The organism is Amycolatopsis sp. NPDC051128 (assembly GCF_040682715.1).
Taxonomy (GTDB): Bacteria; Actinomycetota; Actinomycetes; order Mycobacteriales; family Pseudonocardiaceae; genus Amycolatopsis.
In genome coordinates, this window is sequence record NZ_JBFBBN010000013.1 from 57,672 (window position 1) to 113,846 (window position 56,175).

At 70.8% G+C, this 56,175-nt stretch carries 51 protein-coding genes and 3 pseudogenes (2 of these 54 running past the window's edge); 21 read left to right on the forward strand and 33 right to left on the reverse strand.

Annotated features, from left to right (window positions below):
• The 5 genes from AB0M82_RS16190 to AB0M82_RS16210 form a co-directional block, all read left to right on the forward strand.
• Positions 1–53 carry the final stretch of a DUF2076 family protein gene (locus tag AB0M82_RS16190; protein ID WP_364722130.1) on the forward strand. Its footprint begins 529 nt before the window's first position, so the window shows 53 of its 582 coding nt (coding positions 530–582); the start codon falls outside the window, past its left edge; its stop codon occupies positions 51–53.
• A gap of 366 nt (positions 54–419) precedes the next feature.
• Complete coding sequence (locus AB0M82_RS16195; protein ID WP_364722132.1) at positions 420–4,469, forward strand: family 43 glycosylhydrolase; 4,050 nt, start codon at positions 420–422, stop codon at positions 4,467–4,469.
• A 103-nt stretch (positions 4,470–4,572) separates the two neighbouring features.
• Complete coding sequence (locus AB0M82_RS16200) at positions 4,573–5,292, forward strand: serine/threonine protein kinase (protein ID WP_364722134.1); 720 nt, start codon at positions 4,573–4,575, stop codon at positions 5,290–5,292.
• A gap of 317 nt (positions 5,293–5,609) precedes the next feature.
• Positions 5,610–7,022 carry a glycosyltransferase gene (locus AB0M82_RS16205; protein ID WP_364722136.1) on the forward strand — a complete coding sequence of 471 codons (1,413 nt, stop codon included), beginning with the start codon at positions 5,610–5,612 and terminating at the stop codon, positions 7,020–7,022.
• Entirely contained in the window at positions 7,019–7,948 is a 930-nt protein-coding gene (locus tag AB0M82_RS16210) for a galactose-1-phosphate uridylyltransferase (protein ID WP_364722138.1), read from the forward strand. Before AB0M82_RS16205 ends, AB0M82_RS16210 begins: the two co-directional genes overlap by 4 nt.
• Before the next feature lie 12 nt (positions 7,949–7,960).
• On the opposite strand, the gene AB0M82_RS16215 is transcribed toward AB0M82_RS16210, so the two are convergent.
• Genes AB0M82_RS16215 through AB0M82_RS16235 form a run of 5 tightly spaced genes read right to left on the reverse strand, consistent with a single transcriptional unit; the run spans position 7,961 to position 12,366 of the window.
• Entirely contained in the window at positions 7,961–8,413 is a 453-nt protein-coding gene (locus tag AB0M82_RS16215; RefSeq protein WP_364722140.1) for a hydrogenase maturation protease, read from the reverse strand.
• Positions 8,410–9,702: a Ni/Fe hydrogenase subunit alpha gene (locus AB0M82_RS16220; protein WP_364722142.1), complete on the reverse strand. Its 1,293-nt coding sequence runs from the start codon at positions 9,700–9,702 to the stop codon at positions 8,410–8,412. The genes AB0M82_RS16215 and AB0M82_RS16220 overlap by 4 nt, the downstream gene beginning before the upstream one ends.
• Positions 9,699–10,451: an oxidoreductase gene (locus AB0M82_RS16225; RefSeq protein ID WP_364722144.1), complete on the reverse strand. Its 753-nt coding sequence runs from the start codon at positions 10,449–10,451 to the stop codon at positions 9,699–9,701. The genes AB0M82_RS16220 and AB0M82_RS16225 overlap by 4 nt, the downstream gene beginning before the upstream one ends.
• Positions 10,451–11,260: an FAD/NAD(P)-binding protein gene (locus AB0M82_RS16230; RefSeq protein WP_364722146.1), complete on the reverse strand. Its 810-nt coding sequence runs from the start codon at positions 11,258–11,260 to the stop codon at positions 10,451–10,453. Before AB0M82_RS16230 ends, AB0M82_RS16225 begins: the two co-directional genes overlap by 1 nt.
• Entirely contained in the window at positions 11,257–12,366 is a 1,110-nt protein-coding gene (locus AB0M82_RS16235) for a 4Fe-4S dicluster domain-containing protein (protein WP_364722147.1), read from the reverse strand. Before AB0M82_RS16235 ends, AB0M82_RS16230 begins: the two co-directional genes overlap by 4 nt.
• A gap of 173 nt (positions 12,367–12,539) precedes the next feature.
• Between AB0M82_RS16235 and hypF the strand changes: the two genes are divergently transcribed.
• Both hypF and hypE read left to right on the forward strand, forming a co-directional pair.
• The gene (hypF, locus tag AB0M82_RS16240) at positions 12,540–15,611 is read left to right on the forward strand and encodes a carbamoyltransferase HypF (RefSeq protein WP_364722149.1); all 3,072 of its coding nucleotides are present in this window, start codon (positions 12,540–12,542) and stop codon (positions 15,609–15,611) included.
• A complete protein-coding gene (gene hypE, locus AB0M82_RS16245; RefSeq protein ID WP_364722151.1) occupies positions 15,608–16,663 on the forward strand; it encodes a hydrogenase expression/formation protein HypE in 1,056 nt (351 codons plus the stop codon). The genes hypF and hypE overlap by 4 nt, the downstream gene beginning before the upstream one ends.
• A 32-nt stretch (positions 16,664–16,695) precedes the next feature.
• On the opposite strand, the gene AB0M82_RS16250 is transcribed toward hypE, so the two are convergent.
• The gene (locus AB0M82_RS16250; protein ID WP_364722153.1) at positions 16,696–17,847 is read right to left on the reverse strand and encodes a nitroreductase/quinone reductase family protein; all 1,152 of its coding nucleotides are present in this window, start codon (positions 17,845–17,847) and stop codon (positions 16,696–16,698) included.
• A gap of 48 nt (positions 17,848–17,895) precedes the next feature.
• Entirely contained in the window at positions 17,896–18,336 is a 441-nt protein-coding gene (locus AB0M82_RS16255) for a hypothetical protein (protein ID WP_364722155.1), read from the reverse strand.
• Between the two features lie 268 nt (positions 18,337–18,604).
• On the opposite strand from AB0M82_RS16255, the gene AB0M82_RS16260 reads away from it, so the two are divergent.
• On the forward strand, positions 18,605–21,109 hold the full coding sequence (locus tag AB0M82_RS16260) for a heavy metal translocating P-type ATPase (RefSeq protein ID WP_364722157.1): 2,505 nt from the start codon (positions 18,605–18,607) through the stop codon (positions 21,107–21,109).
• Positions 21,106–22,557: a multicopper oxidase family protein gene (locus AB0M82_RS16265; RefSeq protein ID WP_364722159.1), complete on the forward strand. Its 1,452-nt coding sequence runs from the start codon at positions 21,106–21,108 to the stop codon at positions 22,555–22,557. The genes AB0M82_RS16260 and AB0M82_RS16265 overlap by 4 nt, the downstream gene beginning before the upstream one ends.
• Here the strand turns inward: AB0M82_RS16265 and AB0M82_RS16270 are convergent.
• The 5 genes from AB0M82_RS16270 to AB0M82_RS16290 form a co-directional block, all read right to left on the reverse strand.
• Positions 22,545–23,882 (reverse strand): wax ester/triacylglycerol synthase domain-containing protein, encoded by a 1,338-nt coding sequence (locus tag AB0M82_RS16270; protein ID WP_364722161.1) that lies wholly within the window; start codon positions 23,880–23,882, stop codon positions 22,545–22,547. The genes AB0M82_RS16265 and AB0M82_RS16270 overlap by 13 nt on opposite strands.
• Positions 23,879–24,898, reverse strand: a complete 1,020-nt coding sequence (locus tag AB0M82_RS16275; protein WP_364722162.1) for a nitroreductase family protein — start codon at positions 24,896–24,898, stop codon at positions 23,879–23,881. Before AB0M82_RS16275 ends, AB0M82_RS16270 begins: the two co-directional genes overlap by 4 nt.
• Positions 24,899–24,903: 5 nt before the next feature.
• On the reverse strand, positions 24,904–25,365 hold the full coding sequence (locus tag AB0M82_RS16280; RefSeq protein WP_364722164.1) for a DUF6292 family protein: 462 nt from the start codon (positions 25,363–25,365) through the stop codon (positions 24,904–24,906).
• Between the two features lie 210 nt (positions 25,366–25,575).
• Positions 25,576–26,310, reverse strand: coding sequence for an ABC transporter permease (locus AB0M82_RS16285; protein ID WP_364722166.1), 735 nt, complete (start codon positions 26,308–26,310; stop codon positions 25,576–25,578).
• Positions 26,307–27,032: an ABC transporter ATP-binding protein gene (locus tag AB0M82_RS16290; RefSeq protein WP_364722168.1), complete on the reverse strand. Its 726-nt coding sequence runs from the start codon at positions 27,030–27,032 to the stop codon at positions 26,307–26,309. Before AB0M82_RS16290 ends, AB0M82_RS16285 begins: the two co-directional genes overlap by 4 nt.
• 165 nt (positions 27,033–27,197) lie before the next feature.
• On the opposite strand from AB0M82_RS16290, the gene AB0M82_RS16295 reads away from it, so the two are divergent.
• The 4 genes from AB0M82_RS16295 (at position 27,198) to AB0M82_RS16310 (ending at position 31,603) form a co-directional block, all read left to right on the forward strand.
• Entirely contained in the window at positions 27,198–28,748 is a 1,551-nt protein-coding gene (locus AB0M82_RS16295) for an AAA family ATPase (protein WP_364722170.1), read from the forward strand.
• Positions 28,748–29,758 carry an NAD(P)H nitroreductase gene (locus AB0M82_RS16300; RefSeq protein ID WP_364722361.1) on the forward strand — a complete coding sequence of 337 codons (1,011 nt, stop codon included), beginning with the start codon at positions 28,748–28,750 and terminating at the stop codon, positions 29,756–29,758. Before AB0M82_RS16295 ends, AB0M82_RS16300 begins: the two co-directional genes overlap by 1 nt.
• A 13-nt stretch (positions 29,759–29,771) precedes the next feature.
• A complete protein-coding gene (locus AB0M82_RS16305) occupies positions 29,772–30,008 on the forward strand; it encodes an SHOCT domain-containing protein (RefSeq protein ID WP_364722172.1) in 237 nt (78 codons plus the stop codon).
• Between the two features lie 230 nt (positions 30,009–30,238).
• Complete coding sequence (locus AB0M82_RS16310; protein WP_364722174.1) at positions 30,239–31,603, forward strand: wax ester/triacylglycerol synthase family O-acyltransferase; 1,365 nt, start codon at positions 30,239–30,241, stop codon at positions 31,601–31,603.
• Positions 31,604–31,632: 29 nt separating this feature from the next.
• On the opposite strand, the pseudogene AB0M82_RS16315 reads toward AB0M82_RS16310, so the two are convergent.
• From AB0M82_RS16315 to AB0M82_RS16340, 6 genes and pseudogenes are all read right to left on the reverse strand, one after another.
• A pseudogene (locus AB0M82_RS16315) lies at positions 31,633–31,743 on the reverse strand (CocE/NonD family hydrolase); the annotation flags it as partial.
• Positions 31,744–32,045: 302 nt separating this feature from the next.
• A complete protein-coding gene (locus AB0M82_RS16320; protein ID WP_364722176.1) occupies positions 32,046–33,617 on the reverse strand; it encodes a WS/DGAT domain-containing protein in 1,572 nt (523 codons plus the stop codon).
• Positions 33,618–34,068: 451 nt separating this feature from the next.
• A pseudogene (locus AB0M82_RS16325) lies at positions 34,069–34,197 on the reverse strand (ABC transporter permease); the annotation flags it as partial.
• A gap of 153 nt (positions 34,198–34,350) precedes the next feature.
• Positions 34,351–34,668, reverse strand: coding sequence for a DUF1048 domain-containing protein (locus AB0M82_RS16330; RefSeq protein WP_364722178.1), 318 nt, complete (start codon positions 34,666–34,668; stop codon positions 34,351–34,353).
• Position 34,669: 1 nt separating this feature from the next.
• Positions 34,670–35,026 (reverse strand): DUF1048 domain-containing protein, encoded by a 357-nt coding sequence (locus AB0M82_RS16335; RefSeq protein ID WP_364722180.1) that lies wholly within the window; start codon positions 35,024–35,026, stop codon positions 34,670–34,672.
• Positions 35,023–35,349: a PadR family transcriptional regulator gene (locus AB0M82_RS16340; RefSeq protein WP_364722182.1), complete on the reverse strand. Its 327-nt coding sequence runs from the start codon at positions 35,347–35,349 to the stop codon at positions 35,023–35,025. The genes AB0M82_RS16335 and AB0M82_RS16340 overlap by 4 nt, the downstream gene beginning before the upstream one ends.
• A 91-nt stretch (positions 35,350–35,440) precedes the next feature.
• Between AB0M82_RS16340 and AB0M82_RS16345 the strand changes: the two genes are divergently transcribed.
• From AB0M82_RS16345 to AB0M82_RS16355, 3 genes and pseudogenes are all read left to right on the forward strand, one after another.
• Complete coding sequence (locus AB0M82_RS16345; RefSeq protein WP_364722184.1) at positions 35,441–36,205, forward strand: ATP-binding cassette domain-containing protein; 765 nt, start codon at positions 35,441–35,443, stop codon at positions 36,203–36,205.
• Positions 36,202–36,963 (forward strand): annotated as a pseudogene (locus AB0M82_RS16350) (ABC transporter permease). The gene AB0M82_RS16345 and the pseudogene AB0M82_RS16350 overlap by 4 nt, the downstream one beginning before the upstream one ends.
• Before the next feature lie 82 nt (positions 36,964–37,045).
• A complete protein-coding gene (locus AB0M82_RS16355; RefSeq protein WP_364722186.1) occupies positions 37,046–38,272 on the forward strand; it encodes a serine hydrolase domain-containing protein in 1,227 nt (408 codons plus the stop codon).
• Between the two features lie 57 nt (positions 38,273–38,329).
• Here AB0M82_RS16355 and AB0M82_RS16360 read toward each other — a convergent pair whose 3' ends face one another.
• On the reverse strand, positions 38,330–38,527 hold the full coding sequence (locus AB0M82_RS16360) for a hypothetical protein (protein WP_364722188.1): 198 nt from the start codon (positions 38,525–38,527) through the stop codon (positions 38,330–38,332).
• A 151-nt stretch (positions 38,528–38,678) separates the two neighbouring features.
• On the opposite strand from AB0M82_RS16360, the gene AB0M82_RS16365 reads away from it, so the two are divergent.
• The gene (locus AB0M82_RS16365) at positions 38,679–39,245 is read left to right on the forward strand and encodes a hypothetical protein (protein ID WP_364722190.1); all 567 of its coding nucleotides are present in this window, start codon (positions 38,679–38,681) and stop codon (positions 39,243–39,245) included.
• Between the two features lie 108 nt (positions 39,246–39,353).
• Positions 39,354–39,479, forward strand: coding sequence for a hypothetical protein (locus AB0M82_RS16370; RefSeq protein WP_364722192.1), 126 nt, complete (start codon positions 39,354–39,356; stop codon positions 39,477–39,479).
• 4 nt (positions 39,480–39,483) lie between these two features.
• Here AB0M82_RS16370 and AB0M82_RS16375 read toward each other — a convergent pair whose 3' ends face one another.
• The 7 genes from AB0M82_RS16375 to kdpF are packed head-to-tail and all read right to left on the reverse strand — an operon-like array spanning position 39,484 to position 47,374.
• On the reverse strand, positions 39,484–39,693 hold the full coding sequence (locus tag AB0M82_RS16375) for a hypothetical protein (RefSeq protein WP_364722194.1): 210 nt from the start codon (positions 39,691–39,693) through the stop codon (positions 39,484–39,486).
• Complete coding sequence (locus AB0M82_RS16380; protein ID WP_364722196.1) at positions 39,690–40,385, reverse strand: response regulator; 696 nt, start codon at positions 40,383–40,385, stop codon at positions 39,690–39,692. The genes AB0M82_RS16375 and AB0M82_RS16380 overlap by 4 nt, the downstream gene beginning before the upstream one ends.
• Positions 40,382–42,910 (reverse strand): DUF4118 domain-containing protein, encoded by a 2,529-nt coding sequence (locus AB0M82_RS16385; RefSeq protein WP_364722198.1) that lies wholly within the window; start codon positions 42,908–42,910, stop codon positions 40,382–40,384. The genes AB0M82_RS16380 and AB0M82_RS16385 overlap by 4 nt, the downstream gene beginning before the upstream one ends.
• 3 nt (positions 42,911–42,913) lie before the next feature.
• Complete coding sequence (gene kdpC / locus AB0M82_RS16390; protein WP_364722200.1) at positions 42,914–43,525, reverse strand: K(+)-transporting ATPase subunit C; 612 nt, start codon at positions 43,523–43,525, stop codon at positions 42,914–42,916.
• Between the two features lie 2 nt (positions 43,526–43,527).
• The gene (gene kdpB, locus AB0M82_RS16395) at positions 43,528–45,618 is read right to left on the reverse strand and encodes a potassium-transporting ATPase subunit KdpB (RefSeq protein ID WP_364722202.1); all 2,091 of its coding nucleotides are present in this window, start codon (positions 45,616–45,618) and stop codon (positions 43,528–43,530) included.
• Positions 45,615–47,273 (reverse strand): potassium-transporting ATPase subunit KdpA, encoded by a 1,659-nt coding sequence (kdpA, locus tag AB0M82_RS16400; protein ID WP_364722204.1) that lies wholly within the window; start codon positions 47,271–47,273, stop codon positions 45,615–45,617. The genes kdpB and kdpA overlap by 4 nt, the downstream gene beginning before the upstream one ends.
• Positions 47,273–47,374 carry a K(+)-transporting ATPase subunit F gene (gene kdpF, locus AB0M82_RS16405; RefSeq protein WP_284740395.1) on the reverse strand — a complete coding sequence of 34 codons (102 nt, stop codon included), beginning with the start codon at positions 47,372–47,374 and terminating at the stop codon, positions 47,273–47,275. The genes kdpA and kdpF overlap by 1 nt, the downstream gene beginning before the upstream one ends.
• Before the next feature lie 416 nt (positions 47,375–47,790).
• Here kdpF and AB0M82_RS16410 point away from each other — a divergent pair, with 416 nt between their 5' ends.
• On the forward strand, positions 47,791–48,027 hold the full coding sequence (locus AB0M82_RS16410) for a hypothetical protein (RefSeq protein ID WP_364722206.1): 237 nt from the start codon (positions 47,791–47,793) through the stop codon (positions 48,025–48,027).
• Between the two features lie 6 nt (positions 48,028–48,033).
• Here AB0M82_RS16410 and AB0M82_RS16415 read toward each other — a convergent pair whose 3' ends face one another.
• Positions 48,034–48,339, reverse strand: coding sequence for a winged helix-turn-helix transcriptional regulator (locus AB0M82_RS16415; RefSeq protein ID WP_364722208.1), 306 nt, complete (start codon positions 48,337–48,339; stop codon positions 48,034–48,036).
• A gap of 178 nt (positions 48,340–48,517) precedes the next feature.
• On the opposite strand from AB0M82_RS16415, the gene AB0M82_RS16420 reads away from it, so the two are divergent.
• Positions 48,518–50,518: an APC family permease gene (locus AB0M82_RS16420; RefSeq protein ID WP_364722210.1), complete on the forward strand. Its 2,001-nt coding sequence runs from the start codon at positions 48,518–48,520 to the stop codon at positions 50,516–50,518.
• On the opposite strand, the gene AB0M82_RS16425 is transcribed toward AB0M82_RS16420, so the two are convergent.
• The 4 genes from AB0M82_RS16425 to AB0M82_RS16440 are packed head-to-tail and all read right to left on the reverse strand — an operon-like array spanning position 50,515 to position 53,097.
• The gene (locus AB0M82_RS16425) at positions 50,515–50,913 is read right to left on the reverse strand and encodes a hypothetical protein (protein ID WP_364722212.1); all 399 of its coding nucleotides are present in this window, start codon (positions 50,911–50,913) and stop codon (positions 50,515–50,517) included. The genes AB0M82_RS16420 and AB0M82_RS16425 overlap by 4 nt on opposite strands.
• Before the next feature lie 39 nt (positions 50,914–50,952).
• Positions 50,953–51,768 (reverse strand): slipin family protein, encoded by an 816-nt coding sequence (locus tag AB0M82_RS16430; RefSeq protein WP_364722214.1) that lies wholly within the window; start codon positions 51,766–51,768, stop codon positions 50,953–50,955.
• Complete coding sequence (locus AB0M82_RS16435; protein ID WP_364722216.1) at positions 51,765–52,592, reverse strand: ATP-binding cassette domain-containing protein; 828 nt, start codon at positions 52,590–52,592, stop codon at positions 51,765–51,767. The genes AB0M82_RS16430 and AB0M82_RS16435 overlap by 4 nt, the downstream gene beginning before the upstream one ends.
• A gap of 7 nt (positions 52,593–52,599) precedes the next feature.
• The gene (locus AB0M82_RS16440; protein WP_364722218.1) at positions 52,600–53,097 is read right to left on the reverse strand and encodes a universal stress protein; all 498 of its coding nucleotides are present in this window, start codon (positions 53,095–53,097) and stop codon (positions 52,600–52,602) included.
• A gap of 164 nt (positions 53,098–53,261) precedes the next feature.
• On the opposite strand from AB0M82_RS16440, the gene gap reads away from it, so the two are divergent.
• Positions 53,262–54,272 (forward strand): type I glyceraldehyde-3-phosphate dehydrogenase, encoded by a 1,011-nt coding sequence (gene gap / locus AB0M82_RS16445; protein ID WP_364722220.1) that lies wholly within the window; start codon positions 53,262–53,264, stop codon positions 54,270–54,272.
• A gap of 53 nt (positions 54,273–54,325) precedes the next feature.
• On the opposite strand, the gene AB0M82_RS16450 is transcribed toward gap, so the two are convergent.
• Entirely contained in the window at positions 54,326–55,570 is a 1,245-nt protein-coding gene (locus AB0M82_RS16450) for an FAD/NAD(P)-binding oxidoreductase (protein WP_364722222.1), read from the reverse strand.
• A 25-nt stretch (positions 55,571–55,595) separates the two neighbouring features.
• Positions 55,596–56,175, reverse strand: the 3' portion of a protein-coding gene (locus AB0M82_RS16455; RefSeq protein WP_364722223.1) for a CBS domain-containing protein. It continues 80 nt past the right edge of the window; the window shows 580 of its 660 coding nt (coding positions 81–660); its start codon lies off the right edge, out of view; the stop codon is at positions 55,596–55,598.

Consider the following 56,175-nt stretch of genomic DNA (forward strand, 5'->3'; position numbering starts at 1 on the left):
ACCCGGTCGGCTTCGACGAGCCGGGCGGCTGGGACGGCGGCGAGCAGTGGTGACCCCCGGCCCGCCGCCGTCCCGCTCACGACCGGGTGACCATCTTGGCGGCGAGGCGGAGGCCTTGCCGCAGGTTCACCTCGGGAAGGTAGGCGCGGCCGACAGCGTTCGCGATCCGGGGCAGTGCGGCGGCGTCCGGGTGCGCGGGCTGACAATCTGCCGCAGTGTAAGTGACCGGCGCCACACGGTGTCAAGGGTCCGATCGTCGGAAGGTCGGAAACCACCAGGCAGAACACGGAATTGACCGCGCCCGGATCGAGAGTTATGTTAGCGCTCACTTCGCGCCCGGCGGCCGGTTGCGGCTTCGGAAACTCCCCGCGCGTCGCCCTCTTCCTGCGCCGTCGGCGCCCATCTCCTGGAGAGCCGGTATGCCCGTTCGACTCTCGGCGACAACGCCGTCGCCGAAGTTCGCCCGGCGGCACCGCCCGCTGACCGCCATCGCCGCCACCCTCGCCGTCGCCGCGGCGACCCTGACCGCCTGGGCCACCTCCGGCCACGCGGCGACCCTGGACGAAGGGCTGGTCGTCCGCTACGACCTCACCGGCGGCTCCGGCACGACCGTCCCCGACGCGTCGGGGCACGGCCGCGACGCCACCGTCAGCGGCGACACCACCTGGCAGGGCGACGACGGCCTGCGGCTCGGCGGCACGAACGGGCACGTCCGCCTGCCCGGCGACCTCATGCGGAACCTCACGGACATCACGGTTTCGGTCCAGGTGAACGTCGCGGCCGACCAGGGCACGCCGTACTTCCTGTGGGGTCTCGGCAACACCGACGGCGGCGGCACCGGCAACGGCTACCTGTTCACCACCGGCGACCAGTTCCGCGCCTCGATCGCCTCCGGCAACTGGGCCACCGAACAGACGGTGAGCGCGGGCCGCAACCTCGCCCGCGGAAGCTGGCGCACGGTCACCTACGCCCTCGGCGGCGGGACCGCGGTCCTGTACGAGGACGGGATCGAAGTCGCCCGCAAGACCGGCATCACGATCACGCCCGGCTCGATCGGTGGCGGCACCACCACCGCCGACTACCTGGGCCGCTCGGTCTACGCCGGCGACAAGTACCTCAAGGGCAACGTCCGCGACTTCCGCGTCTACGACCGCGCCGTGACCGCCGACGAAGCCCGTGCCCTCGGCGAGCGCACCGCCTCGGGACGCGCCGCGGCCGACGCGGCCGCCCTCGACCTCGGTGACACCTCCGCCGTCACCGACAACCTCACCCTGCCCAAGACGGGCGCCGGTGGTTCGGCGATCGCCTGGTCGTCGAGCAACCCGGCCGTGGTGTCGGCGACGGGCGTGGTGACGCGTCCCGCGCCGGGCGCGGGCAACGCGACGGTGACCCTGACGGCAGCCGTCTCCTACGCCGGCCAGACCGCGAGCCGCTCCTTCACCGTCACCGTGCTGCAGGACATCACCGACCGCCAGAAGGTCGACAACGCGCTCAAGGACATCGTGATCCCGGACCAGGACGCGATCCGCGGCAACATCACCCTGCCGGTCAAAGGTGCCCGCGACGTCACGCTGACGTGGCGCAGCCAGGACCCCCGCGTCGTCACCGCCACCGGCGAGGTGACGCGGCCCGCGGCCGGAGCGAGGCCTGCCAAGGCGCATCTCACGGTTCGCGCGACGAAGGGCTACGCGACCGCGGAACGCGCCTTCACCCTCACCGTCCTGCCGCTGCCGAAGAAGGAAGCGCTCGAGGGGTACATGTTCGCCTACTTCACCGGTGAGGCGACCCAGGACACCGAGCAGATCCACTTCGCGGCCAGCCGCGGGAACGATCCGCTGCACTGGGACGAGCTCAACGGCGGCCGTCCCGTCCTGCGGTCGAACTACGGCGAGACCGGCGTCCGCGACCCGTTCATCGTCCGCAGCCCGGAGGGCGACCGGTTCTACATCGTCGCCACCGACCTGCAGATCAACGACGGCCGCGGCTGGGACCAGGCGCAGCGCCATGGCAGCCAGTATCTGGAGATCTGGGAGTCGACCGACCTGGTGACCTGGTCGAACCAGCGCCACGTCCGGGTCTCCGACGACACGGCAGGCATGACGTGGGCCCCGGAGGCGACTTACGACCCGGCGATCGGCGCGTACGTCGTCTACTGGGCGACGAGCCCCTACGCTCCCTCGGACGTCGACCACACCGGTTCGACGTACCCGCGGATGATGTACGCGACCACCCGCGACTTCCGGACGTTCAGCAAGCCCCAGGTGTGGAACGACCCCGGTGCCGGTGTCATCGACTCCACCGTCATCAAGGACGGCGACTACTACTACCGCCTGACCACCGACGGCAAGGTGATCGGGTCCTGCGAGCGGGACATCGTGCTCGAGCGGTCGAAGAACCTGCGCGCGGTGGACCTGCCGACCACCAAGCCTCGCAACTGGGAACTCGTGGACGACTGCATCCGCACCAAGCTCGGCACCGACTGGGTGGAAGGCCCGACGGCGTTCAAGTCCAACGACGGCACCAAGTTCTACGCCTTCATGGACGAAACACCGCGCCGCGGTTACGTGCCGTTCGTCACCGATTCGCTGGCGAAGCCCAACTGGACGATCCCGGCGGAGTACCAGCTCCCGAAGAGCCCGCGCCACGGCACGGTGCTGCCGCTGACGAAGGCCGAGCTCGCCCGGCTGCGCCAGGGCCCGCCGCCGGTGACCGCCGACGCCAAGGGCGTCGTCGCCGACTACGACCTCACGGCAGGCACCGGCGGCACGGTCACCGACGTCTCCGGGAACCGGCGGGACGCCACGATGCACGGCGGTGTCACGCGCTCGGCGGACGGGCTCGCCTTCGCGGGCAAGGACGGGTATGTCGCCCTGCCGAACAACCTCATGAGCGGCCTGAGCGGGATCACGGTGTCCGCGCAGGTGTGGGTCGACCCCGGCCAGCAGACGCCGTACTTCCTCTGGAACCTCGGCAACAGCACCGACAACTCCGGCGATGGCTACCTGTTCGCGACCGGGGACACCTACCGGGCCGCGATCGCGTCCGGCAACTGGTCGACCGAGCAGAGCGCCGACAGCAAGCGGGCACTGACCCGCGGCGCCTGGCACACCCTGACGTACACGTTGGCGAACGGGATGGCGCGTCTCTACGACAACGGCGTCGAAGTGTCCCATGTGGACGGTGTCACCACGAAACCCGGTGATCTCGGCGCCGGTATCACGACGTCGAACTACCTGGGGCGCTCGGCCTACGGCGCCGACAAGTACTTCCAGGGCAAGATGCGCCGGTTCACCGTGTGGAACCGCGGACTGACCGCCAAGGAGGTGCTCGGCGCGCCGGGCAACGAAACGGCCGTCGGCTCGGTGGACCTGGACTCCCTGAAGGTGCCCGCGATCATCGACAGCGCGAAGGGAACCATCGTCCTGCCGGTGAAGCCGGGCACGGACGTGCGGCGCCTCGCGCCGGTGCTGCAGGTGGCCGACGGCACGCAGGTGTTCCCGCACAACGGATCGCGGCAGGACTTCACCGGCCCGGTCGGCTATTCGGTCGTCGGTGCCGGCTGGACCAGGCGGACGTGGACGGTCACCGCGGTCGTCATGAACAGCCCGGTCCTGCCCCGCTTCAACGCGGACCCGAACATCGTCCACTTCGGCGACACGTACTACATCTACGCCACGACAGACGGCTACCCCGGCTGGTCGGGCACGACGTTCGACGCCTGGTCGAGCAAGGACCTCGTTACCTGGACGCGGCACCCGAAGATCCTCGACCTCGGCCCGGACGTGTCCTGGGCGGACAGCCGGGCGTGGGCGCCGACCATCACCGAGAAGAACGGGAAGTACTACTTCTACTTCTGCGCGGACGCCAAGATCGGCGTCGCGGTGTCCGACTCCCCCACCGGCCCGTTCACCGACGCGCTGGGCAAGCCGCTGATCGCGGCGAACCCGGCCGGCGGCCAGGCCATCGACCCGGCGGTGTTCACCGACGACGACGGGCAGACGTACCTGTACTGGGGCAACGGAAACGCCTACGTCGTGCCGCTGAACGCCGACCTGACGTCGTACGACCCGGCGAAGATCAAGCAGCTCACCGGGCTGACGGGGTTCCGCGAGGGGCTCTTCATGACCAAGCGCGCCGGCACGTACCACCTCACGTGGTCCATCGACGACACGGGCAGCGAGAACTACCGCGTCGGCTACGCGACGGCTACGAGCCCCCTGCTCGACGGGCTGGTCAACCGGGGCGTCATCCTGGAGAAGGACCCGTCGCTCGGCATCCTCGGCACCGGCCACCACAGCATCGTCCAGGTGCCCGGCACGGACGACTGGTACATCGCCTACCACCGCTTCGCGATCCCCGGCGGCGACGGCACCCATCGGGAAGTGACCATCGACCGGCTGCGGTTCGCCGCGGACGGCACCATCGCCAAGGTGGTGCCGACGCTGGGGAGCGTCCGGCCGCTCAGGTGATCGCCCACCCGGCCGGGGGGAAATCGAGTCGATCAAGCGAACCGGATTCGCGTTTCGGCCGTATCTCCCAGTAGGACGGTGGACGACGCGGAGGGACCACGACGTGACGCGCGAAGGGACACTGATCGGCGACCGGTACCGGCTGCTCGGCCGGGCGGGGCACGGCACCGTGCACGCCCGGGACGAACGGCTCGACCGGATCGTCGCCGTCAAGCCGTTGTTCGACGAGCCGCCCACGGCGCCCGCCATCCCCGCGCCGCGGGCGGCGACTTCTGCGGCAATTTGTGATGTCGTCGACGAGGACAGCACGACCTATCTGGTGCTGGAGTACCCGGGGGCGCGGACGCTGACCGAGCTGCTCGAAGAGCACGGCACGCTCGCCCCCGGGCTCGTCGCGCGGTTCGGCGCCCAGCTGGCCGCCGCGCTGGCCGCCGCGCACGACGAGGGCGTCCTGCACGGCGCTGTCGACCCGGACCACGTCGTCATCTCGACGGCGGGCCACGCGGGGATCGTGGCGGGCTCCGGTGCCCGCGCCTATCTCGCGCCCGAGGTGCTCGACGGCGGCTTCCCCGACTTCCCGTCGGACGTGTTCTCGCTCGGCGCGACCCTCTACGCCGCGCTGGAAGGACACCCTCCGTACGACGGCGGGCTCATCAACCCGCGGACGGAGGGCCCGGTCACCGACGCGATGCTGCGGCTGCTCCACCCCTACCCGACGGCCCGGCCCACGATGGCAGCCGCCGAAGAGCTGCTGAGTGTCCTGCTGAGCGGCACGGACGGCGGGGCGAAACGCGCCGGCGCGGGCGACTACCGCTGCGTGTAGAACCAACTCAACCGGCCTCCAACATCGCCGGGCGCTCCAGATGGCTTACTTGTCGACAGCGGCCCGTTTCGCCCGCGGGCGTCAGCTCGCTTGGGTCCGCCGCGGCGGCCACTCACCGACCACCGCGCGGTAGATCTCGTCGGGCTTGAGCGTGGGGTCGTACAGCTCGTTGCCGACGGGCCGCGGCGGCCGGACGGTCCCGGACTTCGGGGGCCTCGCGGCCGTCCCCCGGCGCGGTTCCGGTGACTTTGGGCCCTGGCGGCACCGGTCGTGCCTGGCCGACGCTGGAAGCCCGCCCGCCGATCGAGAGGTCCGGGATGCAAACAGTCGACGTCGGTGAGCTCTCCGTCTCCGCGTACCGGACGGTCGCGCCGGACTGGGTCATGGAACCCCTGCTCGCCGTCGCGGAGCGGCTCCGCGGCGCCCGCGTGATCCATCTGAGCGCCACACCCTACGGCGGCGGTGTGTCCGAGCTGCTGAGGTCGGCCGTGCCGCTCTACAACGATCTCGGAGTGCGGGCGACGTGGAAGATCATCAGCGGCGAGCCCGCCTTCTTCGCGGTGACGAAGAAACTTCACAACGCGCTCCAAGGCGGCACCGAGCCGATCACGGACACGGAGATCCGGCTCTACGAAGAGAACTCGCGCCGCAATGCCGAGCAGCTGTCGGCCGACCCGGACTTCGCGGACTGCGACTTTGTCTTCGTGCACGACCCACAGCCGGCCGCCGTACTCTCCTTTTCGGACCCGACAACGGCCCGGTCGGTGTGGCGCTGCCACGTCGACACGTCCCAGCCCGCTCCCGGCATCTGGGACTACCTCGGCAAGTTTGTCGAGGGCTACGACGCGACGGTGTTCACCCTGCCGGACTTCGTACCCCCGATGCTTCCGCGCGACCGCGCCGACATCATCTGCCCGGCGATCGACCCGCTCAGTCCCAAGAACATGTCGCTCGACGACCGGACCGCGCACGCCGTGCTCAACTGGATCGGCATCGAACCCGACCGCCCGCTCGTCACGCAGGTGTCCCGGTTCGACCCGTGGAAGGACCCGCTGGGGGTGATCGACGCCTTCCGCCTGGTGCGGCACGAAGTGCCTGGCCTGCAACTGGCACTGGTCGGGTCCATGGCGCTCGACGACCCGGAGGGGTGGGAGGTCTACCGCAGCATCAGCGATGCGAGCCGGAACGACCCGGACATCCACGTCTTCACCAACCTTACCGGCGTCGGCAACGTCGAGGTCAACGCGTTCCAGAAGTTCTCGTCGGTGATGATCCAGAAGTCCGTCCGCGAGGGCTTCGGGCTCGTAGTCTCCGAAGCGCTGTGGAAGGGCACACCGATCGTCGCGGGCCGGGCCGGCGGGATCCCGCTGCAGGTCGCCGACGACACGGGCGGGGTGCTGGTCGACTCCACCGAAGAGTGTGCGCGGGCACTGCTCGACCTGCTCCAGGACCCGAGCCGCGCGGCCGCGCTGGGCGCGTCCGGCCGCGAACGCGTCCGGCGGCATTTCCTGCTCCCCCGGCTCCTGCTCGACGAGCTGACGCTCCTCGACGGCCTCGCCCACGGCGATCCGCCCGGCGCGCTGATGACCCGGTCCGACCACCGCGATCCCGTCTGCGGGCTGGCCGTCCCACCCGGGAGCGGGACGCCCACCGTCGTCGAAGACGGGCGCACCTACTCCTTCTGCTCCCATCGGTGCCGTGCCGCGTTCCGGCCGGGGGAAACGTCGTGACGGCCCGCGCGTGGCACGGCGGGGAACTGCGCTGGAACGCCGAAAACGAGGACTGGACCGTGCTTGCCCCGGGTCGCCGGACGCGCCCGCACAGCGCGGCCGGGGCGGCGTGCCCGTTCTGCCCGGGCACCGAGGACACCCCGCCCGAGACCTGGCGGCTGCCCGGCGACGGACCGGGCTGGCGCGTCCACGCGGTCCCGAACCGGTACGCGCTGTCGGACCGGCACGAGATCGTGATCGAGTCGCCCCGGCACGACTGGGACTTCGCGACGGGTACCGAAGCGGAGGTCGCCGACGTGCTGACAGCCTGGCAGCACCGGCACCGCGCGCTGCGGCCCGCGGCCGCCCAGGTCGTCGTCTTCCGCAACCACGGCTTGGCGGCTGGAATCTCCTTGGCGCACCCGCATTCGCAGGTCGCCGGCCTGCCCGTGCTGTCCGCGGGAACGCGGCGCGAGCTGGAGACGGCGCGCGTCCACCACCGCGACCACGGCCGGCGGCTCGCCGACGAACAGCTCGAAGCCGCGTTGAGCGAGGGCAAGCGGGTCGTCTTCGCGGACGACCACGTGGTCGCCTACACGCCGTTCGCGCCGATCGCCGCCTACGAGGTCCGGATCCTCCCGCACCGGGCACAACCGGACTTCGCCACAGCGAGCGCCGGAGAGATCCTTGCGACAGCCCGGTGCCTGCGCGCAGTCCTCGCCGCCCTGCGCGCCGAACTGGACGACCCGGCCTACAACATCGTCGTGCGCACCGCGCCCGGCGGCTACGAGACCGCGCCGTTTCTCGCCTGGTCACTGCAGCTCGTGCCCCGCCTCGAGACCCCGGCAGGGCTGGAGCTGGCGACGGGTGTCCCGGTGACGACCGTGTCCCCCGAACACGCCGCCGCACGCCTGCGCACCCTGGTCGGGTCGGCCGAAGCGCGGTGACGCGTTCAGCGATCAATCGTGGCCGAGCTCGCGGCGCACCGCGCGGACGACCTCGGGCACCGCGGCTTGCACGGCGGAGGTGAGCCCGACCCCCAAGCCCAGGTCCGCGGCCTCGACCGCGTACACCACGAGTTCGTCCGGCACCCGGCCGAGCGCGGCGCCGAGCCGGACGGCGTCGGGAATGCCGAGCGCGTGAGAACTCGCGGAGCCACCGCCGGGGAGAAGCGAATCCACAGTGGACCTCCAGATCCGGCCTGGCGTGCTCGGTTCGCACAGCACGGCGTCGACGACGATGGCGAGTCGGGCACCGGTCCACGCCTCGAGCAGGGCCGCCGGTTCGCCGTCGCAGAGGGCGGTGACGACGCCGGGAATCGGGTGCGCGTCGAGTGCGGCCAGCACGGCGAGCCCCACGCCGTCGTCGTGGCGGTATTCGTTGCCCACGCCGATCACCACCGCCCGGCTCACCGGTGTTCCCACGTGACGTCGAGGAAGTGGGCCGAGCAGGAGATGCACGGGTCGTAGTTGCGGATGGTGCGCTCGCAGAGACTGGTCAACGCGGCGTCGTCGAGGCCGAGATTGCGGCTCACGACGTGGCGCAGGTCATCCTCGATCGCGGCCTGGTTCTGCGATGTCGGCGGCACGATGTCCGCCGCGCGGATCAGCCCGCCGGCGTCGAGTTCGTACCGGTGGTACAACGTGCCGCGCGGGGCTTCGCTGATCCCGTGCCCGATCCCGGCTCGCGGCGGCACGTCGACGGACGGCCGTGACGGCTGCTCGTACTCGTCGATCAACCGCAACGCCTCTTCGACGGCGTAGACCAGCTCGACGCCGCGGACGAGGATGCTGCGGAACGGGTTGCGGCACTCCTCGCCCAGCCCGGCCTCCGCGGCGACCTCCCGGGCCGTCACCGACAGCTGTCCCGAGTTCAGGGTGTAGCGCGCCAACGGTCCGGTCAGGTAGCGGTGCCCGTCGAGCGACGCGTGCAGCGCGGTGGAATGCGGCACCTGCGCCTCGACGACGTGCGCGGAGAATTCGCGCGGCGGGAAGGCCGAGCCCGACGTGGTGCGCAGGGTTCCGTCGGCGATGGCGTAGCGGCCGGGCTCGTACGCGGCGAGGAAGTCGTGGTCCAGTTCGAGGTCGGGGAACTCGAACCCGGCCGTCCAGCGGACGGTGTCGAGAGCGTAGTCAAGGGCCCGCCGCAGCGCCTCGGCCAGTGGCGCCAGCTCGGCGCGGGTGGGCAGTGAATAGAACCCGCCGACCCGGACGTTGACCGGGTGGATCGCCCGGCCGCCGAAGGTTTCGAGCAGCGTGTTGCCCGCCTTCTTCAGCGCCAGGCCGCGCTCGACGACCTCGCGGTGACGGGTGGCCAGGCTGATCGCGTCCGGGTGCCCGAGGAAGTCGGGTGCGTGCAGGAGATAGATGTGCAGCGCGTGACTGGAGATCCATTCGCCGCAGTACAGCAGCCTCCGCACGTCGGCGAGCCGCGGGTCGAGCGTGACGCCGCACGCCTGCTCGATCGCGTTGCACGCGCTGGTCTGGTAGGCCACCGGGCAGATGCCGCAGATCCGCGCGGTGATGTCCGGCGGTTCGGTGTGCGCGCGGCCGCGCAGGAACGCCTCGAAGAACCGGGGCGGCTCGTAGATGTTCAGTTCGACGCGCTCGACCGCGCCGCCGGTGATCCGGACGTGCAGCGCGCCTTCCCCTTCGACCCTGGCCAGTGAGCTGACCTTCAGTTGTCGGCTTCGGTGGCTCATCGTTTCTCCCGCCGGGTCTCGGAAACGGTGAAGGTGCTGAACACGCGGTCCACCGCGTCCTCGCTCATGCCACGCGAACGCAGCAGCGGGATCAGCACCGGGGTGTTCGGCCGCGCCATCGGACCGAAGCAACCAAAACACCCCCGGTGGACGCCGGGGCAGAGCGCGCCGCACCCAGCCCGGGTGACCGGGCCGAGGCACGGGGTGTCCTCGGCGACCAGCAGGCAAGTGAGCCCGCGGCGCTTGCACTCGGTGCACACGCTGGTGTCGGGCAGGTCCGGCTTACGGCCGGCGAGCAGCGCCGTGATCGTGCCGAGCAGCTGCCCGCGGTCGATCGGGCAGCCGTGCAGCTCGTGGTCCACCGAGACGTGGGCCGCGATCGGGGTCGACGTTTCCAGGGTGTCGATGTACTGCGGGTTCGCGTAGACGACCGACGCGAACTCGGTGACGTCGGCGAAATTCCGCAGCGCCTGGATGCCCCCCGAGGTGGCGCAGGCGCCGATCGTGACGAGGACCTTCGACTGTGCCCGCACTTCCTGGATGCGCCGCAAGTCCGCCTTGGTGGTGATGGATCCCTCCACCAGGGACACGTCGTACGGACCGGGCAGCACCTCGCTCGAGGCCTCGAGGAAGTGCGCGATCCGCACGTGTTTGGTGAGCGCGAGGAGTTCGTCTTCACAGTCGAGCAGGGTCAGCTGGCAGCCGTCGCAGGAGGCGAACTTCCAGACGGCGAGGGTCGGAGTGGGCATCACAGCTCCTTCACCGCGAGCAGGGGACCGGCCACCGTGTAGTCCACGACCGGTCCGTCCCGGCAGACCAGCAGCGGGCCCAGCTGGCAGTGTCCGCAGAGACCGATCCCGCATTTCATCGCCCGCTCCAGGGAAACCCGGATGTGGCGCGCGGACATGTCTTTGGCCAGGAGGATTTCCGCGCAGGCGCGCATCATCGGCTCCGGTCCGCACAGGAAAGCGCGGGTGCGCTCCGGATCGAGCGCGAGGGCGGCCAGGGGTTCGGTGACGAAGCCGACCGGCCCGGTCCAGCCAGCCGCTGGGCGGTCGATGGTCTGCAGCAGCTCGACGTCGTGGCGGCCGGCCCAGGACGCCAGCTCGTCCGGGAACAGGAACTCTTCCGGCGTCCGGGCGCCCGCCACCACGACGACCCGCCCGTAGTCGGCGCGGTGGTCCAGTACGTCGGCGAGTACCGGGCGGAGCGGGCAAAGTCCGGCGCCGCCCGCGACGATCACGACGTCGTTGCCCGCCGCGTCCTCGACGTCCCAGCTGGTGCCGAACGGCCCGCGCACCCCGACGAGGGTGCCCGGCGTGAGGTCGTGCAACGCTCGGCTCACCGCGCCGACGGCCCGGATCGTGTGCGTCGGCCCGGGGCCGCTGACCGAGATCGCCACCTCGCCCACGCCGTGGCAGTAGAGCATCATGAACTGGCCGAGCTTCGCTTCCGGCAAGGGCTTTCCGCGCGGTTCCAGCCGCAGGCTGACCGAGTCCGCGGTCTCCACCACCCGCCCGGCCACCCGGTACGGCACCGGCACCATGGGTTCGGTCACGGCGTACCTCCGGGGTATGCCGCGAGCTTCGCCGCCTCTTCGGTGATGTCGATCCCGGTCGGGCACCAGGCGATGCAGCGGCCGCAGCCGACGCAGCCGGACGAGCCGAACTGCTCGTGCCAGGTGCCGAGCTTGTGGCTGAACCACTGCCGGTAGCGGCTCGAGCCGGACGTCCGGACGCTGCCGCCGTGCACGTAGGAGAAGTCGAGCTCGAAGCAGGACGCCGAGCGCTGCCAGCGTTCGGCGTGGTCGCCGGTCAGGTCCGTGACGTCCTCGGTCGTCGTGCAGAAGCACGTCGGGCACACCATCGTGCAGTTGCCGCAGGTGAGGCAGCGGCTCGCGACCTCCTCCCACTGCGGCGACTCCCGGGCGTCGCGGATCGCCGTGGGTAGGTCGGCTTCCGGCATCGCCCGGCCCATCCGGCCCGCCGCGGCAGCGACGTCTTCGCGTGCTGACAGCACTTCGCCGGAAGCCGCGGGGCGGACCGTGAGCTTGCCCAGCAACTGGGCGCCTTTCGGGGTGCCGACATCGACGACGAACCGGTGGCCGTCGCCGTCGGCGCGTTCGGTGAGCCCGAGGTCGTACCCGGGACCGGCGGCGGGCCCGGTGCCCATCGACGTGCAGAAGCACAGCTCGCCCGGCTCGGTGCAGTTCACCGCGACCACGAACAGCTCCCGGCGGCGGCGCTGGTATGAGCCGTCGGGGTGCGCAGCGGCCCCGAGCACCCGGTCGAGGATCGCGATCGCGGCGAGGTCGCAGCCGCGGACGCCGAGAAAGGCGTAGCGGGTGTCGTCCTCCTCGGCGGGGGTGAACTCGCCGGTGCGGTTCACCTCGAAGAGTTTCCGGCGCGGCGGGTGCAGGTAGCTCTTCCAGGACTGTGGTCCGGACGAATGCCCGAACACGGCCTCGTCGTCCCGGCGCCGCAGCCGGTACCGGCCGGGTGCGGTCGTGACGCCCCACCCCGCGGGCAGCTGCTCGGCGGAGTCGAGTTCCGCGAGCACAATGGCGTTGTCACGCACAGTGGGGCCGATCACCCGGTAGCCTTCGCCGCGCAGCGCGTCGACCAGCTCGCCGAGTCCGGTCCGGTCGAGTATCTGAGTCTCCATCGAAACTCGCACCTCCAGGAGTCCACTGAACCGTTGCCCCGATGAAGGGCATAGGGCCGAAGGTCATCGACCGGGTGTGAGGACCAAAGTCCCTGCGCCGGGTACTTCGTGCCCTGGCCGCGGCAGCCTGTCCGCCAGCACGGTGGTGATCGGCGAGCAGGCAGGGAGGCGGGATGGCGGACACCGGGGGCGTCGACCGCCGCCGCATCGTGGTGCGGGGAACCGTGCAGGGCGTCGGCTTCCGGCCGTTCGTCCACCGGCTCGCCAGGGAACTCGGCATCGGCGGCGAGGTGCGCAACGCGGGCGGGCACGTCGTGATCGACGCAGAGGGCGACCGGCTCGACGACTTCCTCGCGCGACTGGTCCTGCGCGCGCCTTCGCAAGCGAAGGTCACCGGTGTCGACGTCGCGGTGCTCTCCGACGACGTCGTGCTCGGGCCGGGATTCCGGGTCGGCGCCAGCATCGCCGGCCGCGCCGGTGACGTGCCACCGGACCTGGCCACCTGCGCGGAATGCGTGCGGGAGCTGTTCGACCCGGCCGACCGGCGCCACCGCTACCCGTTTCTCAACTGCACGAACTGCGGGCCGCGCGCGAGCATCGTCGAACGGCTGCCCTACGACCGGCCGACCACGGCCATGCGGTCGTTCCCACTCTGCCTGGACTGCGAAGCCGAGTACCGGGATCCGGCGAACCGGCGCTTCCACGCCGAGCCGATCGCCTGCCCGGCGTGCGGCCCCCGGCTCACCTGGTCCCCGTCGGCGCACGGCGAAGAAGCGCTCGCTGCGGCGTGCGCGGTCATCGCCGAGGGCGGGATCGTCGCGGTGAAAGGCCTCGGCGGCTACCAGCTGGTCTGCGACGCGGCGAACGAAGCCGTCGTCCGGCGGCTCCGGCGGGAGAAGCCGCGGCCGAGCAAGCCACTGGCCGTGCTGGCCGGCGGGCTCGACGGCGCCCGGCGGCTGGCGCACGTCGACCAGACCGCGGCGGCCGTGCTGACGTCGGCCGCGGCCCCGATCGTCCTGCTCCCCCGCCGTCCCGATGCGCCGCTCGCCGAGTCGATCGCGCCCGGGCTCACCGACATCGGCGTCTTCCTCGCCACGACCCCGCTGCACCACCTCCTGCTCGCCGAACTCGCGCGGCCCCTGGTCGTCACCAGCGGCAACCGGGCGGGCGGGCCGATCGTCATCGACGACGCGGACGCGCAGGCCACGCTCGGCCCGATCGTCGACGGCATCCTCGGCCACGATCGGCCGATCTGGTCCCGCTACGACGACTCGGTCGTCCGCGTGAGCCACGGCCGGACGACCATGGTGCGGCGCGCTCGCGGCTACGCCCCCGGTCCCCTGCCGCTGCCGCATCCGGCGCCGGAACCGGTGCTGGCGCTGGGCGCCCAGCTCAAGCACACCTGCGCGCTCGCCCACGACGACGCCGCCCACCTCGGACCGCACACCGGCGACCTCTCCGACGCGCGGACGCTCGCAGCCTTCGAGCGGACCGCCGACGATCTCCGACGCCTGTACGAAGCGGATCCGGCGTGGTGCGTGCACGACCTGCACCCCGGGTACCTGTCCACGCGGTACAGCCGGCGCTGGCCGGCCGAACGCCGGATCGCCGTCCAGCACCACCACGCGCACGTCGCCGCGACCGCCGCCGAACACGGGGTGTCCGGTCCGTTCGTGGGAATCGCGCTCGACGGGCTCGGTCTCGGTGCCGACGGCACGCTCTGGGGCGGCGAGGTCCTGCTCGCGGATTATCGGGACTTCCGGCGGTTCGGCCGGTTCGGCACCGCGCCGCTGCCCGGCGGCGAAGCCGCGGTCCGCCGCCCGGCCCGGATGGCCCTGGGCTACCTCTACGGCGCCGAATCCTTCGGCGCCGCACTGCCCGGGGAACTCGCCGGCGACCTGCTGTCCAGAATGGACGAACGCGAGGTCGCGCTCGTGCGGACGATGATCGACCGGAACGTCAACTGCCCGGTCGCGTCGAGCGCCGGGCGGCTGTTCGACGCCGTGAGCGCGCTGCTCGGCCTCTGCGACGACAACGGCTACGAAGGCGAGGCGGCGGCGCGGCTGGAGGCGGCGGCGACCGGCCACGAACCGGGCACGGCGCTGGACTGGGAGCTGCGGCACCGGGACGGCCTGTGGGTCTACGACCCGGTGCCGACCCTGCGTGCCGTGTTGACCTCCACGTCTTCGCCCGGCGAGACGGCCGCCCGGTTCCACCGGACCGTCGCCGAGGTCGTCGTCGCGCTCGCCGCGAAGGCCGCCGCCGCGCTGGGCACCGACGTCGTGTGCCTCGGGGGCGGCGTGTTCCAGAACGCGCTGCTCACCGCGGGCGTGTTCGACGGCCTGGCCGAAGCGGGCCTGCGGCCCCTGGCCGGCGAACGCGTGCCGATGAACGACGGTGGCATCAGCTACGGCCAGGTGCCCGGCAGCAGCGGGGACCTGCTCGGCGTCAAGGCGCGCGGTGGCGACGTCCGCGTCGTCTACACCCCGCTCGACGCGGTCCGGATCGCGCGCGAGAACCCGGACCGGCAGGTCGTGTTCCTCGCGGTCGGGTTCGAGACGACCGCGCCCGCCAACGCGATGGCCGTGCTGCACGCCGCCGAAACCGGAGTGCGGAACTTCTCGGTGCTGGTCAGCCACGTCCTCGTGCCCCCGGCGATGACCGCGATCCTCGACGCGCCCGACAACCAGGTCCAGGCGTTCCTCGCCGCCGGGCACGTCTGCGCGGTGATGGGCTGGACCGAGTACGAGCCCATCGCCGCGCGCTACCGAGTGCCGATCGTGGTCACCGGGTTCGAGCCACTCGACCTCCTGGAAGGCATCGTGCTGGCCGTACGCCAGCTCGAAACCGGCCGGGCGACGGTGGAGAACCAGTACGCGCGAGCGGTGCGCCGGTCCGGCAACACCGCCGCGCAGGACGTCGTGCGCCGGGTCTTCCGGGTGACTGAACGGACTTGGCGCGGGATCGGCCCGATCCCGGCCAGCGGTCTGGCGCTCACGGCGGAGTTCGCCGGGTTCGACGCCGAATCGCGGTTCGCCACCGACGGCGTGCGAACCGCCGAACACCCCGACTGCATCGCCGGGCGGATCCTGCGCGGCACGGCGGTCCCCACGGACTGCGCCGCCTACGGCACCCGCTGCACGCCCCGCACCCCGCTGGGCGCGCCGATGGTGTCGGCCGAAGGCACCTGCGCCGCGTTCCACCACGCCGGCCGCCGGCAGTCCACAGTGGAGGCAGCACGATGACGACGATCGATCCGGCCCGTACGACCTGCCCGGTCCCCGCCACCGAGACCGAACGCGTCCTGCTCGGCCACGGCTCCGGCGGGCAACTGATGGCCGAACTGCTGAGTGAGGTGGTCACCGCGCAGCTGGGCGAGCCCGGCCCGCTGGAAGACGCCGCAGTGATCGGCGTCGGCGACACCGACCTCGTGTTCAGCACAGACGGGTTCGTCGTCACCCCGCGCTTCTTCCCCGGCGGCGACATCGGCTCGCTCGCCGTGTACGGCACGGTCAACGACCTCGCGATGCGCGGTGCCCGCCCGGTCGCCCTCGCGTTGGCTTACGTCCTGGAAGAAGGACTGCCGCTCGCCGAGCTGCGCGAGATCACCGCGTCGGTCGCCCGGGCCGCCCGCGAGTGCGGGGTCCGGGTCGTCACGGGAGACACGAAGGTGGTCGGCCGCGGCGCCGCCGACGGCTGCTACCTCACCACCGCCGGCATCGGCGTGCGGCTGCGCGGCGCCTTCCCGTCCGCCACTCGCGGGGAGCCCGGCGACATCGTGCTGCTGTCCGGCCCGATCGGCGCGCACGGCACCGCGATCATGAGCGCCCGCGAAGGGCTGGGCTTCGAATCGGAGATCCGGTCCGACAGCCGGCCGTTGCACGGGCTCGTCGCCGCGATGATCACCGCGGGTGGACCGGACGTGCACGCCCTCCGGGACCCCACCCGGGGAGGGCTGGCCAGCGCGCTCAACGAACTCGCCGAGGCCTCCGGCGTCACGGTGGAGATCGACGAAGCCGGGCTGCCGGTGCCGCCCCAGGTCGCCTCGGCCTGCGAACTGCTCGGCCTCGACCCCCTGCACGTGGCCAACGAAGGCTGCCTCGTCGCCTTCGTCGCGGCCTCCTCCGCCGACGCGGTGCTGACGGCCATGCGGAACCACCCGGCCGGCCGCCAAGCCCAGGCCATCGGCGTCGTCGGGGAAGCCGGGGGCCTGGCCAAAGTCACCGCCCGCACTCTCGTCGGGGCCACGCGGGTCGTCGACATGCTGATCGGCGAGCAGCTCCCCCGGATCTGCTGAACCGCCTTCGGCGCGGCGAGGGAAGCTTGCTCTCATTCATCGGTCGCCGGCTCGGCCACGATGCGGAAGACCGGGATGTCCGGAGAGATCCGGGCGAAGTCCTCGACGGGGGCGCGCCGGTCGACCGGGATGTGGGCCCGCGCTCCGGGTGCGCAGGCGAGATAGCGCCGAAGGACCGGCGGGCGCAGTTCGGTCGCCACCTCTTCGAGCCGAACGGCTTCGCGGCGGCCGTGCCGGAGTACCACGTGGCCGTCGACCGCACGAACGTTGCGCACCCATTGGGTCTGTGCGCCGAGCATCGCGACGAGGTAGCGGTCCCCGTCGTGGTCGGCGACGACGAGCGGAACCCGGACGAGCCGGCCGGTGCGCCTGCCGGGCACCTCCAGCGTCACGACCCGGTGCGGGAGCACCCCGGCCGCGTAGGTGAGCGCGGCACCGCGGTTCATCGCCCTGGCCAAGCCACGGGGACGTCCGCCGCGGTAAAGCCACCGGTTCACCCGGCCGCCCGTCGGCGCGGTCTTGTCCGGATGACCGTCGACGAGCGATTCGGCGTCCTGGCGGATGGTGCGCAGGGCTGCTTGCATGACGGTGCGCGCGAATGGCCGCACCAGCCACCAGTACCGCGCGAACCGGCGCGCCGACCCGGGATCGGTGGTGGCCGTGCGCGCCTCGTAGGTGACCAAAGTCCGGGACGGGCCGTAGCGGCGCAGCGAGAGCCCCGCCGCGATCCGGCCCCAGCCCGGCTCGGTGAATCCGGCGAAATCGTCCGGTGTCATGCCCTGCACGTCGTACCACTCGATGTCGGGCTGCCAGAACCGCCCGACGGCGCCCAGGACGACCTCGCGCCCCGGGGTCTCGCCCAGCGGCAGCCATCCCGGCAGCGCGACACTCCCGCCGAACAGCTTCAGCTCCGCAGGCTGATCCGCGGGTCCGGCTCGGTTGAGCCGCCGGGCCAGCACGGCGGGGACGCTCCGCACGAGCATGGCCGCGTCCGTCAACGGCGAGTGGACCCGCATCAGGTCCAGTTCGCGCAGCGCCTGCCAGGTCTCGGCGATGCCTGCGTTGGCAACGACGTGCACCATCAGCGTCACGTCGAACCGGGGCAGAAACCGGTCGATCAGCAGGTCTTCGCCGGCGAGCGGAGGCTCCCGGCGGTCATCGGCGACGAGCACGGGATCGGTCATGGCCGAACCTTTCTTCGTAGGGAAGCGGGACCAGCGGTGGAGCCACTCTCAATGCCGCCGCACGCCGGCCCGGGCCAGCATCACCAGCTGGACCAGCAGCCCGATCACGGTCCCGGCAATGCCGACGACCAGCAGGATCCGGACCGTCAGCGGCCAGTCGAAGGAGGAGCCGGCGAAGTCGAACGGGAAGACCTGCCAGATCCGGACGGTGGCCACCAGACCGGCGCAGGCCGTCACCACCCCGCCGAGCGCCGTGAGCCACTCGGGGTCGTAAAAGGCGTAGACGATGCTGGTGACCAGACCCGCCACCAGACACAGGTCGACCACGCCCACGACCAGGCGTGTTTCCGCGGTCAGGAACGGCACCGCCGCCCAACCAGGCCAGCCGTTGACGGCGGCCAGCAACGCGGCGTTGATCAGGGCGCTGGCGACGTAACCGGTACGGCGTGCCCGCACGGACGGGCGGCGCGTCTTCTCGCTGGTGGTCATCGTGGCCTCCGTTCGCACCACGATCATCGGCCCGCGACACCACCGGGGGGCAGAGTCTTGGGACCACGGGCGCAGAGGCGAAAGGCCACTTCGCACCAACCGTATGCCGCGGACAGGGACCTCTGCCCCATCCACCGGGTTACAAGGTCCCTACCTCCACGGGGTACCGGAGCGGAGAGTCGGCGGGGGACAGCCGGCTGAACCAGCGCATCCGACGAGGGTCCCGGCTGCTCCGACGCGGAGAGGACGTGGTGGCGGTGGGTCTCCCATGACCGTCTCCGAAATTGTCGTCGTCGTGGTGGCCGTGGCGGCCATCGCCGCGCTGGGCTGGTTCTTCTTCGGCCCGCGCCGGGCGCGCACCGCGCACCTGACCGGCGGAGTGCAGCAGGTGCGGGTCACCGTGCGCGGCGGCTACCGCCCGGACGTCATCCAGGTCCGCCAAGGCCTACCGGTGGAGATGGTGTTCGACCGGCAGGAGTCCGGGGACTGCACCTCGCGGGTCGTCTTCCCCGACCTCCGGCTCAGCGCGGCGCTCCCCGCGTTCCAGACCACGACGGTCCACCTCACCCCGGCCCGAGCCGGCTCCTTCGGCTTCGCCTGCGGGATGAACATGATCCACGGCACTCTCATCGTCGAACCCGGTGACGAGCCCGCTCCGCCGGACGGGAACGAGCAGGCACCGCCCGGGACCGCGGACCAGAAGGACACCGGTGACCCAGCCGCCGTCGACGTCGAGGCCGCCCAAGCCGAGGAACGGCGCGCCGAGCTCGCCGACCTGACCCGCCGCGTGCTCATCGGCGCGGTCCTCACCCTGCCGGTGCTGTTCGCGGTGATGGCCCAGTCGCTGTTCGGCGCGGACTGGGTGCCCGCCGTACTGCTCAACCGGTGGGTGCAGCTCGCGTTGATCACCCCGGTGATGTGCTACACCGGCCGGCCGATCCACCGCACCGGATGGCTGACCCTGCTTCACCGCGGCGCGGACATGAATACCCTCATCACCCTGGGTACGACCGCCGCCTACGGCTACAGCCTGCTCGTCACCCTCGCCCCCGGCCTCCTGCCCAGCGACCTGCGCGAGGTGTACTTCGAAGCCGTCGGCGTGATCCTCACCCTGATCATGCTCGGCCGCCTGTTCGAAGCCCGCGCCAAGGCCGGCACCGGCGAAGCCATCCGCGCGCTGCTCGGTCTGCAGGCCCGCACCGCCCGCGTCCTGCGCGACGGCGTCGAAGCCGAGATCCCGATCGACGAGGTGGAAGTCGGCGACGAGGTCCTGATCCGCCCAGGGGAGAAGATCCCGGTCGACGCGACCGTCCTGTCCGGACAGTCCGCGGTCGACGAGTCGATGGTGACCGGGGAACCCATGCCGGTCACCAAACGCGTCGGCGACACCGTGATCGGCGCGACGATCAACACGACCGGCTCCCTGCACGTGCGCGCGGCCCAGGTCGGCGCCGACACCATGCTCGCCCGGATCATCAAGATGGTTCAGCAGGCACAGGCGTCCAAGGCGCCGATCCAGCGCCTGGCCGATGCGACCTCCGCCTACTTCGTCCCGGTCGTGGTGGGGATCGCGATCGCCGCCTTCGCCGGGTGGTTCGTCGCCGGTCCGCCGCCCGCGCTGACGTTGGCGCTGGTGTCCGCGGTCGCCGTGCTGATCATCGCCTGCCCGTGCGCCCTCGGCCTGGCGACCCCGCTGTCGATCATGGTCGGGACCGGGAAGGGCGCCCGCGCGGGCATCCTGATCCGCTCCGCCGAAGCACTGGAGACCGCGCACAAGCTCGACACCATCGTGCTGGACAAGACCGGCACCATCACCGCCGGCAAACCCGCCCTCACCGACGTCGAAGTCACCGGGACGCCGTCCCAATCCGAGTTGCTCGCGCTGGTGGCCGCTGCCGAGGCCGACAGCGAGCACCCGTTGGCCACGGCGATCGTCGCCGGAGCCCGCGACCGCGGCCTCACCGTGCCGACAGCGACCGGATTCGACTCGATCACCGGCAAGGGCGTACAGGCCACGGTCGCCGGACGGGCCGTCCTCGTCGGCACCACGCGCCTGCTGGCCGACGCCGGAATCGACACCAGCCGGCTCGACCCGATCAGCAGGCGGCTGTCCGGCGAGGGCAAAACCCCGATCCTGGCCGCGATCGACGGCCACCCCGCCGGGGTCCTCGCGGTCGCCGACACCGTCAAGGACGACTCCGCCGCCGCGATCACCGCGCTGCACCGGCTCGGCGTCGAAGTCGTCATGATCACCGGCGACAACGCCCGCACCGCCGCCGCGATCGCCCGTCGAGTCGGGATCACCCGCGTGCTCGCCGAGGTCCTGCCCGAACACAAGGCCGGCGAAATCCGGCGCCTGCAAGCCGAAGGCCGCCGGGTCGGCATGGTCGGCGACGGCATCAACGACGCCCCGGCCCTCGCCCAGGCCGATGTCGGGCTGGCCATCGGCACCGGAACCGACGTGGCGATCGAGGCCGCCGACATCACGCTGATCTCCGGCTCGCTCGCCGGAGTCGTCACCGCGATCCGCCTGTCCCGTGCCACCATGCGCAACATCCGGCAGAACCTGTTCTTCGCGCTGGTCTACAACGCCATCGGCATCCCCCTCGCCGCAGGCGTGCTCTACCCACTCCTCGAGTTGCGGCTGTCCCCCATGATCGCCGCCGGCGCGATGGCCCTGTCCTCCTTGTCCGTCGTCGGCAACGCCAACCGGCTGCGCCGCCACCACCCCGTGCCGCTGCCCGACGCCGAGGCGGTGCCCGCCCCGCGATGAGCACCATCGACCGCCGCACCTTCGTCCGCGCCGGGCTGGCGCTGGCCGGCACAGGACTGTTCTCCGCCTGCACGTCCAACGAAACCAGCGCCCCCCTGATCCTGCCCACCAGCGCCCGCATCGGGCAGGTGGAAGCGCGGCGCCGCGCCACCGGCCACACCCGGGGCTCCAAGCTCACCGCCCAGGTCGCTCAAGTCGACTTGGGTGGTCCCCAAGTGCGCACCTGGACCTACGACGGCGCCTTGCCCGGCAAGGAGATCCGCGTCCGCGCCGGCGACGGCATCGAGGCGGAGCTGACCAACCTGCTGCCCGCCGACACCACCATCCACTGGCATGGGTTGGCACTGCGCAACGACATGGACGGCGCGGCCCCGCTCACCCAGGACCCCATCGTCCCCGGCGGCTCGTTCACCTACCGGTTCGTCGCGGACACCCCCGGCACCTACTGGTTGCATCCCCACGCCGGCACCCAGCTCGATCGCGGCCTCTACGCGCCGGTGATCGTCGAGGACCCAGGCGACCCCGGCGGCTACGACCACGACTGGACGGTCGTGCTCGACGATTGGATCGACGGCACCGGCACCACCCCCGACGAGGTCCTCACCCGGCTACGTCAAGGCGCGGGCGGCATGGGATCGATGCACGGAATGAGCGGCGGCACAGCGCTGGGCGGCGACGTCCGCTACCCGTACTACCTGATCAACGGGCGAGTCCCGGCCGCGCCGGTCACGTTCTTCGCACAACCCGGGCAGCGGGCACGCATCCGGTTCGTCAACGCCGCCTCCGACACGGCCTTCCGCGTCGCACTCGGCTCGCACCGCCTGCGGGTCACCCACACCGACGGCTTCGCAGTCCAGCCCGTCGACATCGATACTCTGCTCATCGGCATGGGCGAACGCTACGACGTCACCGTCGCCCTCGACGACGGGATCTTCCCGCTCGTCGCGCTGGCCGAGGGCAAGAACGCCACCGCACTGGCCCTGGTTCGCACCGGCGGCGGAAGCCCGCCACCGCCTTCGATCCGCCCAGCGGAACTGGATGGCGAGCTCCTTCGCTACGACAGGCTCAAGCCTGCCGAAGAGGTGCGGCTACCCGCCAAGACACCCGACGTGGAACACCGGCTCGACCTGACCGGCGGCATGATGAGCTACGACTGGGGAATCAACGGTCAGCTCTTCGACCCCGCGCAGCGCCTGCTGATCCGGGAAGACCAACGCGTCCGGATCACCTTCGCCAACCGGACGATGATGTGGCACCCCATGCACATCCACGGCCACACCTTCCAGCTGGACGGCACCGGCCCCCGCAAGGACACCGCCATCGTCCTCCCCGGCCGGACCGTGACCTGCGACCTCGCCGCGGACAACCCCGGCCAGTGGATGATCCACTGCCACAACACCTACCACCACGAAACCGGCATGGCGACCATCCTCGGCTACCGGACCTGACCTCGCACCAGGTCCAGCTCGGCACGCAGGCCGTCGACGAGCAAGCCGAGATCCGGCCAGCGGACGGGGTCGGCGAGCATCGCGATCGTCAAGGTGCCCGCGTAGGAAAGCACCTCGAAGACGACGGTCAGGTTGCCGCTTTCGCCGACGCTGAGCGGGATCGCCGACCGGATCGGCGCTCCGCCGAAGGTGACCGGCCCGTCCGGACCTCGCACGTGGCTGACGAGCGTGTGCATCCGGTGCTGGTGGTTCATGTACCAGCGGTAGCCGCCGAGCGCCGCCAACGGCCGGAACAGCGCACCCAGCACGGCGATCGGCGGCGGCCCGGTCGCGGCTGCCTTGCCCGCCCGGACCTCGGCGCCGACCCGCTCCAGCCGCCGGACCACATCGCCGGCGGCCGGAACGCTGACGAGCAACGGGCTGACCGCGTTGCCCAGCACCGAGCCGTCTTCCGTGGCCCGGCCGGACACCGGCACGGCGATCGCGAACGTGTCGACGGCCTCCCCGCGGGCCAGGAGCACCCGGCGCAGGGCACCGGCCACCGCGACCAGGACGGCGTCGTTCACCGAAGCCCCGTTCCGGTGGGCGGCCGCCCGCAGGAGCGCGAGGTCGGCTCGGACGACCGCGAGCCGACGGCGCGGTCCGGTCGGCGCGACGAGTGAGCACGGGGCCGCTCGCGGCGGGTGCAAACCTCCGCCGGCCGAGCTGGACGCCCGCAGCTCCCGCAAGGCCCGCCCGGCCTGGCGCACCGCCCGCAGCCTGGTCGCGACCGCGTCCCGCACCAATGGTCCCCTCCCGGGCGGCACACGCGGGAAAGGCTCCCCGACCGTCGCGGAGCCTTCGTCCACCAAGTGGGCCAAGACGGCGAGACCGCCGACGCCGTCCGCGAGCACGTGGTTCAACACGACCACCAGCGCAGCTTCCCCGTCGGCCAACCCGGTCACGAAGACCGAGGACCACAACGGCGCATTACGCGGCAGCGGAGTGGAGACCAGCGAAAGGGCGGTGTCCAGCAACGCTTGCCGGTCCCCCGGCGACGCGCACACCGCGGCCCGGACGTGGCGGCGGACGTCGAACCCGGAGTCGTCGACCCAGATCGGGCCACCGCACCCCCACGGTGCCCGGGTCAACCGCCGGCGCAGGCGCGGGACGGCCGGGATCCGCTCGGCGATCAGCTGCCGGACCTGCGCCAGGTCGAGCCTCCGGGCCTGGCCGAGCAGCAGGAGCACGCCGAACTGCACCGGCGTGTGGTCGGTTTCCATCGCGAGGAACGCACGATCGGCGGGACTGGCGCGTTCGACGACCGGCCGCGGCGCGCGGGTCATCGTTCCGATGGGTGACCAGCGGGGTCCGGACCGCCGTGCAGCACCTCTTGCACTGCCCGGCGAAGGGAGGGCGGGTCGGCTTCCGCGGCGTACCCGATGCGCAGGAGGGCCTGGGGGAAGCCGGTGAGGCCGAGGTCCTCGCACAGCGCGGACCGCACCGGCTCCAGGTGCAGCGGCTGCGTCAGCACCGCGGCCGCCAGCCCGAGGTCGACCGCGGCGAGCCAGGCCCGCTCCAGCGCGTACCCGGCGCGGACGTGGTCGGCCCGGGCGTCGTCCGCGGTGACGAAGACCAGCAGGGTCTCGCCGGCCAGACGACGCTCGAGTTCCGCCGTTTCCGGGACCTCCGTGGCGCGGCGAACCAGGCCCGCCCACGGCACCGAGCCGGCCGGGACCCGGCTGGCGGGGAGGCCGACGCCGTGCCGGTGGGAGCCTTCGTCCCGGATCGTCCAGAGGGAAAGCTCACGCTGGTAGCCGCTGTCGGTGCGGAAGTGCTCCGCGGCGAAGTGCAACAGCCGGGCGACCACCGCGACCTCCCGACCGGGCCGGACGAGACGCGCTTCGACGCCCGGCGCCCCGCCCGCGTCGACGAGCTTGTGCACCACCGGCGCCGGCACGGCCACCCCCTCGAACGGCGCCCGGTGACTCGCCCGGCGGTCGATCGCCCCGTAGCGGCGGAGTTCCTCGGTCGTGGACGGGGACTCGGCGCCGACAGCGATCCTGGCCACCAGCTCCGGCTCGCGTGCGTCGGGCAGGAACTCGATCTCCACGGCCCGGCCGAGGATGCGGACGGCGAGCTCGAGGTTGGCCACCGCGGCACCGCACGACGCGGCGCGGTCACGCCCGTCCGGGTCGTGGTGCGGAAGAGCCGGTTCCGCACGTTCGCGCACCCGCAGCTCGTCCGGCTCGATCTCCAGCAGCCACGGCTGGGTGTTGTGCACCGACGGCGCGCGCATCATCGACCGGACCAGCACCTCGCTCTCGGTGGCCGTCCAGGACTTTCCCTCCACAGTGGACATCCGGATCAACCCACCCGGCGCAGGAACGGGACGTCCGCCGCCCACTCGTCACGGCGATAGCGCAGCAACCGGGCCACCAGTTCACCTGGGTCGCCGCGCAGGTCCGGCGGAATGGGCGCGGCGACCGGGCCGCCCGTGGAGCGGAGGTCGGCCACGAACCGGGAGACGCGGGACGGCGCCGGCACGAGGTCGCCGCCGAGGTAGGCGAGCACCAGCAGGTCCTCGCCGGAATGGTTCTCCATGGCGAGCGCCCACCCGTGGTGCTCGTCCCACAGCAGGGCCATGTCCCGGCCCGGGTGGCGGGGCAGCCGCACGTCCAGCGCGACGTAGCCCGACACGGGGGTGCCGAGATCCACGGTGCAGGACTCCTCGCCGACGCCGACCGCGGCGCTCACCGCGGCCAGGTAGCCGGTCAACCCGCACCGCAGGCCGTCGTCACGGTCGATACCGGTCAGCAGGGGAATCACTCTCCATCACCTCGGAACGTGCACCGGCCGCGTCGGACCGGATTCCCCCTCGATCCGACGGTACGGCTTCGCTGCCGCACGGGCTGGCGTCGTTCGGCCCCCAATGGAAGGACTTTCGTCACCTGGGCGCCGCCGCGCGCCCCCAGCGGTCCGGAAGCACTGGGACGCCCGGCCTGCCCGGCACCGAGCTTCACTCTTCGCCCGCCGGGCTCACGGGGTGCGGCGGCGCAGGGTGGCCGCCCCGAGGAACAGGGCCAGGACCACACAGCCGGCGATGACCGCGACGTTGCGGACCAGCGTCCCGTCGATCGTCGCCGAACGGGCCACCTGGGTGAGCGCATCCACCGCGTAGGACAGCGGCAGCACGTCCGAAACAGCGCTCAGCAGCCACCCCATCTCGTCGCGCGGGACGAACAGACCACACAGCAGGAACTGCGGCAGCACGAACACCGGCATGAACTGGATGGCCTGGAACTCGGTGCGCGCGAACGCGCTGACGAAGAGTCCGAGCGCGGTGCCCAACAGCGCGTCCAGGACCACGATGAGCAGGAGCGTCCAGACCGAGCCGCCGATGTCGAGGCCGAGCCAGGTCAAGCTGATCCCCGCGGCCACCAGCACCTGCAGGGACGCGAGCAGGCCGAAGGCCAGCGCGTAGCCGAAGAGCAGGTCGAGCTTGCCCATCGGCAGCGTCATCAGGCGCTCGAGCGTCCCGGCGGTGCGTTCGCGCAGGGTGGTGATGGAGGTCAGCAGGAACATGATCGTGAACGGGAAGATGCCCAGCAGTGCCGGGGCGATGCCGCTGAACTGCCGCTCGGAGTTCAGGACGTAGCGCAGCAGGATCATCAGCAGGCTGGGTACGCCGATGATGAGCGCGACCGTGCGCGGGTCGTGCCGCAACTGGGTGAGGATCCGGCGGGTGGTCGCGATCGTGATCGAGGCGCTCATCGCGTCGCTCCTTCCCGGCCCTTGATCAGCCGCAGGAACGCCTGCTCGAGATCGGCTGCCCCGGTCCGCGCCCGCAGTCCCTCCGGCGTGTCCTGGGCAAGCAATTTCCCTTGGTGCAGCATCAGGAGCTCGTCGCACCGGGCCGCTTCGTCCATGACGTGGCTGGAGATCAGAAGCGTGACACCGGCCGTCGCCAAGCCGTGGAACAACTTCCAGAGCTCGTCGCGCAGCTCCGGGTCGGACCCGACCGTCGGCTCGTCGAGCACCAGCAGTTCGGGGGTGCCCAGCAGCGCGACGGCGAGGTTGGCGCGGCCCCGCTGACCGCCGGAGAGCCGGCCGACCAGCGTGCCGGCCGAGGCTTCCAGGCCGGTCTCCGCGATCACCCGGTCCACATCGGACGGACGAGTCCCGAGCACGGCGGCGAAGTAGCGCAGCGCCTCGGTCACGGTCAGGTCCGCGTAGATCGCCGGATCCTGGGTCGCGTAGCCGATCCGCCGGCGCAGCTCCGGGCTCCCCGCGGGGCGCCGGAGCACGGTCACCCGGCCGGACTCGACGATCTGCACGCCGACGATCGAGCGCATGAGCGTGCTCTTGCCGCAGCCGTTGGGGCCGAGCAGGCCCGTCACCGTCCCGCGCCGGACGGTGCATCCGACGTCGCGCAGGACCTCCTGCCCGCCGCGGCGGACCCGCAGGCCCTCCACCACGATTGCCGATTCGTCCACGACGCGCTCCTTCCGTCCGCCTCCATGGTCTGCGGCGGCGGACCGCGAGTCAGGTGCCCGCGGTCCCGGCTTGCGGTGACTTTCGTCCCCGGTCCGGGACTTCCGGCTCCCGGCCGGTGACCTAACGCCCTTTGCCGGCACACGCCGACCGGCGATGCTCGGGGGATGAACGCGCCTTGGGCCGATGTGCACGAAACCCACATCGGCGCGGTCTTCCTCGTCGGGGACCTCGCCTACAAGCTGAAGAAGCCGGTCGACCTCGGCTTCCTCGACTTCACCACCCGCGAGACGCGGGAGCGGGTGTGCCACCGGGAGGTGGAGCTGAACCGGCGGCTGGCGCCGGACGTCTACCTCGGCGTCGCCGACGTCACCGGCCCGGAGGGCGCGGTGTGCGACCACCTCGTGGTCATGCGCCGCATGCCCGAAGACCGCCGCCTGTCCACCCTGGTCCGCCGGCACGAGCCGCTGAACCCGACAATCCGGCGGCTGGCCCGGCAGCTCGCCACCTTCCACGCGGGGGCCGAACGCGGCCACTCGATCAGCGCCGACGAGACGCGCGACGCGGTCCGGAACCGCTGGCGCGCGAGCTTCGAGCAGGTGCGGCCCTTCCACGGCGAAGTGCTGGACCCGGCCACGGCGCTCGAGATCGAGGCCCTGGCCGAGGACTTCCTCGCCGGGCGCGAACCGTTGTTCGACCGCAGGATCACCGAGGGACACGTCGTCGACGGCCACGGCGACCTCCTCGCCGACGACGTCTTCTGCCTCGACGACGGTCCGCGCGTGCTGGACTGCCTCGAGTTCGACGACCACCTCCGGCACGTCGACGTCCTCGACGACGTCGCCTTCCTCGCCATGGACCTCGAGCGGCTCGGCGCGCCCGAGCTGGGGAAACAGCTGCTCGCCGACTACCGCGAGTTCGCGGGTGACCCCGCTCCCCCGGCCCTGGTGCACCACTACCTGGCCTACCGGGCGTTCGTCCGGGTCAAGGTCGCCTGCCTGCGGCACGCCCAAGGCGACACCGAAGCGGCCACGCTCGCGGGCGAATACGCCGAACTCACCCTGGAGCACCTCCGGCTGGGACAGGTGCGGCTGGTCCTCGTCGGCGGAGAACCGGGCACCGGCAAGTCGACGGTCGCCGGCGGGCTGGCCGACCGGCTCGGCGCCACCCTGCTGCAGTCGGACCGGCTGCGCAAGGAGCTGGCCGGGCTCGTCCCGGTCCAGCGACCCGCCGAGGGCTACCGGCAAGGCCTCTACGACGACCACCACACCGACGCGACCTACGCCGAACTCGTCCGCCGGGCCGGGCAACTGCTCGCCCTCGGCGAAACCGTCGTGCTGGACGCGTCCTGGACCGCCGTCCGCCACCGCGAACTCGCCGCCGAGACCGCCAGGCGGACGAGCAGCCCCCTGGTCGCCGTGCGCTGCCACGCGCCGGAAGAGACCGCGGCGCACCGGATCACCCGCCGGGCGGGCTCCCTGTCCGACGCCACCCCGGAGATCGCGCACCGCATGGCCGCGGACGCCGACCCGTGGCCCGAGGCGCACCCGCTGCCGACCACCGGCACGCCGGCCGAGGCGGTGACGCACGCCTTGGCCCACGTGGCGCCGAAGCACCGAAAGTCACCCGTCCAGAGGCATTCCGGCCCTGCTGCCGGCGAGGTGGGCGGTGCGAGGCTCGACTCGGCAGCACACTCCGCCCACGAGGAAGGCCGATGATGGAGCGAGCATTTCCGGACGAGTTCACCGTCAAGACCGCGGTGGCGATGGCCGTCCGCGCGCCGTCGGTGCACAACTCCCAGCCGTGGTACTGGCGGATCGGGCACAGCTCCCTGCACCTCTACGCCGACCCGGACCGGCTCCTGCGCGAAACCGACCCCGACGGCCGCGACCTGGTCCTCAGCTGCGGCGCGGCCCTGCACCACCTCCGGATCGGCTTCGCCGCGCTCGGCTGGACCGCCGAAGTGCACCGGCTGCCCAACCCGGACGAGCCCGACCACCTCGCGGCGATCACCCTCCAGCAGCACCAGCCGACGCAGGACGAAATCGCGATGGCCGCGGCGATCCCGCGCCGCCGCACCGACCGGCGCCGGCACAGCTCCTGGACCGTGCCCCGCGGACACGTCGAAGCCATGGCCAAGGCCGCGGCGCTGGAAGGCACCGTCCTGCAGGTCGCCGACAACTCCGGGCGGTATCACCTGGCCACCGCGATCGAAGAAGCTTCGCGGCGGCACGCCGCCGACCCGGCCTACCGGACCGAGCTGGAGGCCTGGAGTGGCCGTCACTTCTCCCCCGACGGCGTCCCGGCCCGCAACACCCCGGCCCCGGACGACACCCCGGGAGCGCTGCGAGCCCGCCCGTTCGCCGACCCGCTCCTGGCCCAGCCGCCCGACGCCAAGGCCGAGGACGACGAGACGGTGCTGCTGGTCTTGAGCACGGCGTCCGACGACCGGATGTCGCGGTTGCGCGCGGGTGAGGCGACCAGCGTCGTGCTGCTCACGGCCAACGCGTTCGGCCTGTCTTCGTGCCCGCTCACCGAGCCACTGGAACTGCCCGATGTCCGCGAGACGGTGACCAAGCACGTGACCGGCGGCTCCTACCCCCAGATGGTGCTGCGCATCGGCTGGGCCCCCGCCAACGCCGACCCGTTGCCCGCGACCCCGCGCCGTGACCTCGCCGACGTGCTGCAGCCGCTCGAGGCTGCCCCCGGGCACTTCCAGAGCCACTAGGAAGGAGCCGGTCATGCCTTACTGGCACTACCCCGGAACCATGGGCTGGGCGGGCGGCATCGGCATGCTCGTGCTGATGGCGCTCGTGCTGGCCGCACTCGTCGCCCTCGTCGTCGTCCTCGCCCGCCGGGCACCGCAGCCGCCGACGCCGGGCGACACCGCCCGGCGAATCCTCGACGAGCGGTTCGCCCGCGGCGAGATCGACCAGGAAGAGTACGAACGCCGCCGCGACGCCCTGACGCCGAGATGACCATGCGCGCCAAGGCCGTGCTCGTAGCCCTGGGACGAGAGCTCGCCTCGCCGGCTGCGGCGGGAGCGACCGGAATGCGGATCCGGCCACGAGCACGGTTTCCACTGACGATTCCTGGCGCCGCACTCGGCGTCGATGGCTCCGGGCGCCCGCCCGGCCAGGTCCTGACCGGCGGTCCGCCGGAGGCGATTCGCCGGGCGGTCGTCGACATCGCCCACTGAGAGGACGCCATGGACCGCCTGAGCCCGCTCGACGCGGCCTTCCTCGAAATCGAGGACGAAGACCCCAGCTCGTCCCTCGCCATCGCCTCGATCGCGATCGCCGAAGGACCGGCCCCGGCCCAGGGCGAGTTCGTCGACGCCGTGCGGGCCCGGCTGGCCGGCATCCCCCGCTACCACCAGAAAGTCCGCACAGTGCCGTTCGACCTCGGCCCGCCGGCCTGGGTGGACGACCCGGCGTTCGACGCAGGAGCCCACTTCGGCCGGATGGCGCTGCCCGAACCGCACGACGAACAGGCGCTGTGCGAACTGGTCGCCCTGCTGATGGGCGAACGCCTCGAGCGCGACCGGCCGCTGTGGGAGTTCTGGGTCATCGAGGGCCTGCCGGACGGACGCTGGGCGATCCTGGCCAAGGTGCACCACGCGCTGGCCGACGGGCTCGCCGCGACCCGGCTGCAGACGATCCTCTTCGGGGACACACCCGCGCCGACCCGAACCGAGGAAGCACCCGATCCCGGCGCGGCGAAGCTGCTGCTGGACGCGGCGGGTTCGGTCCTGCGCATCCCCTGGGACCAGACGCGGCTGGTCGCCCGTGAGCTGCTGCACCCGAACCGGCTGGCCCGCCGCGTGAGCGACGCCGCCCGCGGCCTCGCCGCGCTGACCTCCGCGCTGCTGCCCACGTCGCCGACTCCGCTGACCGGACCGCTCGGCCGCGACCGCCGTTACGCCACCGCGTCGGTGGCACTGGCCGACGTCAAGGCCGTGGCCAAAGCACACGACGTCACGGTGAACGACGTCCTGCTGGCCGCCGTCGCCGGCGGCTTCCGGGAACTCCTGCTGCACCGCGGCGAAACTCCGGCCGCGGACAGCGTCCGGTCCCTGGTGCCGGTGTCCGTGCGCACCGGGACCGCCCTCGACAACGAGGTCTCCCTGCTGCTGCCGTTGCTGCCGGTCGATCTGGCCGACCCGGTGCAGCGCCTGATCCGGGTGCACCAGCGCCTGAGCACGCTGAAGGCGGGCAAAGAGGCCGACGCCGGCGCGCTGCTCACCGCGACCGCCGCGCACGAGCCGTTCGCCCCGGTCGCCTGGGCCATCCGGGCCGCCGCGCACCTGCCGCAGCGCAACATCGTCACGGTGACGACCAACGTGCCCGGCCCGGCCGAACCGCTGTTCGCGCTGGGCCGCCGGATCGTCGAGATCTACCCGTACGTGCCGATCGCGCTGCGGGTGCGGACGGGGGTGGCAATGCTCAGCTACGCCGGGCGGATCACCTTCGGGATCACCTCCGACGCCGACACGATCCCGGAAACCGACGTGCTCGCCAAGGCGATCGAGCGGGAGATCCAGGCCCTGCGCGCCACCGCCCCGCCGGTGTAGACGAATGCGCCGAAATCGTGCGGCGCGCACGCGGTGACCAGCTCCGGCGGCGGATCCATCAGCAACGCCCACTGGGTGAAGCCGACATACGAACAACCGTGGGTGGCGAAGCGCCCGTCGAACCACGGCTGCTCGCGCATCCACGCGACGATGTCGGCCGCGTCGTAGAGGTTCCAGCCGTACGGCGAGGTGACGAGGATCGTTCCCGAGGCCGGTCCCGTCGGCTCGAAAAGGTCCGCGACCAGTTCGACGTCGTCTCTCGTCGGGATGCGCAGGTCGCGGGTCACGGCGTAGCCCGTCGTCGCGGCGGGAAGCCGGGTCTACTTCGTCCACGTCCAGTCGGCGAACCGAGGCGAGGCCGACCTCCGGGAAGGCATCGCCATCCTGGGCGACTCGCCCGCGACCGATCGGCTGAACGAGACGCTCGAACTCATCCACTTCCTCAGAGACGAGACCCACGCGATGATGCGTCACTGGCAGGAGCGCAAGGCAGCGCCGCGAACTCCGCGGCCAGCCCGGCGACCAGCGTCGCCGGATCAGGGATGAGCTTCCGGTCCGTACCGAACCCGAACCGCACCTGGCCGGCGTAGCTGAACACGCAGATCGTGATCGCCTGCCGCCCGCTGCACGGCGCCCAGCCGACAATGCCCTCGACCTCCGCACCGGCCAGCGTCATCGGCGCGCGCGGGCCGGGCACGTTCGTCAGCACCCCGACCGCCTTTCCGGCGAAGAACCCGCTCAGCGCCAGGCCCAGCGGCGCCGGGCTCTGCGCGATCGCGTACTGCACCCCGAACGTCAGCACCGGTTCATAGGAATCCCGGATCCGGGCGACCCGGCGGTGCACCTCGGCGAGACGCTCGGCGAACGTCCGGCGCCCCAGCGGCAGCTGGGCCAGCACGAGCGAGAAGTGGTTGCCCAGGGTGGCCGGCAGCTCGTCGTCGAACGAGGACAGGCTCACCGGGATCAGCCAGCCCAGGTCGGACCGGTCCGGGCGAGCCGTGCCATGTGCGCTGAAGTACCGGTCGAGCGCCCCCGCGACGAGCGCGGTGCAGACGTCGTTGACCGTCGTCCCGGTTTGGTGGCCGACCCGGGCGAGCTCGGCCAGCGGGATCGGCTCGCCCCACGCCGCGGTCTTCTCGACCCCCGGCTCGCCGTCCCACAGCCCGGTCGCGGTGGACGGCCCGAGCAGGTCCGCGGCGCCGGTGGCACTGTGCCAGATCGTCGTCGCCGCGCCGGCGACCGTGTCGACCACGCGGCGGGGGCCGCCGTCCAGCGCCGAGGCGAGGAATCCGGCGACGGCACCGGTGGCGCCCACCGCCGCGGTCGCGCCCAGTACCGGCACGGCCACGGCGGTTTCCAGCGCCGGGTGCACGCGGGCCGCCTGCTGCTGGGCCTTCGCGCCGGTGTCGCCGAGCGCGCGCAGGACGGCCGCGCCGAGCCGGACCACCGGCTGCGCCACGGCTTCCCGGTGTGGCGCCGCGCCACCGACCTTCGCGTGCGGCGCCGCGGCATCGCCGTCGGCCGGGTCCAGGAGGCTGAACAGCACCTGCGTCAGCCGGATCCCGTCGGCCATCGCGTGGTGCGTGCGGCAGACGAGCGCGCTGCCGCCGCGGTAACCCTGCAGCAGGTCAATGGTCCACAGTGGCCGAATCGGGTTGAGCGGGGCGCTTCGCCGAGCGGCGACGAAGTCCTCGAGCGCCGCCTGGTCGGCGGGTGCGGGCAACTCTTGCTCCACCACGTGCTTCCCGAGGTCGAAGCCGGGATCGGTCTCCCAGGTGACCGTCTGCGTTGGGCCGCCGTGCCGCACGGCTCGCTGCAGGTACACCGGGTACCGCGCCAGCAGCCGGTCCGACACGAGCGACCGCAACCGCGCGGCGTCCACCGGCGTCCTGGTCCACAGCACGGACGTGACGACCATCAGGTTCTCCGGCCGGTCCAGGTGGAGCCACAGGCTGTCCTGAGCGGGCATCCGCCGATGCGGCCCGATCAGTTTCCGCGTGTTCCGCACCGTCATCGCCCGCTCCCGTCGCTCCGCCCGCCATCCACCCTGCACCCCAGGTGCTGTCCGGAAAAGGGCCGGAAGTCACCCCGGGCAAGGCCGAGTGCCCTGCCGAGGGCACTCCAAGGATGGGAACGGGAGAGATGTCAGACATGGCATCCTCCTCGTTCTTGTTGTTGCATTTGCGCTGGTCAAGACGCCTCTCGCGGTCGAACGGCACGATGACGGTCTCGTGAGCAGCCCGACGTGCCGCCGGAACCGTCGGCCCGAGCAGCGTGGCCGTGCACTTGATCTGGTTCGTGCCCTTGTGGTAGTGCAGCTCGAGCCGGAGGACTTCGAAGAGTCGTCGTGCCACGTCTTCGGGTAGCTCTTCGACTTGGACCTCACCCATGGGTAGGGCGTCGAGCAGATCAGGGTTGGCCGCCTGCTGGCTCTCCTCTTCAACCTCGGCGAGCCGTGCTTCGAGCGGGACGCCCGCCTGCATCGCGCCGCCGAACACCCCGACAAACAGCAGCAGGAGCAGCACCGGCATACCCAACGCCATGATCATCATCCCCGGGTACCGGCGCAGGTGCCGCAGATTGCGCCGCAGCATCGTCGCCGAATGGACTTGCGCAGCCCGCTGGCCGCTATCGCCGGGGTGGTCACGGTTCTCCTCTCGTCCGCCGTGACCTCGGCGGCCACGGCTGTCACGAGGGTGTGCGACCCCGGTTTCAGCCTGGTTTCAGGCCGCTTTCCACCCGGCCGGCTACTTCCCGGGCTTCTCCTTGATCGACTCCTGGTAGATGTCGGCGTAGGTGCGCGAATCCTTGATCAGCTCGTCGCAGAAGGCCGCGACGTCCTCGCCGATCACTTCCAGGACTCCCCTACCGGTCGCGGCGCCCTCTTCGAAGAAACCGACGATCCCCGAGAGCAGATTTCCCTCGGTCAGGTCAACCGGCCCGACCTTGAACAGGTACTTCTGCATCTCCTTGTAGACGATCTGGTAGTCGGGCGGGAGGGCTTTGACCCGGGCCATGTGCGCCCGCCACTGCTTCTTGCCTTCGATGATGTCCTGGATCCCCATGTCAGCCTCCCAGCCGGCCCAGTTTTTTCGCCACGTTCCGGTTCAGCTGCTTCCGCCACCGGGCGCGGAAGTTCCAGGCCCCGTCCCCACCGGCGAGCGCCGAGCAGAAGCCCTCGATGTCGTCGCCCAGCACGTCCTGGACGCTCTGCCCCTCCGCCGCGGTTTCCTCCAGCAGCCCCAGCGCACCGTCGAGGATCGGCATCAGGTTGCGACCGGTGAAGTCTCCGTAGGGGACGAGGTGCGCTTTGATCTGCTCCCACGCCGCCCGGTAATCCTCCGGCAGCACCCCGGCTCTGGCCTCGAACGCCTGATATTCCCGGGTGAGGTCGCTGCCGGTGATGGTCTCCCAGAAGTTCATTTCCCGCCCTCCTTCAACTTGTCGATGCGCGACGAGACGTACTGCCACTTCGCCCAGAACCGGCCGAGCTCTTCGCGGCCGGCGTCGTTGAGCCGGTAGAACTTGCGCGGCGGCCCCTTCTCGGACGGCCGTTTCGTCACCTGGACGAGCTTGTTCTTCTCCAGCCGCAGCAAGATCGTGTACACGGTGCCCTCGACGACATCGCCGAAGCCGAGGTCGTTCAGCCGGCGCGTGACGGCATAGCCGTAAGTCTCTTCGTTGCCGATGATCTCGAGCACGCAGCCTTCAAGGGTGCCCTTCAGCATTTCGGTCAGATCGTCCATCGCTCCTCCGGACTCGCCGTGGCGCCACTACTCAGTACTACTGTATACCAGTACTCGGCACTACTGAGTAGTCGGACGATAGGGAGACCCGATGACAGCGATTCAAGTTCGCGACCTCGAGAAGTCGTACAAGGAGCTGCATGTCCTGCGCGGCGTGGACTTCGACGTGGCGCGGGGCAGCATCTTCGCCCTGCTCGGTTCGAACGGCGCGGGCAAGACCACCGCGGTGCGGATCCTGTCCACGCTGCTCAAACCGGACGCGGGAACCGCCGCGATCAACGGCTTCGACGTCGTCACCCAGGCCGACGACGTGCGCGCGGCCATCAGCCTCACCGGGCAGTTCGCCGCGGTCGACGAAATCCTCAGCGGCCGCGAAAACCTCGTGCTCGTCGCGCGGCTGCGGCGTCTGAAGCAACCCGGCAAGATCGCGGACGGCCTGCTGGAACGCTTCTCGCTGACCGACGCGGGTGCACGGCGGGTGTCGACCTACTCCGGCGGCATGCGCCGCCGTCTCGACATCGCCATGAGCCTCATCGGAGACCCGTCGGTGATCTTCCTGGACGAACCGACCACCGGCCTCGACCCCGAGGCCCGCCTCGAAGTCTGGGACGCGGTGAAAGGCCTCGCCGCCCGCGGCACCACGGTGCTGCTCACCACCCAGTACCTGGACGAGGCCGAACAGCTCGCCGACCGGATCGCGATCCTGCACGACGGCCGCATCATCGTGAACGGCACCCTCGCCGAGCTCAAGCAACTGCTCCCACCCGCCAAGGTCGAATACGTCGAGAAGCAGCCGACTCTCGAAGACGTCTACTTCGCCGTCGTCAGCGCCCGCACGGAAAGCGAGAACCGATGACCACGCACGTCCTCGGCGACACCACCGTCCTACTGGGACGCTCCCTGCGCCACATCACCCGCAGCCTGGACACCATCATCACGACCGTCATCACGCCGGTCGCCATGATGCTGATGTTCGTCTACGTCTTCGGCGGCGCGATCGACACCGGCTCGGGCTCCTAATTCGATTACATGCTGCCCGGCATCCTCCTGATCACGATCGCGTCAGGCATCGCCTACACCGCACTCCGGCTCTTCACCGACCTCAAGAGCGGGATCTTCGAGCGCTTCCACTCGATGCCGATCACGCGGTCTGCCGTGCTGTGGGCGCACGTGCTGACCTCACTGGTCGCCAACCTGATCTCGCTCGTGCTCGTCGTCGGCGTCGCCCTGCTCATGGGCTTCCGCTCGAACGCCGACGTCCTGGCCTGGCTCGCCGTCACCGGCATCCTGCTGCTATTCACCCTGGCCCTGACCTGGATCGCGGTCCTCGCCGGCCTCACCGCGAAAACGGCGGAAGGCGGCGGCGCGTTCTCCTACCCGCTCATCTTCCTGCCGTTCCTCAGCTCGGCCTTCGTCCCCACCGGCACCATGCCCGGCCCGGTCCGCTGGTTCGCCGACCACCAGCCGGTGACCTCCATCGTCAACACCATCCGCGCCCTGTTCACACAACAGCCGGCCGGCACCGACATCTGGATCGCGCTGGCCTGGTGCGCGGGCATCCTCGTCGTCGCCTACCTCTTCGCCACCGCGGCCTACCGCCGCAAGGTCTCCTGAGCCGTGTCAGCGCGGTGGCTGCCCGGTGTCAGGGCAGCCGGAGATGGTAATAGCAGCTTCGCATCCCGGAAAGGATCACAGCATGACCATCGAACACGGCGGCCACGTCGAGCAGGGCTGGGGAAAGGTCGCCGACGCGTTCCGCGCCAACTTCGCCGCTCCCGGTGAGATCGGCGCGGCCTGCAGCGTCTACGCCGGTGGCCGTCCCGTCGTCAACCTCTGGGGCGGCCAAGCCGACCGCGAGGCGAACCAGCCGTGGCGCGAAGACACCATCGCCCAGGTCGCCTCCACCACGAAAGGCGCCGCGGCGATCTGCGCCCACCTGCTGGTGCAACGCGGCGAGCTGGACCTCGACGCCCCGGTGATCCGGTACTGGCCGGAGTTCGGCGCCGCCGGCAAGGACGAGATCCTGGTGCGCTGGCTGCTGTCGCACCAGGCCGGACTGCCGATCGTCGACGGCCCGCTGACCTTCGAGCAGGCGTGCGCCTGGGACCCGGTCATCCACGCCCTGGAAGCGCAGAAGCCGCTGTGGAAGCCCGGCACCCAGCACGTCTACCACGCCGTCACCTACGGGTTCCTCGTCGGCGAGGTCGTCCGCCGGATCACCGGCAAGTCACTCGGCACATTCTTCGCCGAAGAGGTCGCCGCCCCGCTCGGGCTCAGCGCCTGGATCGGGCTGCCCGAAGAGCACGAGCCCCGCGTGGCGCAGTTCGAGGACGCCGCTCCGTTCACCGTGGAGGAATTGCTCGCCGGGATGATCGCGACGACCGGGCTGGACGCGGACACCGTCACCAAGTGGGTCGAATCCATGTGGACCCCGGACGCGATCCAGATGCGCGCAGGCGTGCTCGGCGGCGCCATGGACCCCACCACCGGCTACTTCCGGACGCGCGCCTGGCGAGCGGCGGAATTCCCGGCCGCGAACATGGTCGCCGACGCCCACTCGCTGGCCCGGATGTACGCCGCCACCGTCGGCGACGTCGACGGCGTCCGGGTGCTCGATTCGTCGACCGTCGCCACCATGACGGAGATCCAGACCGACAAGACGACGATGTACGGAGTACCGGCCGGCCTGAACATCCCGGCCAACCGCTCCTTCAACATGTCACTCGGCTTCTGGCGCGCCTGCCCACCGCTGCCGATGCTCGGACCCGGCTCGTTCGGCCACCCGGGCTCCGGCGGCTCGATCGCCTTCGGCGACCCCGACGCCGAAGTCGGCTTCGGCTACGTCACCAACCTCTGGAACTACCGCCCCGACGACCCCCGGGCGACGAACCTCGCCAACGCCGTTCGTTCCTGCCTCGGCTGACCGCCCGACCGAAAGGGCACCGCCCACCACGGCATCCGACGCCGTGGTGGGCAGGCGTCACCGACTTCGTCCGGTTGCCGCGGCAACGGCAGCGAGCAGGACGACGAGACCGAGTCCGAGCGCATCGAACAGCCGCTCGCTGCCAGCAAGCTCATGCAGGCACTCGGCGCGGGTGATCGGCGTGCTGCCCAGCCGGGTGTAGAGCTGATAGCCGGTGGCCGTCAGCTCGGGCGTGCCGTTGCGCAGACCTGCCAAAGAGCCCGGCGGCGGCGGACCCTGATTTTTCCCTGATTCCCCACCGCTTTACCGCAGGCCGGCTCCCCTACCCGGCAGAATCAGTGAATCTGGCAAAGGGGGTGCCGTGCTTCTACCACCGACGAGACCACGCGCCATCGTCTTCGTTGTCGTGACCCAGTTGCTGACCGTGCTGCCGTTCCTGTTGTCGATCATCGTCGTCTGGACCTTCGGCACCGACGCACAGGCCGCGGCTGAAGCCGAGCTCACCCGTCAGGGGCTACCCACTTCCCTGCTCCCCGAGCACGCCGTCAGCTTCGGCTCGAACACCGCTGAAACGCCGTTGCCGGCCGCGATAATCGCCGTCCTCGTCGTGCTGGCGCTGCTGAACCTGGCCGGCCGGCGAGCCGGCCAGGTGCTGTCCTGGGTCTTCCATCCACTGCTGGCCGTGGCCGGGGCGCTGATCGTGCCGGCCCAGCTGTTCACCGCCACCTTTCTCGCCGCGAGTTTCCGGGATTCCGGCGATCCGGTGCTCCGGCAGGTCGACGTCCCGAAGCTGGTCGACGCCGCACGTGCGGCCATGCCGAGCTGGCTTCCGGTCGTCGACGGCGCGAAGCTGGTCCTGACCACGGCCGGTTCCCTGCTGGTGATCGTCCTGCTGGCGCTCCCGGCGTCGCGCGCGTACTTCCGCGCACGAAGGCGGATCAATCCGACGTCAAGATCCGAGAGCGCAGCGTGAAAGACGTGCTGGTGCGACATGCGCGGCCGCGCACAGCGCGCCATCGTTCGGTGACGGAGTTCCGGCGAACCGAAGGGTTTCGATGAGCGACCTGGTCTACACACGCTGATGCTGATCGGCGGTTTCGTCGTGCTGACCGTGGTGCTGCGCGTGGCGGAACGCTGGTGCGGGGCGCACCCGTGCCGGGACGAGGCCGGGAACAAGGTGCGGCGTCGCGAACTTACGGATTCCTAATTAGCTACTCGCCTTCCAGCTCGGCAAGCACCTCGGCTGCGGTCTGGCTGCCTTCGTCGGCGAGCCGGCGAAGTTCGTCCAGGTCTTCACGTTCGGTCGCGAGCTCGATGAGCAGGTCGACGGCGTCGGAGTGCCCGGCGGCGGCCCACCGGCGCAGTTCGGCGGTGTCGCCGCGCTCGGCCGCCAGCTCGATGGCTTCGTCGGGATCCGTCATGGCGACTCCTCCGGGACGAAGCGGTACCCGATGCCGGTTTCGGTGATCAGGTACCGCGGGTGGGACGGCTCGGGTTCGAGCTTACGGCGCAACTGTGCGATGTAGACGCGCAGGTAGTGCCCCCGGTCCGCGCAGTCCGGTCCCCAGATCGTGGTCAGCAGGTGCGTGCCGCTGATGAGGGAGTCGGGATGGCGGACGAGCTGTTCGAGGATGGCCCATTCGGTGCGGGTCAGGTGCACCACCGCGTCGCCCCGGCGGACGATCTTGGCGCCGACGTCCACCGTGAATGCAGTGGTCTCGACGACCAGGCCCGGCTCGGGCGGCGCGCCGAGGGCCAACCGGCGTTCCGCGACGCGCAGGCACGCCAGCAGCTCGTCCATGCCGACTGGCTTGGTGACGTAGGTGTCGGCGCCGGTGTCGAGGGCCCGGATCTTGTCGGCGGACCGGTCCCGGGCCGAGAGCACGATGATCGGCATCGCGCTCCAGGTGCGCAGCTCGCGGATCACCTCGATGCCGTCGATGTCGGGCAGCCCGAGGTCGAGCAGGACCAGGTCCGGGTGCTCGGTCGCCGCGGTCAACAGCGCGGAGGCGCCATCGGTGGCGGTGACCACGGAGTAGCCGCGCGCGGTGAGGTTGATCCGCAGCGCCCGCACGAGGGCGGTTTCGTCGTCGACCACGAGCACGGACGTCATGGCATCTCCCCGGTGCGAGCGACAGGCAGCGAGATGACGATCGTCAGCCCGCCGCCCGGGGTGTCCTCGGCGCGAATCGTCCCGTCCATCGCCTCGACGAAGCCCTTGGCGACGGACAGACCCAACCCGACGCCGGTGGTGGTGTTGCGGTCCCCGAGCCGCTGGAACGGCGCGAATGCCGACTCGGCGGCGCCCTTCGGCAGCCCGCGGCCGTGGTCGACCACACGCAGCTCGACCCGGCCGGCGTAGGCGCTGGCACGCACGGCGACCTCGCCGCCGCCGTAGCGCAGCGCATTGTCGAGCACGTTCGCGATGGCACGCTCCAGCAGCCCGGCGTCGGCCGTCACCGCGGGCAGACCAGCGTCGACGTCGACACCGATCTGGCCTCCGTCGTCAACCGCGGCCAGTGCGGTGGCGACGACCTCGTCGTAGCCGACCGGGCGCAGCACCGGCTGGACCGCGCCGGTGGCCAGCCGCGAGGAGTCGAGGAGGTTGTCGATCAGGCCGGAGAGCCGGTCGGTGGACTCCTCCCCGGCGGCGAGCAGCTCTTCGGCGTCCTCTTCGGACAGACTGACGTCGTGGGCGCGCAAGCCACCGAAGACGGCCTTGATGGAGGTCAGCGGCGTGCGCAAGTCGTGGCCGATGGCCGAGAGCAGCGCCGTCCGCAGCTCGGTGGTCTCCGCCCGGCGCTGCGCCTCCTGCGTCTGAGCCGCCATCCGCTGCTGCCGCAACGCCAGCAGCGCCTGCCCGGCCGCGGCCTCGAGAACGCGCTGGTCGTGCGCCGGCAGTGTCCGGCCGCGCAGCGCCAGGTGGACGTCGTCGGTCACCGGGACGTCTACGTCGGCCTCGTCCGGGTCGTCGCACGGCCGTTCCCCTGTGCAGGCCGCGCGGACCCAGGCGTCGTCCTGCTTCTCCAGCAGCGAGACGGATTCGAGCCCGAAGTTCTCCCGCACCTTTTCCAGCAGCCGCTGCAACGGGTCGCCGTCCCCGAGCACGGTCCGGGCGTAGGAGGCCAGCAGCGCGGCCTCCGTCCGGGCCCGCGCCGCGGCATCCGCCCGCCGCGACGCCCGGTCGACGACCAGCGCGAACGCCACCGCGACCACGACCATCGCCACCAGCGTGATGACATTCTGCTGGGCGTCCACAGTCAGCGTGTACAGCGGTGGGGTGAAGAAGAAGTTCAGCAGCAACGCACTGGCGATCGAGGCGAACAGCGCGGGCCCGAGACCGCCGACCAGCGCCACGATGATCGTCGCCAGGAAGTAGTCGATCACGTTGGTGGACAGGATGAGCGTCTGCCGCAGCACCACACCGATCAGGGTCGCCACCACCGGCAGCGCCACCGCGAGTGCCCAGCCGAGAAGCTGCCGCCGCCGGGCCAGCGAGCTGTGGGGGAACAGCTTTGCGCGCAGCCGGCCGCCGGACTCGTCGTGGGTGACCATGTGCACGTCGATCGGCCCGGACTCCTGCACGACGGTGGCGCCGATGCCTTCGTCGAACAGCCGCGCCACCCGGGAGCGCCGGGAGGTGCCCACCACGACCTGCGTCGCGTTCACCCCACGGGCGAAGTCCAGCAGCGCCGTCGGGACGTCGTCACCGACCACGGTGTGGAAGGTGGCCCCGACGTCCTCGGCGAGCTTTCGGTACTCGGCAAGCGCCTGCGGGGAGACACCGGCCAGCCCGTCACCGCGCAGGATCTGCAGCACGAGCAGCTCGGCCCCAGCCCGCTTCGCGATCCGCCGGGCCCGCCGGATCAGCGTCTCGCTCTCCCGGCCGCCGCTGATCGCCACGACGACCCGCTCCCGGGCCTCCCAGGTATCGGTGATGTCGCGTTCGGTCCGGTAGCGCTGCAAGGCGACGTCGACCTGGTCGGCCACCCACAGCAGGGCCAGCTCCCGCAGCGCGGTGAGGTTGCCGGGCCGGAAGTAGTTGCCCAGCGCCGCGTCGATCCGGTTGGCCGGGTAGACGTTGCCGTGGGCGAGCCGCCGCCGCAGCGCCTCCGGCGTGATGTCGATCAGCTCCAGCTGCTCGGCCCGCCGCACGACCTCGTCCGGCACGGTCTCCTGCTGGGCGATGCCGGTGATCCGCTCGACGACGTCGTTGAGGCTCTCCAGGTGCTGCACGTTCACCGTGGAGAGCACGTCGATCCCGGCGTCCAGGAGTTCCTCGATGTCCTGCCAGCGCTTTTCGTTGCGCGAGCCGGCCACGTTCGTGTGTGCCAGCTCGTCCACCACCGCGACCTCCGGGGCCCGGGTGAGGATCGCGTCGACGTCCATCTCCTCGAACGTGTGACCCCGGTAGTCCAGCCGCCGGCGAGGAACGACTTCGAGGCCTTCGAGGAGTTCGGCGGTCTTGCGGCGGCCGTGCGTCTCCACCAAGCCGACGACGACGTCGGTGCCGCGGTCCATGCGGCGGCGGGCCTCCCCGAGCATGGCGAAGGTCTTCCCCACGCCCGGGGCGGCCCCGAGGTAGATCCGCAGCTCACCGCGGCGGCGCTTGGGCTCGCTCGCGTCCGCTGTCGTCACGGGTCAGTGCCTGGCCGCCGCGACGGCGAGGTTGAGCCGCAGCACGTCGACCGCCGGGTCGCCGAGCACGCCGAGCCCGCGCCCGGTGGTGTTGTCGGCGACGAGCTTGCGGACCTTGTCCTCGCTCAGGCCGTTCTCCCGGGCGACCCGCGGGACTTGCAGTTCGGCGTAGGCCGGGCTGATCTGCGGGTCGAGCCCCGAGGCCGAGGCGGTGACGGCGTCGGCCGGGATCTTCGAGAGGTCGACGCCTTCGCGCTGGGCGATCAGTTCCTGCCGCTGCTTGACCGTGGCCAGCAGGTCCTCGTTGGCGGTGCCCTTGTTCGAGGCACCTGAGGTCGACGGGTCGCCCGGCCCGAGCGGGTCCTTCGATCCCGCCGACGGCCGGTCGTGGAAGTACGGGTCGTGCGCCGGGTCCTTCGCGACCGGGTCGACCCCGATCAGCGACGATCCGACCGGCTGGCCGTTCTGCGTGATCAGCGAGCCTTCGGCGTTGTCCGACAGCCCGGGGATCCGCGCCACCGCCCAAACCGCGAGGGGGTAGAGGATTCCGAGCAGGACGGTCAGCACCAGCAGCATCTTCAGACCGGCGACGGTCTGCTTGTACAGCACCTTCATGGTCACATTCCCGGAATCAGTCGAACGAGCAGGTCGATCAGCCAGATCCCGGCGAACGGCGTCACGATGCCGCCGAGCCCGTAGACCAGCAGGTTGCGCCGCAGCAGCGACTTCGCGGTCGAGGGCTTGTACCGCACGCCGCGCAGGGCGAGCGGGATCAGCGCCACGATGATCAGCGCGTTGAAGATCACCGCGGACAGGATCGCCGAGTCCGGCGAGTGCAGGCCCATGATGTTCAACGTGCCGAGCTGGGGGTAGATCGCCGCGAACATCGCGGGCAGGATCGCGAAGTACTTCGCCAGGTCGTTGGCGATGGAGAACGTCGTCAGCGCGCCGCGCGTGATGAGCAGCTGCTTGCCGATCTCCACGATCTCGATCAGCTTCGTCGGGTTGGAGTCGAGGTCGACCATGTTGCCGGCCTCCTTGGCCGCCATGGTCCCGGTGTTCATCGCCACCCCGACGTCCGCCTGCGCCAGCGCCGGAGCGTCGTTCGTGCCGTCTCCGGTCATCGCGACCAGCCGCCCGCCCTCCTGCTCCTTCTTGATCAGCGCCATCTTGTCTTCGGGCTTGGCTTCGGCGAGGAAGTCGTCCACCCCGGCTTCCGCGGCGATGGCCCGCGCCGTGAGCGGGTTGTCACCGGTGATCATGACGGTCTTGATGCCCATCGTGCGCAGCTCGGCGAAGCGCTCCTTCATGCCCGGCTTGACGACGTCCGACAGCCGGATCACGCCGCGCACCGACGCGACGCCCTCGACCTGCTCGGCGACGACGAGCGGCGTGCCGCCCTCGGCGCTGATCGTGTCGACGACGGTGTGCACCTCGTCCGGCACCGTGCCGCCATGCTCGGCGACCCACGCCCGGACCGCGCTCGCCGCACCCTTGCGGACGACCCGGCCGTTCAGGTCGATGCCGCTCATCCGGGTCTGGGCGGTGAACGGGACGAACTCGCCGGACTTCTCGGCCTCGCTCGGCTCCGCCGGCAGGACGTGCTCCCGCGCGCACAGGTCGACGATGCTGCGGCCTTCCGGGGTGCCGTCGGCCAGGCTGGAGAGCCGGCCCGCGATCGCCAGGTCGTCGACGGTGGACGAACCGACCGGGATCAGCTCGGTGGCCTGCCGGTTGCCAAAAGTGATCGTCCCGGTCTTGTCGAGCAGCAGCGTCGAGACGTCGCCCGCGGCTTCGACCGCGCGGCCCGATGTCGCGAGGACGTTGCGCTGCACCAGGCGGTCCATGCCCGCGATGCCGATCGCGGACAGCAGCGCGCCGATCGTCGTCGGGATCAGGCAGACCAGCAACGCCGTCAGCACGATCACCGAGACCAGGCCGCCGGAGTAGCGGGCCATCGGCTGCAGGGCCACCACGGCGAGGACGAAGATGATCGTCAGCACCGCCAAGAGGATGGTCAGCGCGATCTCGTTCGGCGTCTTCTGCCGCGAAGCGCCTTCCACCAGCGCAATCATGCGGTCCACAAAGGACTCGCCCGGCTTGGTCGTGATCTTCACGACGATCCGGTCGCTCAGCACGGTCGTGCCGCCGGTGACGGCGCTGCGGTCGCCGCCGGACTCGCGGATGACCGGGGCGGACTCGCCGGTGATGGCCGACTCGTCGACGGTCGCGATGCCCTCGACGACGTCGCCGTCGCCCGGGATCACCTCACCGGCCTCGACGACGACCAGATCGCCGATCCTCAGGTCGACGCCCGGCACGCGCTCCTCAGAGCCACCCTCGGTCAGGCGCCGCGCGACGGTCTCCTTCTTGGTCTTGCGCAGGGACTCGGCCTGAGCCTTGCCACGGCCCTCGGCGACCGCTTCGGCGAGGTTCGCGAACAGCACGGTGAACCACAGCCACAGCGCGACACCGATGTTGAACACGCCCGGATCGGTGATCGCGAAGACGGTGACCAGCACCGACCCGACCCAGACCACGAACATGACGGGGTTGCGCAGCTGGTGGCGCGGGCTGAGCTTCCGGAGGGCGTCCGGCAGGGACGTCCACAGCTGGCGGGGGTTGAACACGCCCGCGCCGACCCGGCCCGCGTTCTCGACGTGGCGTTGGGTCACTTCCCCGGCGGAACGTTCGGTCGTCATGGTCATGCGAGAGCCTCGGCAATCGGCCCGAGGGCCAGGGCGGGGATGAAGGTCAGGGCCGCGACCAGCACGACCGTGCCGGCGAGCAGGGTGGCGAACAGCGGGCTGGTGGTCGGCAGCGTGCCGGCCGTCTCCGGCACCTTGCGCTGGGCGGCCAGGGAACCGGCCAGGCACAGCACGGCCAGGATCGGGACGAACCGGCCCAGCGCCATGCAGACGCCGAGCGTGGACTGGTACCAGTCGTTGGTCACCGTGATGCCGGCGAACGCGCTGCCGTTGTTGTTGCTGGCCGAGGTGTAGGCGTAGAGCAGCTCCGAGAAGCCGTGCGCGCCCGGGTTGTTCAACGCGTCGGTGTTGCCCGGGATCAGCAGCGCCGCACCCGCGCCGATCAGCAGGACCGTCGGCATCGCGAGGATCGCGATTGCCGAGCAGGTGACCTCGCGCTTGCCGAGCTTCTTGCCCAGGTACTCCGGGGTGCGCCCGACCATCAGCCCGGCCAGGAACATCGCGATGATCGCCATCACCAGGATGCTGTAGAGGCCGGTGCCGACGCCGCCGGGCGAGAGCTCGCCGAACATCATGTTCAGCAGCGTCCCGAAGCCGCCGAGCCCGGTGAAGCTGTCATGCATCGAGTTCACCGCGCCGGTCGACGTGCCCGTCGTCGAGTCGGCGAACAACGCCGACGCCGCGAGCCCGAACCGGGTTTCCTTGCCCTCCATGGCCGCGCCAGCCAGCCGGGCGGCGGCGCCGTTCGCGTGGGTCTCGCCCCACCAGATCACGGCGAGCATGCCCGCCCACAGCGCGCCCATGACGCTGAGCAGGACGTAGCCCTGCTTGGTGTTGCCGACGAGCTTGCCGAAGGTGCGGGTCAGGGCGACCGGGATGACCAGCAGCAGGAAGATCTGGATCAGGTTGGACCAGGAGTTCGGGTTCTCGAACGGGTGCGCGGAGTTGGCGTTGAAGATGCCGCCGCCGTTGGTGCCGAGCTCCTTGATCGCCTCCTGGCTCGCCGCCGGAGCCAGCGCGATGGTGCTGGAGCTGCCGTCGGGGTTCGTCACCGCGACACCGGACTTGAGGCTCTGCACCACGCCGAGCGCGACCAGCACGATCGCGAAGACGAACGACAGCGGCAGCAGGACCCGGACCGTGCCGCGGGTCAGGTCGACCCAGAAGTTGCCGAGCCGGTCGCTCTTCGACCGGACGAACGCGCGGGTGAGCGCGATCGCCACGGCCAGGCCCACGCCGGCGGAGACGAAGTTCTGCACCGTCAGCCCGGCCATCTGGACCACGTGGCCCATGACGCCCTCGGGGACGTAGGACTGCCAGTTCGTGTTGGTCACGAAGCTGATCGCGGTGTTGAAGGCGACCGCGGGGTCGACTGTGCGGCCGAAGTTCAGCGGCAGCAGCGGCTGGATGCGCTGCAGCAGATACAGGAACAGCACGGAGACGAAGGAGAAGCCCAGCACGCCCGAGGCGTAGGTCTTCCAGTGCTGCTCGGAATCCGGGTCCGCGCGCACGATCTTGTAGACGGCCTTCTCCAGCCGCCAGTGCTTGGTGCTCGTGAACACCCGGTGCAGGTAGTCGCCCAGCGGCCGGTACACCAGCGCCAAGGCGAGCAGGAGGAGGCCGGCCTGTCCCAGGCCGGCCCACGTCGAGGACATCAGAACTTCTCCGGTTTGATCAACGCGATGAACAGGTAGACGATCAGGGCCAACGCGAGGACGCCGCCGACGACGTTGGCGAACACGCCGGTGCCGCTCACAACCGCTCCAATCCACGCAGAGTCAAGGCCAGCACGGCGAACACCACGATCGCCAGCAGCACATAAGCCAGATCGGCCATGCGGCTGCTCCCTTCTCACGCACACCAACCAGGGGTGGACCGAATGGTCACCCGGCAGCCGGAATCGTGCCTGCCGGAGTTCCTGGCCGGGTGCCACCTGACGGAGTCTTGACGCGGCTCAGCACCCCGTTGACGCGTTCTTAACGGGTGTGACTACACAGTGAGACGTCGCCCACCCGATCGAGGTAGTCGAGCGGTCATCGGGAGTCCATTTCGGACTTGGTCACAACTCGGCGTCGGCCGGGTGAACGGCTCGCTTCGGCGGGAATTCCGCGCCACGCTTGAACGATCAATGGTTCCGGTACCCCGAACCGGATCTTACCCCGGGAGTTCCCCTTGGCCGCCGACCCCGACACCCGTCAGCCCGCTCCCCCGCGAAACCGCAGCAACGTCCAGATCAGCCACACCAGCCACGACGGCGCGATCTCGGTGATCGTGACGCTGGACGGCCAGGTCCGCGACCTCCAGCTGGCCGAGTCCGCTACCCGGCGACCGGCCGCGCAGCTGGCGCGCGACATCCTCGACTGCATCCACTCGGCCCAGGCATTGTTCGACCCACCGGTCCTGTCGTGATCCCGGCTAACCGTTGAGGTAACGGTCATACACGGCCACCCAGACGTCCAAATCGGACAATTCGGCCATCAACTGCCGCCCCGGACCGGTGAGCAGGATCAGCGCGTCGCCACCCGGATGCGAGTCCCAGCTTCCCGCCCCCTGGCGACAGAGAGCGCCCTCGGCCACCAAAACGCGAAGAGCCGGCCCGAGCATCCGCCGCGGGACCCTCCCGCGCAGCTCGGCGAACCGGCGCGGACCGATCGCGAGTTCGTCGAGGAGTTCGACCGCACCCGGACAGGAAATCACGCGCGCGAGGCGATCGTCGGCCATGGCAGCTCCCCGGGCAGTGGTGCCGGGGACGATAAGCACGCGGGACCGGACCAAGGGCCCGTCGTTGACGCAACACTGACGACTGCCCCGCGTTCCTTGACGGAATCTCTACGCGGCTGCCCGGATCTTGACGAAATCCCTACGCCGGTTCGTCCGCGCGCGAGGCACGCTGCGGTACGTGCCAGCACCTACGTCATGGCTCAAACGGCTGGTACTCGGACGGCCGTTCCGGAGCGACACCCTCGGCGAGACCACGCTGCCCAAGTGGCTCGCGCTGCCGATCTTCGCCAGCGACCCGCTGTCGTCGGTCGCCTACGCGACCCAGGAGATCCTGCTCATCCTGAGCATCGGCGGGCTCGCCTACCTCACGCTCGCGCCGTGGATCGGCCTGGCGGTCGCCGTGCTGCTGACCGTCGTCGTGCTGTCCTACCGGCAGGTCGTCAAGGCCTACCCGAGCGGCGGCGGCTCCTACGAGGTCGCCTCCCGCAACCTCGGCAGCTCCGCCGGCCTGGTCGTCGCCGGGGCGCTGATGGTCGACTACATCATGACCGTCGCGGTGTCGGTGGCGTCCGGAGTGGACAACATCATCTCCGCCGTCCCCGAGCTGAACGACTACCGGATCGCCCTGAACCTGGGGTTCGTCGTGGTTTTGATGGCGATGAACCTGCGCGGGATCCGCGAGTCCGGCCGCACTTTCGCCGTCCCGACCTACCTGTTCATCGGCGGGGTCGTGCTGATGATCGCACTCGGTCTCGGGCAGGCGGTCGCCGGCCACGCTCCAGTCGCCGAGAGCGCCGGCTACGACGTCCGCGCCGAACAGGTCGGCTTGACCGGCCTTGCGCTGGTGTTCCTGCTGCTGCGGTCGTTCTCTTCCGGGTGCACCGCGCTCACCGGCGTCGAGGCGATCTCCAACGGCGTCCCGGCGTTCCGCAAGCCCAAGAGCGCCAACGCCGCGAAGACCATGACCGCGATGGGCGTGATCGCCGTGGTGATGTTCGGCGGCATCACCGCCCTCGCCATGATCAGCCAAGTCCGGATCGCCGAGAACACCTGCGACCTCGCCGGGTTCCGCGGCGACTGCACCACCGACCCGCAGCGCACGGTGATCAGCCAGATCGCCGCCGCGGTGTTCGGCGGCGACCACTCGGCGATGTTCTACTTCATGCAGGCCGCCACTGCTCTGATCCTGATCCTCGCCGCCAACACCGCGTTCAACGGCTTCCCGCTGCTCGCCTCGATCCTCGCCCAAGACCGTTACCTCCCGCGCCAGCTGCACACCCGCGGTGACCGGCTCGCCTTCTCCAACGGCATCGTCGCCCTCGCGGTTGTCGCCGGAGTGCTGATCTTCGCGTTCGACGGCTCGACGACCCGGCTGATCCAGCTCTACATCCTCGGCGTGTTCACCTCCTTCACGTTGTGCCAGGCCGGCATGGTCCGGCACTGGAACCGCGAGCTCGCCACCGCGACCGACAGCCGCGCGCGGCTGTCGATCCAGCGGTCCCGGCTGATCAACGCCGTCGGCGCGGTGCTCACCGCCGTCGTCCTCGTCGTCGTGATGATCACCAAGTTCACCCACGGCGCCTACCTGGTCGTCATCGCCATCCCGGTGCTCTACGTCGTCATGCGCGGGATCCACCGGCACTACACGCACGTCCGCGAAGAACTCCTGCCGGACGAGGAGAGTGAACTGCTGCCCAGCCGCGTCCACGCCATCGTGCTGGTGTCCACTTTGCACAAACCGAGCCAGCGCGCCATCGCGTTCGCCCGCGCGACCCGGCCGGACACCCTCACCGCGATCACCGTCAACGTCGACGACCACGACACCCGCGAACTCCAGCGGCAGTGGGAGCAACGCGACCGGAAGATCCCGCTCAAGGTGCTCGAATCGCCCTACCGCGAGATCACCCGGCCGGTCGTCGCCTACGTCAAGAACCTTCGCCGCTCCAGCCCGCGGGACGTCGTGTGCGTCTACATTCCCGAATACGTCGTCGGCCACTGGTGGGAAAACGTGCTCCACAACCAGAGCTCACTGCGGCTCAAGGGGCGCCTGCTGTTCGAACCCGGTGTGATGGTCACCAGCGTCCCCTGGCAGCTGCACTCCACCAAGCGCCGCGACCTCCAGCGTGTCCGCCCCCTGCCCGGTGACATCCGGCGCGGCGTCACCACTCAGCGCCGCTAGCCGACCTGGCCGCCGGCGCAGAACACCTCGGTGAGGAGTCGCTGCACCGCCTTCTGATACGCCTGCGTGGGAGCGATTCCTGTGTCCACGTAGGTGATCGAGGCCGTCAGGGTCTTGTCGCCGCCCGGCGTGCTGTAACCCCATACCGTCTTGTCGGGCGTGTTCAGCTGCTCGTGGTGACGATGATGTTCCTCTCCGCCGTCGCCTTCCCGGGCTGGTTCCGCCGTTACGCGCTGGCGACGACGGCCGTGGTCGTCGGCTTCGGCATCGCCTCCTCGCTGGCGATGCGCGGGCTCGCGGTGAACCACACCGCGTGGGCCGGCGGCTTCGAGCGGATCAACGCCTACGCCTACTTCGCCTGGCTCGTGCTCCTCGCGGTGATGGTGGTGCGCCACGAATCCGGCGTCCCGGCCCGAAATCCGGGCGCCGGTGGGTCAACGGGCGGCTGGGACCGCTCTTTCACCGTTGGGCACGACCTTCCCGGAGACCGCGGCGGCGGCCTCGCGGGCCAGGAACGTCCCGAGCTCCCCGATCGTGCTCATCAACGGCGCCGGGAAGACCACCGTGGTGTTCTTGTCCACGCCGATCTCCACCAACGACTGCAGGTTCCGCAGCTGCAACGCCAGCGGATGCGCCATCATCGTGTCCGACGCATCACCCAGCGCCGCCGCCGCCTGCGACTCACCCTCCGCATTGATGATCTTGGCTCGCTTCTCCCGCTCGGCCTCCGCCTGCTTCGCCATCGCCCGCTTCATCGACTCCGGCAGCTGGATGTCCTTCAACTCCACCAACGTCACCTCCACGCCCCACTCGGTCGTCGTGACGTCGAGGATCTGCCGGATGCCAGAGTTGATCTTGTCCGTCTCCGCCAGCGTCTCGTCCAGGGTGTGCTGGCCGACGACCTTCCGCAGGGTCGTCTGGGCGATCTGGTCGATCGCCGCATACGCGTTCTCGATCGCCACCACCGACTTCGTCGCGTCCACCACCCGGAAATACGCCACCGCGGACACGTCCACACTCACGTTGTCCCGCGTGATGATCCCCTGCGACTGGATCGGCATGGTGACGATGCGCAGCGAAACGCGGTGCAGCACGTCGATCACCGGGATGATCAACCGCAACCCCGGCTCGCGCACCCCGATGACCCGGCCCAGCCGGAAGAGCACCCCCTTCTCGTACTGCTTGACGATCCGGATCGACAGTGCCAGCAGGACGAGAACGACTGCGGCGATGATCAACCACACGGTCATGATGCGATTCCCTTCACTCGGCTCGTTCCGCCCATCCGGTCGGAACGGCCCGCGGTCATCAGGTCGACGACCGTCTCCTTGGTGAGCTCTCCGGTGGTGAACACACCCGCCATCCGGCCGAGGTACAGCACGGCGATGCGGTCGGCCACGTCGAAGACGTCGTTCATGTTGTGCGACACCACGATCACGCCCAGGCCGCGCTCGGCCAGGCGCTGGACCAGCTCGAGCACCACTTCGGTCTGCTGCACGCCGAGCGCCGCGGTCGGCTCGTCCATGATCACGAGCTTCGAATGCCACAGCACGGCTTTCGCGATCGCCACCGCTTGGCGCTGGCCACCGGACAGCGACCCGACCGGCTGGCGGACCGAAGTCACCGTGGTGACGCCGAGGCTGTGCAGCGTCTCCTTCGCGGCCAGCTCCATCCGGTCCTCGTCGAGCACCCCGTGCCGCAGGTGTTCGCGGCCGAGGAACATGTTCTGCACGATGTCGAGGTTGTCGCACAGCGCGAGATCCTGGTACACGGTCTCGATGCCGAGCGCGGCCGCGTCCCGCGGGCTGCGGATGCGCACCGGCCGTCCTTCCCAGGTGAACTCACCGGCGTCCGGGGCGTGGATGCCGGCGACGCACTTGATCAGCACGGACTTACCCGCACCGTTGTCGCCGACCAATGTGGTCACCTGCCCGGCCGGGAGGTCGAGGTCGACCCCGGCCAGGGCCTGCACCGGGCCGAACTTCTTGGTGACGCCCCGGACGCGCAGCAGCGGCGCCCCGGCCGGTTCGGCGGCGTCCGGGGCGTCTGCGGCCCGTTCGGCGGTGGCGGTCACGGCCGGCTCAGAACTTGCCCGGCGCCACTTCGGCCACCTGGCGGCCGAGCGTGGTCTCCGGGGTGTGGGCGGGCGGCGGGATCACCGCGACCGGGCAGCTCGCGTGCCGCAGGCAGGCGCTGCTGACCGAGCCGGCGAGCATCTCGCGCAGCTTGCCCTTGCCGTGGCTGCCGACGACCAGCATGGTCGCCTCCTTCGCGCGCGTGGTCAGGACGTCCGCCGGATCCCCCTCCGGAGCCGCGTAGCGGGCGACCACTCCCGTGTGCCCCTTCGTCACCGCGGTGACGAGCTTCTCCAGCTCGTCGACGTGCACTCGCCGAGCCTCTTCGAGGGTCCGGTTCACGGACGCGTCGTCGAGCATCTCGTCGTGGGTCCACACCGTCACGACGTCCAGCTCGGCGCCGCTCACCTCGGCCTGGGCGGTGGCCCAGACCAACGCGGCCGTGCCCGCGTCCGAACCGTCGACGCCGACCACGATCCGGCCCTTTGCGGTTCCGTCCGTCATCACTGCTCCTTCCGCGCTGCCGATTCCTTCGATTGCCAGCCAACGCCTTCCGGCCGCGCGGCGAAGCTGCCGTTCTGCCCGACCTGCGAGGACCAAGGGCCCTACGAGCGGGGACACGCGGTGCGGACCATCGAGGAAGAACAGACGACGACAGGGAGAAGCAGATGACGGTACGGCTCGGGATCAACGGCTTCGGCCGGATCGGACGCGACATCCTCCGGTGCGTGCTGGAAACCCCGGACAGCCCGATCGAGGTGGTCGCGGTCAACGACATCACGTCTCCGGAGATGCTGGCGCACCTGCTCGTGCACGACTCCACCTATGGGCGGCTGCGCATCCCGGTCGAGATCGTCGACGGCGAAGCCCTGCGCGTCGGCGACCACCTGATCCAGGTGAGCTCGACCGCGGACCCGGCCCAGTTGCCGTGGGGCGAGTACGGCGTCGACGTCGTCGTCGAATCCACCGGCAAGTTCCGCACCCGCGAAGCCGCCGGCGTGCACCTGGCCGCAGGCGCCAAGAAGGTCGTGATCTCCGCGCCCGGCAAGGATGTCGACGCGACGATCGTGCTCGGGGTCAACGAGGGCGACTACGACCCCGCGAAGCACCACATCATTTCCAATGCCTCGTGCACGACCAACTGCGTCGCGCCGATGGTGAAGGTGCTGCACTCCGCGTTCGGCATCCGGCGCGGCCTGCTCACCACGATCCACAGCTACACCGGCGACCAGGCGTTGCTGGACCGCCCGCACAAGGACCCGCGCCGTGCTCGCTCGGCCGCGGTCAACATGGTGCCCACCAGCACCGGCGCGGCGAAAGCGATCGGCCTGGTGCTGCCGGAACTGGCCGGCAAGCTCGACGGCGTCGCGATCCGCGTCCCGGTCGAAGACGGCTCGCTGACCGACCTGACGGTCGAGCTCGAACGCCCGGTGACGGCGGAGCAGGTGAACCACGCGTTCGCCGAGGCGGCCGACGGCGACCTCAAGGGCATCCTGCGCTACACCGAAGCGCCCATCGTGTCCCGCGACATCATCGGCGACCCGGCGTCGTGCGTGTTCGACGCGCAGCTGACCAAGGCGGACTCGCACCTGGCGAAGGTCTTCGGCTGGTACGACAACGAATGGGGCTACGCGACCCGCACGGTCGAGCTCGTGGAGCTGATCGGGCGATCGTTGTAGCGAGCGACGCCGCGGGTGCCCGCCGGTGACCCGGCCCGGCGGGCACCCGTTCCTCATCGAGGAATCGGGAGCGGGAACTGCTTACCCGCGCGCGGCATCGCACTCGACAGGCCGGGCAGGTCCCGCCCGGGCAGCAGGCTGTGCCAGTAGAGCCACGGGAACATCAGCTTGCCGAGGTGGTTGAGCCGCGACTCCTTGAGCAGCGGCAGGCCCGCGTCGGCCGGGTAGTGGCCGGGCAGTGGCTCCGTGTCGTAGTTGAAGTCGATCAGCAGCGCCTTGCCGAACCCGCTCTCGACGAAGCAGTTCGCGTGCCCGTCGAAGCTCGCGTCGAGCTCGCGGCCGTCGAGGAACTGACCGACGTTGCGAGTCAGCACCTCCCCCGCGAAGTGGGTCGCGGAGCTCACCTTGGAAGTGGGCAGCGACGCGGCGTCTCCCAGGACGAAGATGTTGTCCCGCACCGCGGAGCGCAGGGTGTGCTCGTCGGCGCGGACGAAGCCGAGCTCGTCCCCGAGGCCTGGCGAACGGTCCACATAGGACGCGCCGCCGTGCAGCGGGACGACCACCGCTTGGTCGAAGGCGACTTCACGACCATCGTAGGAGACGAGCCGGTCGCGGGTGCCGTCGACTTCGCCGGTGTTGAACCCGGTGACCAGCTCGATGCCCTTGGCCTCGAGCAGACCGGCCAGCGTCCGCGCGGCGACCGGTTCGGTGAACGCGGCGTCGAGAGGCGTGACGTAGGACAGCTCGACCTGGTCGCGGAGGCCCCGCTCGGTGAAGTACCAATCGGCGAGGAAGCAGAACTCCAGCGGCGCGAGCGGGCCCTTGACCGGTAGGTCGATCACGTTCACCACCAGCCGGCCGCCGTGGAAGGCTTCGAGGGCCGACGCCAAGCCGATGGCGCCGTCGAGGTCGTAGAACGTGTCGACGTGCGAGCGCCAGCCCGGGCCGGTCAGCCCGTCGGTCTCCTCCGGCAGCAGCCGCGCGCCGGTGGCGATCACCAGTACGTCGTAACCGAGGGTCGTGCCGTCCGCCAGGTGGACCCGGTCGGTGTCGATGTCGACATGCCTGACTTCTCCACGGTGGTAGCCGACCCCGTCGGCCAGCTGGCCCGGACGCGACCGGACGAGGTCATCGGCGTCGGCCATGCCGAAGGGCACGAACAGCAGCCCCGGCTGGTACACATGGTCGTCGTCCTGGTCCACGACGGTGATCTCCGCGCCGTCGCCGAAGTCACGGCGGAGACGGTTCGCCGCCAGGGTTCCGCCGGTGCCGCCGCCGAGGATCACGATGCGCTTCATCACCAACTCCGATCGTCGAGAGTCCTCAGCGCGGCTGGGCGGCCGTCCCGTCGTCCTGCAGATACTTCAAGCGGTTGCGTACCGCGATCACGCCCGGCACCGCTTCGGTGAGCCACTCCGCGCGCTCTACCTCGCTGCGCCGGTCGATCACGCCGCTGAGCGTCACGACGCCGTCGTCGACCTGGACCCCGGCATTCGAACGGTCCGCCCAGATCGACCGCTGCAGGACTTCGCGCTCGACGGTTTCCTTGATCTCCTCGTCCGGCCGCAGGAATGCGCGCAGGACGTCTCGCCGTGCGAGAACGCCCACGAGGTGGCCGGCGCCGTTGACGACGTAGAGGCAGCGCAGGTTCGCCTCCACCAGCCGCCGGGCCGCTCCGGCCACGGGTTCGTCCTTCGCCACGGTGGGTACGCGGCGGGTCATCAGCTCGCGCGCGGTCAGGCCTTGTGCCTTGGTCCACACGCGCAGCCGCCCGAGCCCGCGCTCGCGTCGGGCGTCCCGGCCGTGCCGGGCCAGCAGATCTGCCTCACCGACGACGCCGATCGGGCGCCGGTGCTCGTCGACCACCGGGATCGCCGCGATGGCGTGCTCGGCCAGCAGGGCG

Bases quoted from the DNA above. Each gene is read 5' to 3' on its own strand.
- AB0M82_RS16195 (WP_364722132.1), top strand. From the start codon at position 420: ATGCCCGTTCGACTCTCGGCGACAACGCCGTCGCCGAAGTTCGCCCGG.
- AB0M82_RS16205 (WP_364722136.1), top strand. From the start codon at position 5,610: ATGCAAACAGTCGACGTCGGTGAGCTCTCCGTCTCCGCGTACCGGACG.
- AB0M82_RS16220 (WP_364722142.1), bottom strand. From the start codon at position 9,702: ATGAGCCACCGAAGCCGACAACTGAAGGTCAGCTCACTGGCCAGGGTC.
- AB0M82_RS16225 (WP_364722144.1), bottom strand. From the start codon at position 10,451: ATGCCCACTCCGACCCTCGCCGTCTGGAAGTTCGCCTCCTGCGACGGC.
- AB0M82_RS16235 (WP_364722147.1), bottom strand. From the start codon at position 12,366: ATGGAGACTCAGATACTCGACCGGACCGGACTCGGCGAGCTGGTCGAC.
- hypF (WP_364722149.1), top strand. From the start codon at position 12,540: ATGGCGGACACCGGGGGCGTCGACCGCCGCCGCATCGTGGTGCGGGGA.
- hypE (WP_364722151.1), top strand. From the start codon at position 15,608: ATGACGACGATCGATCCGGCCCGTACGACCTGCCCGGTCCCCGCCACC.
- AB0M82_RS16250 (WP_364722153.1), bottom strand. From the start codon at position 17,847: ATGACCGATCCCGTGCTCGTCGCCGATGACCGCCGGGAGCCTCCGCTC.
- AB0M82_RS16255 (WP_364722155.1), bottom strand. From the start codon at position 18,336: ATGACCACCAGCGAGAAGACGCGCCGCCCGTCCGTGCGGGCACGCCGT.
- AB0M82_RS16260 (WP_364722157.1), top strand. From the start codon at position 18,605: ATGACCGTCTCCGAAATTGTCGTCGTCGTGGTGGCCGTGGCGGCCATC.
- AB0M82_RS16265 (WP_364722159.1), top strand. From the start codon at position 21,106: ATGAGCACCATCGACCGCCGCACCTTCGTCCGCGCCGGGCTGGCGCTG.
- AB0M82_RS16270 (WP_364722161.1), bottom strand. From the start codon at position 23,882: ATGACCCGCGCGCCGCGGCCGGTCGTCGAACGCGCCAGTCCCGCCGAT.
- AB0M82_RS16275 (WP_364722162.1), bottom strand. From the start codon at position 24,898: ATGTCCACTGTGGAGGGAAAGTCCTGGACGGCCACCGAGAGCGAGGTG.
- AB0M82_RS16285 (WP_364722166.1), bottom strand. From the start codon at position 26,310: ATGAGCGCCTCGATCACGATCGCGACCACCCGCCGGATCCTCACCCAG.
- AB0M82_RS16295 (WP_364722170.1), top strand. From the start codon at position 27,198: ATGAACGCGCCTTGGGCCGATGTGCACGAAACCCACATCGGCGCGGTC.
- AB0M82_RS16300 (WP_364722361.1), top strand. From the start codon at position 28,748: ATGGAGCGAGCATTTCCGGACGAGTTCACCGTCAAGACCGCGGTGGCG.
- AB0M82_RS16305 (WP_364722172.1), top strand. From the start codon at position 29,772: ATGCCTTACTGGCACTACCCCGGAACCATGGGCTGGGCGGGCGGCATC.
- AB0M82_RS16310 (WP_364722174.1), top strand. From the start codon at position 30,239: ATGGACCGCCTGAGCCCGCTCGACGCGGCCTTCCTCGAAATCGAGGAC.
- AB0M82_RS16320 (WP_364722176.1), bottom strand. From the start codon at position 33,617: ATGACGGTGCGGAACACGCGGAAACTGATCGGGCCGCATCGGCGGATG.
- AB0M82_RS16330 (WP_364722178.1), bottom strand. From the start codon at position 34,668: ATGGGGATCCAGGACATCATCGAAGGCAAGAAGCAGTGGCGGGCGCAC.
- AB0M82_RS16335 (WP_364722180.1), bottom strand. From the start codon at position 35,026: ATGAACTTCTGGGAGACCATCACCGGCAGCGACCTCACCCGGGAATAT.
- AB0M82_RS16340 (WP_364722182.1), bottom strand. From the start codon at position 35,349: ATGGACGATCTGACCGAAATGCTGAAGGGCACCCTTGAAGGCTGCGTG.
- AB0M82_RS16345 (WP_364722184.1), top strand. From the start codon at position 35,441: ATGACAGCGATTCAAGTTCGCGACCTCGAGAAGTCGTACAAGGAGCTG.
- AB0M82_RS16355 (WP_364722186.1), top strand. From the start codon at position 37,046: ATGACCATCGAACACGGCGGCCACGTCGAGCAGGGCTGGGGAAAGGTC.
- AB0M82_RS16370 (WP_364722192.1), top strand. From the start codon at position 39,354: ATGCTGATCGGCGGTTTCGTCGTGCTGACCGTGGTGCTGCGCGTGGCG.
- AB0M82_RS16375 (WP_364722194.1), bottom strand. From the start codon at position 39,693: ATGACGGATCCCGACGAAGCCATCGAGCTGGCGGCCGAGCGCGGCGAC.
- AB0M82_RS16380 (WP_364722196.1), bottom strand. From the start codon at position 40,385: ATGACGTCCGTGCTCGTGGTCGACGACGAAACCGCCCTCGTGCGGGCG.
- kdpC (WP_364722200.1), bottom strand. From the start codon at position 43,525: ATGAAGGTGCTGTACAAGCAGACCGTCGCCGGTCTGAAGATGCTGCTG.
- kdpB (WP_364722202.1), bottom strand. From the start codon at position 45,618: ATGACCATGACGACCGAACGTTCCGCCGGGGAAGTGACCCAACGCCAC.
- kdpA (WP_364722204.1), bottom strand. From the start codon at position 47,273: ATGTCCTCGACGTGGGCCGGCCTGGGACAGGCCGGCCTCCTCCTGCTC.
- AB0M82_RS16415 (WP_364722208.1), bottom strand. From the start codon at position 48,339: ATGGCCGACGATCGCCTCGCGCGCGTGATTTCCTGTCCGGGTGCGGTC.
- AB0M82_RS16430 (WP_364722214.1), bottom strand. From the start codon at position 51,768: ATGACCGTGTGGTTGATCATCGCCGCAGTCGTTCTCGTCCTGCTGGCA.
- AB0M82_RS16440 (WP_364722218.1), bottom strand. From the start codon at position 53,097: ATGACGGACGGAACCGCAAAGGGCCGGATCGTGGTCGGCGTCGACGGT.
- gap (WP_364722220.1), top strand. From the start codon at position 53,262: ATGACGGTACGGCTCGGGATCAACGGCTTCGGCCGGATCGGACGCGAC.
- AB0M82_RS16450 (WP_364722222.1), bottom strand. From the start codon at position 55,570: ATGAAGCGCATCGTGATCCTCGGCGGCGGCACCGGCGGAACCCTGGCG.